Genomic DNA, 57,671 nt, shown 5'->3' with positions numbered 1-57,671 from the left:
CGCTTACAACAAGTGGCAGGACGTGATCGAAAAGTTGATATTAAACCATTTATGATTCAGGGAGTTCCTGCGTCGATTCAGCCAACGCAATTATTGACTGACAATATCAACGAACGTCAGGCACGGGTTCTGCCGTTAAATGAACTAAAGGAACGCCTTGATGAGATGGAAGGTGTTCAGTTCAAACAATTTAACTCGATTACCGATTACCATGCTCTGATGTTTGATTTGGGCGTGATCCCAAAACGTTTGCGTTCAGCGAGTGACCGCAGCAAGTTTTATCGCCTGATAGAAGCATCATTATATGGCGGAATTTCCAGTGCGATTACCCGCTCATTGCGTGATTATTTACTGCCGGAAAACAGCGGCGTCAGAAAAGCATTTCAGGATATGGAAGCCGCATTGCGTGAGAACCGTATTACGCTGGAAGCTATTCGTGTTACCCAATCCGACCGTGATCTTTTCAAGCACCTTATCACAGAAGCTACAGCCTATGTGTCTGCTGACTATATGCGTCATGCTAATGAACGCCGCGTTCATCTGGATGAAGCATTGGCTTTGCGCAGTGAATTATTTGGCAGCCGCCGCCAATTGGTCACAGAACAATATCGTCATGTTGAAATGGCGAGGGAACTGACAGAACAAAGCGGTGCATCTTCTGATTTAGAAATGGATTATCAGGCTGCCAGTGATCACCTGAATCTGGTTCAAACGGCGATGCGTCAGCAGGAAAAAATCGATCGCTACCAATCGGATATTGAAGAGCTGACCTACCGACTGGAAGAACAGGGTGAAGTTGTCGAAGAGGCTAAAGATCTTCAGATGGAATATGAAGCTACATCTGAAGCAGCAGAACAAGAAGTTGATGAGCTGAAAAGCCAGCTTGCTGACTATCAACAAGCTTTGGATGTACAACAAACTCGCGCTATTCAATATCAGCAAGCATTGCAAGCGTTAGAGCGTGCCCGTGAACTTTGTCAGCTTCCAGATCTGTCGATAGAAAACGCCGACGAATGGCAGGAAACCTATCAGGCCAAAGCGCAACAAGCGACAGAGGCGTTGCTGGCACTGGAACAGAAATTGAGCGTCGCTGACGCAGCGCATAGTCAGTTTGAGCAGGCTTACCAACTGGTAAAAAGTATTGTTGGTGAAGTAAGCCGTAGTGAAGCGTGGCAAGCCGCTCGTGAAGCATTGCGTGAATGGTCATCCCTGCGTCATCTGGCTGAGCGCGTCCAACCTTTGCGTATCCAGTTGGCTGAGCTAGAACAACGTTTGAACAGTCAGCAGAATGCAGAACGTTTGCTGGAAGAGTTTTGCAAGCGTCATAACCAGCAATATCAGGCAGAAGACTTGGATGCGTTACGGGGTGAACTGGAAGCTCAGTTGGAAGAATTGAGTCTGGGTGCCAACGAAAGCGGTGAACGTCGTATTCAAATACGTCAGGAGTTTGAACAGCTCAAGCAAAAGATTCAAGGGCTGACAGCACGGGCACCAGTGTGGTTGGCGGCACAGGAAGCCTTGGATCAGCTTAGTGAACAATGCAATGAAACATTCGAAAATAGTCACGATGTGACTGAATATATGCAGAAATTGCTTGAACAAGAGCGCGAAATTACGGTTGAGCGTGATGATATTGCTGCACAGAAACGTGAACTGGAAAAACAGATTGAACGTCTGAACCAACCAAGTGGTGCCGAAGATAGCCGATTGCTTGCATTGGCAGAGCGTTTTGGTGGTGTTTTGTTGTCTGAAATTTATGACGACATTACCATTGATGACGCACCTTATTTCTCTGCACTGTATGGCCCTGCGCGTCACGCAATTGTCGTGCCTGATCTTTCACTGGTTCGTCCATATCTGGAAGCATTGGAAGATTGCCCAGAAGATCTCTATTTAATTGAGGGAGATCCACAGTCTTTTGACGACAGTGTATTCGATTTTGAAGAGCAGAAAAACGCAGTTCTGGTGAAATCATCCGATCGCCAATGGCGTTATTCCCGTTATCCTGAAGTTCCGCTATTTGGACGGGCAGCAAGAGAAAGTCGTCTGGAAGCACTCAATCTTGAGCGTGATACGCTGGCAGAGCGTTACGCGACACTTTCGTTTGATGTGCAGAAAGTTCAGCGTGCGCATCAGGCTTTCAGCCGTTTTGTGGGGAAACACCTTTCTGTTGCGTTTGATGATGATCCAGAAGCGGAAATTCGTCGCCTGAGTCAGCGTCGTACCGAATTGGAGCGTGAGTTATCTCAATTTGAAACCCAGGCTCAACAGCATCAGCAGAAATTTGTTCAGGTGAAAGAGAGCCTGTCAGTATTGAATCGTCTGATTCCACAAATAACGATTTTGTTGGATGAAACCTTGCTTGATCGCGTGGAAACAGTCCGTGAAGAAATGAGTGAGGCTCTGGAAGCTGCGCGTTTCCTGCAACAACACGGTAATGCTTTGGCTAAACTTGAACCATTGGTCTCGGTCTTGCAAAGTGATCCACAGCAACATGAGCAGTTGCAGAAGGGTTATGAGGCCGCAAAACACAGCCAGAATCAGGCTAAACAACAAGTCTTTGCCTTGACGGAAGTTGTGCAACGTCGTGCGCATTTCAGCTATAGCGATTCTGCCGGTATGCTTAACGAAAATACCGACCTGAACGACAAACTACGCCAACGCCTTGAACACGCAGAATCTGATCGTAGCCGTGCGCGTGAACAATTGCGTCAGCAGCAAGCACAATGTGCACAATTCAATCAAGTATTGGCATCACTGAAAAGTTCTTATGACACTAAGCAAGATATGTTGAAAGAACTTGAGCAGGAGCTGAAAGATATTGGTGTCCAGGCAGATGCCAACGCCGAAGGCCGTGCGCGTGAACGTCGTGATCAGCTTCACGCTGCTGTGAATGCTAACCGTTCCCGCATTAATCAGCTTGAGAAACAGATCGCGTTCTGTGAGGCAGAAATGGAAAACCTCCAGAAGAAACTGCGTAAATCTGAACGTGATTATTATCAGAAACGTGAACAAGTAGTCTCTTCTAAGGCAGGCTGGTGTGCAGTTATGCGTATGGTGAAAGACAATGGCGTTGAACGTCGCTTACATCGCCGCGAACTGGCTTATATGGATGGTGATGAACTGCGTTCAATGTCGGATAAGGCACTGGGGGCATTGCGTCTGGCTGTGGCCGATAATGAACACCTGCGCGATGCGTTGCGTTTATCCGAAGATCCGAAGCGTCCTGAACGTAAGATCCAATTTTTCGTGGCGGTTTACCAGCATCTGCGTGAACGTATCCGGCAGGATATTATTCGTACGGATGATCCGGTCGATGCCATTGAACAGATGGAAATTGAACTGGCGCGCTTGACGGAAGAATTAACCGCCCGTGAGCAGAAACTGGCGATCAGTTCCAAAAGTGTGGCAAATATCATTCGCAAAACCATTCAACGTGAACAGAACCGTATTCGTATGCTGAACCAGGGGTTACAGGCAGTTTCTTTTGGGCAGGTTGGCGGTGTGCGCCTGAATGTGAATGTGCGTGAAAGTCATTCCCTCTTGTTAGATGTACTTTCTGAACAGCAGGAACAGCATCAGGATCTGTTCAACAGCCAGCGACTGACCTTCTCAGAAGCGATAGCGAAGCTTTATCAGCGTTTGAACCCACAAATCGATATAGGGCAACGTCTACCCCAGACCATTGGTGAAGAGTTGTTGGATTACCGCAATTACCTTGAGTTGGAAGTTGAAGTCAACCGAGGTTCGGATGGTTGGCTGAAAGCGGAAAGCGGAGCACTTTCTACCGGGGAAGCGATTGGTACGGGGATGTCTATTCTGGTTATGGTCGTACAGAGTTGGGAGGAGGAATCACGTCGTCTGCGTGGTAAAGATATTTCCCCATGTCGACTGCTGTTCCTTGATGAAGCTGCCCGATTAGACGCGAAATCCATTGCAACGCTGTTTGAGTTATGTGAACGCTTACATATGCAGTTAATTATCGCTGCGCCGGAAAATATCAGCCCCGAAAAAGGGACAACTTATAAACTGGTACGTAAGATTTTCAATAACCAAGAACATGTACATGTTGTTGGGCTGCGTGGTTTTGGGCAAGATATTCCGGTGACTGAGCGGTCACAAACACAGGCACAGCCTATATTGCAAGAATAACTTCATCATTGAATGATCTTTTTCTAAGAAAGGGGCATATTATGTCCCTTTCTTAATTGAGATAGAACCCATTTGGATATTTGTTTCCTTGTGCGGTATGTCTCGTTTTGATGTGATGATAAAGTTTACTATTTCGTACCGTTACTACTAATATGGATAAGGAATGACGATGCGTAAAGCAACACTGATGTTCAGTGCAATTGTGCTCGCTTTTGGTTTGAACAGCGTGGCACAAGCAAAAATGTTTATGCCTGAGCAAGTTGATTCAGGTGTTTCTGTGGCAGATTTGGCTCAACGCCATGCTGTGCATTGGGTATCTGTAGAGCAGATCAAGCGAAGTCTGCAAAACCAACCAGCAATGGCGGTAGGTTTTGATATTGATGATACCGTGCTGTTTTCAAGTCCAGGTTTTTATCGTGGTAAATTGGAGTATTCGCCTAATGACAATAGTTATCTGAAAAACCCGGCATTTTGGGAAAAAATGAATAATGAATGGGATAAATTCAGTATGCCAAAAAAGATCGGCATTGAACTGGTTCAGATGCACTTAAAGCGGGGTGATGATATTTATTTCATTACAGCGCGTACAAAAACTAAGACAGAAGCGGTGACCAAATACTTACAGGAAGACTTACATATTCCAGCCGATAAAATGAATGCCGTTATTTTTGCGGGTGATGAACCAGGTGAAAATAACAAAATCAGTTGGATGAAAGAGCACAACTTGAAGATTTATTATGGCGATGCAGATACTGATGTTGCTGCCGCTCGTGCACTGAATATCCGTGGTATTCGTATCCTGAGAGCATCAAACTCGTCTTATCAGCCCCTGCCTAAAGCGGGTCGCTTTGGAGAAGAAGTCGTCATTAATTCTGAGTATTAATCTTAAAATTCAACACAATATACTCTGATTAAAGGCACTAAAGGTGCCTTTTCCTTTTTTTAAGCCATAATAATTTAAATTATTATGAAGAATATTTTATTTTTCCTGGTAAGAGAAAATTTGCTTTAGTAAGCTCCCTATCTTAAGTAGTAATTATGTATATAATTATCAGTATCCTTTTCTGATAAAATAGGTCTGTTGATAATTATAATAAGTCATTGGATAGCTGCATACATAATAAGGTGAGGTGGGCTCTTATGGTGAAGAACACGGTCAGGTTACTGAAAGTTTCTTTTATCTGTAGCACATTAGCGGTATCAGAGGGAATCTTTGCAAATCAACAAAACGGACTGTCATCGAGTAGTATGCAACAATTACCAGCAGAACAAGAAAAAGCAGGTTCTATTCTTTTATCTGATAAGGCAGTTCCTATTTCTCCAGTAATTTCTATTGATGAAAGTCGAAAACAGTTACAGATTTGGCTGTCACAACAAATAAAACCGATATTTCTTGAGCAATTGGCAATTTTATATGTTAACAATAAAATGCAACCATTATGGTCAGATGGAAAAGCCATTAAGCAGTTTGAAGATCAATTAGTTGAAATATCGCTGGCTGGTTTCCAACCTCAATTTGAAAAATGGTTGATACAGCTTCATAATCCTGATTTAAGTAAAATGGGGCGTGATATTATCTTATCTGATGCTATGTTAGGTTATCTCCATTTTATTAATAATGTTGATAAAAAAGGGAGCTCATGGTTATATAGTAAATCTCCTTATAAGATTGAATTACCTTCATCTCATTTAATTCATACATGGCAACAGCATATCAATAATAATAGTATTTTTTCTTATATTACGAGTTTATCACCGAATCATCCTATGTATGAAAATATGCGTAAGGAGATACTGGCTCAATTGGCCGATCAACAACCATGGGCTGAATTTTCATTTCAAGGAGCTCTAAGACCTGGACAAAGTAGTGAGAGTGTTATTGCATTAAGGAAAATATTATCTCGTTCAGGGATATTGGATTTATCTTCTGCTAAATCCGATAATAAGGTTTATGGTAAAGAATTAACAGAGGCTGTAAAACGTTTTCAAGCCTTACATGGGTTATCAGCCGATGGAGTTATCGGCAAATCTACTAAAGTATGGTTAAATACAACACCACAAACCCGTGCTCGTATTATGGCATTGAATATTCAACGACTACGGATTATCCCTGGAAATATTCCTACAGGTATTTTAGTTAATATTCCTAATTACTCACTTTTTTATTACTTAGATGGCAAAGAAGCATTGAGTTCTAAAGTGGTTGTTGGACGGCCCAGCCGAAAAACACCTATCATGAGTAGTGAATTAAATAATGTAGTAATCAATCCTCCGTGGAATGTACCAACCAGCATGACTAGAAAAGATATTGCACCAAGGGCGATGCGTGACCCTGGTTATTTTCGTACGCGTGGTTATACGGTTTTTTCCAGTTGGAGCAATGATGCTAAAGTTATCGATCCTTCATCAATTAATTGGAGTGTAATAACACCGAGCAATTTCCCCTATCGTATTAAGCAAGCACCGGGCCCAACTAATTCTTTGGGGCGTTTTAAATTCAATATGCCAAATTCAGAAGCTATTTATTTACATGATACACCTAATCAGGCTTCTTTCGGCCGGGAAATGCGGGCTGTTAGTTCTGGTTGCGTACGTGTCAATAAGGCACCTGAATTGGCTAATATGCTGTTGGGAGATGCAGGATGGGATAAAACTAAAGTTAATAGTTCATTGAAAACATGGTCAACAAAATATGTTAATATTCCTCAAAAAATCCCTGTCTTCCTCTATTACCAAACAGCTTGGGTTGATGAGGGAGGGAAACCACAATACCGAGATGATATCTATGATTATGATGTGAAGGCAAGGCAGCATTCAGAGTCTTTTTCCAAGATCTTGGTAGTCAGAAATGATTTATAATTTCTTCCAAAAATAAAATTGGTGTTGATATCTATATTGTAAACAGAGAAGGAAATAATGTTTTCTTCTCTGTTATCTTCTATTACTCATTATTTTAAAAGTGTTTTTTATTATGACTTGTTTTTAATGAGCTGTTTTGTTATTGATTGCGGTTTTAATATGACTTTAATTATGTTAAGTAGATCACAATAATAAAGCGGTGAATTTACAGTAAAATACAAAAACACTTGAAACTATTTTTTATTTCTTGATGTCTTATTAGTCGATTAAGTTGAGTTATAAATTCATTTAGACAGTATTAATACATTAAAGAATAGCAGGGCATATTATCCATGAATAACATTGATCACGATCGCCGAAAGTGGTTCGGTATAAGTCTGGCTGCATTGGGTTTAAGTTTATTACCTCAATCGGCTTTGTCTGCGTTGGCAACGCCTCGTCCTCGAATTTTACGTTTTGATAACCTGCATACCGGAGAAACACTCAAAACAGAATTTTTTGATGGTTATCGGTATAATAAATCAGAATTAGCTCGCTTGAATTATTTATTCCGCGATTTTCGTCAAAATAAGGTTAAAATTATTGATCCAAAATTATTTGATCAAATTTATTTATTGCAAATGATGATGGGAATAAATAAGCCTGTCCAATTAATTTCTGGTTATCGCTCCCTGGCGACAAATAATATGTTGCGCCATGCCAGTGGTGGCGTGGCAAAACATAGTTACCATACCCGTGGACAAGCCATGGATTTCCACATTGATGGTGTTCAGCTCGCACATATTCGTAAGGCGGCATTAAAAATGCGGGCAGGGGGGGTAGGGTTTTATCCAAAGAGTAATTTTATTCATATTGATACAGGCCCGGTCAGGACGTGGTAATCTTATTACCAACAATGAATCTTGATTGTGGAGTGAAACAGTATAATGAAATACCACATTATCCCCGTTACGATGGCGATGCAGAATTGCACATTGATTTGGTGTGAAGAAACTCAGGAAGCGGCGATTGTTGATCCTGGTGGTAATGCCGAACAACTTATCTCTGAGATAGAGCGCCGTGGGCTGAAACTCACCCAAATTTTGCTGACACATGGTCACTATGATCATGTAGGTGCTACTGTTGAAGTCGCGAAGCATTTTGATGTGCCTGTTTACGGGCCACATAAGGGAGATGCATTTTGGATAGAGGGTTTGGAAATTCAATGTCAAATGTTTGGTGTTGAACCATGCCCCTCTTTTACGCCAGATCGTTGGTTAGATGGGGGCGATACACTGAAAATTGGTAGTATCGAGCTATCCGTTTTACATTGTCCGGGGCATACACCAGGGCATATTATCCTGACCAACCACACCGATAAAATTATTTCAATGGGAGATGTGTTGTTTAAGGGCAGTATTGGTCGTACTGACTTTCCGGGCGGAAATTATGATGAATTGATTCAATCTATTAAGGAAAAAGTGTTGCCATTGGGGGACGAGTATCAATTCATACCTGGTCATGGTCCAATGTCAACATTAGGACATGAACGGAAAACCAATCCGTTCTTACGGGATTAATCGCAAACGTTTTTCATGCCTTAAAGAGATGATCGTGTAAAGAAGATAAAAGCCGCTTTGTCAGCGGCTTTTGGGAAATTCAGATGAGACTAGAGTACTGCAACGATAGCTTCACACAGAGGAACCATATTTTCCAGTGTCAGACCTGCTACGTTGATACGGCCAGAGCTGACCGCGTAAATACCATACTCTTCACGCAGGCGATCGACTTGTTCTTTAGTCAATCCGCTGAATGAGAACATACCATTTTGAGCGCTAATAAAGCTAAAGTCTTGCTTCGCACCTTTTTCTTGTAAGGTGTTTACAAACAGTTGGCGCATACGCTGAATACGCTCACGCATTGTTGCCAATTCCTGAATCCATTCGGCTTTCAGGTCATCATTGGACAGAATGGTCGTCACAACGGAAGCACCGTGCGCCGGTGGGTTAGAGTAATTAGTACGCACAATGGATTTTGCCTGGCTAAATGCTTTTTCTGCAGTATCGCTGTCTGTTGCAACGATGGTGCAGGCACCAACACGTTCATTGTATAAACCAAAGTTCTTGGAATAAGAGCTGGCAACAATTAGCTCATTGTGGTTTCTGGTAAAGATACGCAGACCTTCAGCATCTTCATCTAATCCTTTGGCAAAACCTTGGTAAGCAAAGTCGAATACTGGTAACCAGCCATTTTCAGCAGATAAATCTGCCAGTTTCTGCCACTGTTCAGCAGTTGGGTCGATACCAGTTGGGTTATGACAGCAGCCATGTAACAGAACAACATCACCTGCTTGTACTTCAGACAAGCTTGCCAACATACCATCGAAATCCAAGGCATGATTTTGTGCATCGTAATAGTTGTATTCGCAGATCTCCAAGCCAGCGCTGGAGAAAACGCCTTTGTGGTTTGGCCAGGTTGGGTTGCTGATCCAGACACGTTTTGCATTGGTCTGCTTAGCAATAAAGTCAGCGGCAATACGCAGTGCGCCAGTTCCACCTGGGCTTTGTACAGTACGGGCGCGTTTGTCAGTGACAATAGGGTTGTTTTTACCGAAAAGCAGTTCCTGAGTGACGCGGCCGAATTCAGGTAATCCACTAATTGCCAGATAATTTTTAGTTGTTTCGTTTTCTAGTAGAAATTTCTCTGCTTTTTTAACGGTAGTCAGAACAGGGGTTTTACCTGTTTCATCTTTGTAGACGCCGATACCCAAGTTAATTTTATTTTCACGGGGATCTGCTTTAAAGCTATCCGCTAAACCAAGAATCGGGTCGGCAGGTGCTGCTGTGATTTTTTCAAACATTTTTTTGATTCCAAGACTCGGAGAGTTAAGCCCAAAATAAGGTATACGCCGCTCAGGGTAACCTTAAGAAACCTATTTGCCAACCACTTGTAGCAAAAAGAATAAAATCTTGTGAAGTAGTTTACGGAGTGAAAAAAAGAACCTGAAAAAACAGAGGGATAAAATTCAAAAAGCAGCGCCAAAACGCTGCTTTTTCTGGGATAGACTTATTAGTTTTTCGCTAAATAGTTTACCAACAGTAATTAGAACTGATAGGTCAGACCAACACCCAATACGTTGCGAGCGTTTGAGTCTCCGCCTTTGTTCTTGTCCAGCAGGTTGATTTTGTAATCAACATAGGTAGACAGGTTTTTGTTAAAGTAGTAGTAAGTTCCTACAGAAACATATTTAACCAGATCTCTGTTGTAGCGTTTTTCACTTTCACCCAGTTCTTTACCTTTAGACTGAACGTAAGCCAGAGATGGTTTCAGGGCTAAGTCAGAGAATAAGTATTGCGCAACTAACTCAATATTTTGAGTTTTGTTTGCAAGATAATCTTTATTATTACCAAGAGGAAATTTAGTCATATTACGGGTTTCGCCGTACAATGCAGCCAAGTATACGTTATTAGCATCATATTTAGCACCGATGTTCCATGCTTCAGCACGTTCACCTTTAGCATTGACATCATTCCACTGTTTATTTGCACGAGCCGAATTAGCGTAAGTACCGCCAACAGTGATACCATAACCTACGTTGTAGGTAGTGGAGAAGCCATAACCATCACCGTTTGCATTAGCATAAGGACGATTATTCTTAGTACGATCACTATTTTGACCTTGGTATTGCAGGGCAAAATTCAGGCCATCAACCAAACCGAAGAAGTCAGTATTGCGGTAAGTCAACAGACCAGTAGCACGACCAGTCATGTAGTTGTCATTTTGAGACATGGAATCAGCACCGAAAATTGGCAGCACGTCAGTCCATACGTTGATATCGTAGTTTATGCCGTAGTTACGGCCGTAATCCAGTGAGCCGTAGTTAGCGAATTTCAAACCAGCGAAAGCTAAACGGGTTTTGGTTGTTTCGTCTTTACCTTCTGCGCGATTAGATTGGATGTTGTATTCCCAACGACCGAAACCAGTCAGTTGATCAGAGATTTGGGTTTCGCCTTTAATGCCGAGACGCACGTAGGAATCATCGCCGTCATCACCGCTTTTTTTGTCTGCGATCTGATGACGAACGTCCACTTTACCGTACAGATCCAGTTTATTGCCATCTTTGTTAAAGATTTCAGCTGCGTTTGCTGTACCAGCAACCAACAGAGCTGGGATTACCACTGCAAGAACATTGCGTTTCATTATTATTACCCTCATTGGTGTTATCTAGACACCTGCCACTGCCAGAAATAGAACACTAAAAAATTTTGGAACTATTTGTGGGTATCGAGTGTCTTATTAGTCGGCGACCAGTGTTCCATTGGTAATGAATTTTATCTACCCTCAAAATGCTACAAAAGCACAGAATCAGTAACAAAGTGAAAATAGATGTTTCAAAATGTAAATGTTAGGGAACTTTTTTAGTGTACTTTTCACCATAAAATAAAAAAAGCCAACTTTCGCTGGCTTTTTATTGGATTGATTTTTAGCTTATTTATTAAGCTGATTCATTAGAAACTTGCGTTTCTTGGTGTCCGTGGGAACGGGATAACGTCACGAACGTTGGATACGCCAGTAACATAAGCGACCAAACGTTCGAAGCCTAAACCGAAACCGGCATGAGGAACGGTGCCGTAACGACGCAGATCACGATACCACCAGTAATCTTCTTTATTCAGCCCCATTTCTTCCATACGTTGATCCAGCATATCCAGACGCTCTTCACGTTGAGAACCACCGATAATTTCACCAATGCCCGGAGCCAATACATCCATTGCAGCAACGGTTTTGCCATCTTCGTTCATGCGCATATAGAAGGCTTTGATGTCTTTTGGATAGTTTTTCATGATCACTGGTGCTTGAAAATGTTTCTCTGCCAGATAACGCTCATGCTCCGATGCCAAATCAACACCCCAGAAAACAGGGTTTTCAAATTTCTGGCCACAATTTTCCAGAATTTCTATTGCATCAGTGTAATCCAACTGAACGAAATCTGAATCAACGAATTTTTCCAGACGAGTGATAACTTCATTATCAACGCGTTCTGCAAAGAAAGCCAGATCATCAGCACGCTCTTCTAATGCAGCCTTGAAAACATATTTCAGCATTTCTTCTGAGAGTTTGGCGATATCATTCAGATCGGCAAATGCCACTTCTGGCTCAACCATCCAAAACTCTGCCAAGTGGCGGCTGGTATTGGAATTTTCTGCGCGGAAAGTTGGCCCGAAGGTATAGATTTTGCTCAATGCACAAGCATAGGCTTCACCGTTCAATTGGCCGGATACAGTAAGGAAAGCTTCACGGCCAAAGAAATCCTGGCTGAAATCCACTTCGCCCTTATCTGTGCGTGGCAAGTTTTGTAAATCCAAAGTGGAAACGCGGAACATTTCGCCAGCGCCTTCTGTATCTGATGCGGTAATCAGCGGAGAGGATACCCAGAAGAAGCCTTTTTCATGGAAGAAACGATGCAGGGCCTGGGCCAATGTATGGCGAACACGGGCAACTGCGCCGATCAAATTGGTGCGTGGGCGAAGATGGGCCACTTCACGCAGGTATTCAATACTGTGGCGTTTAGCCGCCATTGGGTAAGTATCCGGATCATCAACCATGCCAACAACAACGACTTTAGTGGCTTGCAATTCAAAATCCTGGCCCTTCCCTTGCGATTCCACCACTGTGCCGGTGATTTCGACAGAACAGCCCGTGGTTAAATGTAATATTTCATCCTGATAATTAGGTAAATTATTATTAACGACGGCCTGTAATGGATTAAAGCAGGAACCGTCATAGACGGCGAGGAACGAGATACCAGCTTTAGAATCTCTCCTTGTACGTATCCAACCGCGAACGGTGACTTCGTTGCCAACCGGAACCCGGCCTTGCAGTACATCGACTACAGGCGCTACGCTCATAAATTTCTCTCTTTTTTATATAGTGGATTAATAACTAGATAGATTTACCAAATACTCCTGCATTCAGGAGCAGATCGCCTATCTTACTTGTCATCTCTCAGGAAACAAGAGGAAATTGCGGGTCTTAATGAGGAAATAGAGGGAAAAGTTGTTTTTTGATTTGCGTAACCAACATGAAGCTGGTTACGCAAAAGATAATTAGTCAGTTATGCCGTTTTTTCTATACCACTTTCTCTATATAGGGAATGTCGAATGCCCGACGTAACCTGTTGACAAACTCATCATCTTCACAGATGGTTTTTCCGGGGCTATCCGACAGTTTTGCCACGGGTTTACCATTGCATTCGACCAATTTGATAACAATATTCAGTGGCTTGATGCCCGGAATATTACAAGTCAGTCGTGTGCCAATGCCGAAAACAACATTAATTCTCTTATGGAAATGGTGATACAGCGCCAGTGCTTTTTGCAGATCCAAACTGTCAGAGAACACCAATGTTTTCGTCATTGGATCGATACCCAGTGATTGGTAATGTGCTATGGCTTTTTCACCCCACTCAATAGGATCACCTGAGTCATGACGCAGGCCCTGGTAAGCTGTTGCTAATGGTTTGTCAAAATCTCGCAGAAAAGCATCCATGGTAATACAGTCAGTCAGGGCGATGCCTAACTGGTTTGGATACTCATTCAGCCAGGTTTGCAGTGCTGCTCTTTGGCTATTAGCAAGTTCCGGACTAATTTGCTGGTGAGCTTGAAACCATTCATGGGCTTGTGTGCCGAGAGGCGGAAGATCAAGCTGTTCTGCCAGTTGATAATTGCTGGTTCCAATCAAATAAGGGAAGCTATTTTTAAGCTCATTGATAATGGCGTATTGCACGGCGTGTGAAAAACGACGGCGCGTACCAAAATCCATTAATTTAAAACCGGATAGATCAATATTTTTTTCTACAGCATCTTTGTAAAACAGTTCAATCAGTTTTCTCAGCTGAATAACAGCATTTTCAGGCGTTACTTCAGGTGAGTGATGACGATGAACCAATTCGCTTATCAGGGCAAGCAAGGGCACTTCCCACAAGATAACTTCGTGCCATAAACCGGAAATGCGGATGGCTAATTGCCCATCATGGGTAACAGAAACTTCGACTTGTTTAGGATTAAAGCGGAATGTTTTGCACCAGTTCAGGTAATCCTCTTTGAAGAACGGAAGGCGAGAAAGATAATCGACTTCGTGTTCTGTCAATGCTAAGTCTGCCATCATGTCAATTTGATGACGTAATGGCTCGGCGTATTCTCCGAGCAGTTCATCACCACGGCAACGAAATTCTGCAACAACAGGAATATTGTTGTAATGGTGGTACACTGCTTGTTGCATGTGAAACTTATAGGCATCAGTATCAAGCAGTGATTTGATAATCGGGGTAGCGTCTAAAGTCATGGCGCGTCAGGCATCCTCGCGGAGCATATTCGTGTCAGCTAAATCGATAAAGTCGGGAGAGTATACCGTGATTATTGGGTTATTGAAGCCATATAGCGACATATATTTTCCCGAATCTAAAGATTAAGGTTAATCCGTTTATAGATAATATCATGTTAAATGAGATATGAGATTACAATTAGCACGAAAGTACTAATATGCTGACCACATCATTTATACTTTTATTTAATAAGTTATTAACATCCAAAAAAAGAGACTTATTGATTGAAAGGAAGATTTCTCTATGGCAGCGTTTATGTTTTTAAAAATAATGGAAAAGGTTCCCTATGACACAACAGCGACTCGTTAAACACCGTTTGGATTATAAAGCACCAGATTACACAATTACCAACATTGATCTTGATTTTGATCTGGATGCTGAAAAAACAACGGTGACGGCAATCAGTCAGGTAAAACGTCAGGCTAATGACATTACCCCACTGGTTTTGGATGGAGAAAATCTCACGTTAAAAGGCATCTATATAGATGATAAAGCGTGGGAGCATTATCAGGAACAGGATGGAAAGTTGCTGATTGAACAACTTCCAGCCCTGTTTACCCTGAAAATTGTGAATGAAATTCACCCGACAGCAAATACAGCCCTTGAGGGACTGTATGTGTCTGGCGATGCTTTGTGTACCCAGTGTGAGGCTGAGGGATTCCGCCACATCACGTATTATTTGGATCGCCCAGATGTTCTGGCTTGTTTCACAACTCGCATTACTGCGGATAAATCCAGATACCCATTCCTGCTTTCCAATGGTAACCGTATTGAACAAGGGGAGCTGGAAGATGGGCGTCATTGGGTAAAATGGCAAGACCCGTTCCCAAAACCTGCTTACTTGTTCGCATTAGTTGCGGGGGATTTTGATGTCTTGCGTGACACGTTTGTGACCCGCAGTGGCCGTGAGGTTGCACTGGAGCTGTTTGTTGATCGGGGCAACTTGGATCGTGCTAACTGGGCCATGACATCGTTGAAAAACTCAATGAAATGGGATGAAACCCGCTTTGGTTTGGAGTATGACCTTGATATATATATGATTGTTGCCGTTGATTTCTTCAATATGGGTGCGATGGAGAATAAGGGATTAAACATCTTCAATTCCAAATATGTTTTGGCAAAAACGGAAACGGCGACTGATGAAGACTATCTCGCTATTGAAGCTGTGATCGGACATGAATATTTCCATAACTGGACCGGAAACCGCATTACCTGTCGTGACTGGTTCCAGTTAAGCCTGAAAGAAGGGCTGACAGTATTCCGTGATCAGGAATTCAGTTCTGATCTAGGTTCACGTTCGGTTAACCGCATCAAGAATGTGCGTGTTATGCGTTCTGCACAATTTGCCGAAGATGCCGGCCCTATGGCTCACCCTATCCGTCCTGATCAGGTGATGGAAATGAATAACTTCTATACGTTGACCGTTTATGAAAAAGGCGCGGAAGTGATTCGGATGATCCACACCTTATTAGGTGAAGAACAATTTCAGGCGGGTATGCAGCTTTATATCCATCGCCATGATGGTAGCGCGGCTACCTGTGATGATTTTGTGCAGGCAATGGAAGACGCTTCAAACGTCGATTTGACCCTCTTCCGCCGTTGGTATAGCCAATCCGGGACACCTGTGCTGGCTGTCCGTGACGAATACGATGCAGAAAAGCAACAATATATTTTGCATGTCAGTCAAATGACATCACCAACGGCAGATCAGCAAGAGAAACAACCGCTGCACATTCCTCTGGATATTGAACTTTATGATGAACAAGGAAGAGTGATCCCGCTGCGTCGTAATGGTCAGCCTGTGCATCATGTTTTGAATGTGATTAATGCAAAACAATCATTTGTCTTTGATGAAGTTTCATCACGGCCTGTTCCTTCTTTATTGCGTGAGTTTTCTGCACCAGTGAAATTGGATTATCCATACAGTGATGAGCAGCTTTCATTTTTAATGAAACATGCGCGTAATGAGTTCTCCTGTTGGGATGCGGCACAGGCATTGCTAACCAACTATGTGAAGCTGAATGTTGCCCGTCACCAAAAATCTCTGCCACTGGAATTGCCAATGCATGTTATTGATACTTTCCGTGCTGTATTGTTGGATAAAGATATCGATCCGGCTCTGGCTGCATTGATCTTGAACCTGCCATCTGAAAATGAAATAGCAGAACTATTTACGGTGGTAGAGCCGAAAGCTATCCATGATGTCATTCGTGCCATGACAAAGACACTGGCTAATGAAATGGTGGATGAGTTTTCTGCGGTTTATCACAGTCTCCATACAGGCGCATACCGTGTAGAGCATAAGGATATTGCAAAACGTGACCTGCGTAATACTTGCCTCTACTATTTGGCCTTTATTGATAGCAAAGAATTGGCAGATAAATTAGTGGCGGCACAATATTATCACGCTGATAACATGACTGACAGTATCGCTGCTTTATCTGCGGCTGTATCTGCTGAATTGCCTTGCAGTTATCAATTAATGGATGAATTTGATCAGCGCTGGCATCAGAATGGCTTGGTTATGGATAAATGGTTCAGGCTGCAAGCAACCAATCCAGCCTTTGATGTGCTTGAGAAAGTGCGTGGCTTGATGAAACATCATTCTTTCAGTTTGAGCAATCCAAACCGTGTTTATTCACTGTTGAGAATATTCTTTAGTAAAAATGCTGTGGCCTTCCATGCTGAAGATGGTAGTGGTTATCAATTTTTGGTGGAAGTGCTAACCGAATTGAATAGTTTAAATCCGCAAGTAGCATCACATTTGATTGATCCATTGATTCGTCTGAAACGTTATGATGAAAAACGTCAGGTTTTGATGCGTGCGGCACTGGAACAGTTAAAAGGATTAGAGAACTTATCTGGTGACCTGTTCGAAAAGATTACCAAGGCGCTTGAAAGTTAATATGTAACATATTTTTCGGTTATTATCGGAGATGAGATCGCTACCAAACCCCGCTGTTGTTTTAAACGGGGTTTGTTTCTGCCTGCTTGTTTTTACCTGCTTATAGAGAAGGCTTTTTTGTTTACTCATATAATGGTAAATTAGCGCTCTCTTCCTGCTACAACAGCGCAGCAATTATATATGTATGAGATTGCGTATAATTCAAAATGTATAACTGACAATTCTCACGTAAAGACAATCATAAAGAACAATAGGTTAATTTAAATGTATTACTCTCTAGTACGGAAGGCGTTGTTCCAACTTGATCCTGAACAGGCACATGAGCTGACTTTCCGCCAACTCAAACGTGTTGCCGGTACTCCTTTCGAATTTCTTATCCGCCAATCAGTTGCCACTAAGCCCGTTACTTGCATGGGGTTGTCTTTTAACAATCCACTAGGTTTAGCTGCTGGTCTCGATAAAAACGGGGATTGCATTGATGCGTTTGGTGCGATGGGCTTTGGATTTGTTGAAATTGGTACAGTGACACCGCGCCCGCAAGCTGGAAATGATAAGCCAAGATTATTCCGTGTGGTTGAAGCGGAAGGGATCATCAACCGGATGGGATTCAATAATCTTGGGGTGGATAATCTGGTTGAGAATGTTAAGCGCGCAAAATATGATGGGATTATCGGGATCAATATTGGCAAAAATAAAGATACTCCGGTCGAAAATGGAAAAGATGATTATTTAATTTGCATGGATAAAGTTTATCCTCATGCAGGTTATATCACTATCAATATTTCTTCTCCTAATACGCCTGGCTTGAGGACATTACAGTACGGTGATGCACTGGATGATCTCTTGTTTGCAATTAAAAATAAGCAAAGCGAACTACAGCAAAAGTTCCAAAAGTATGTTCCTGTTGCTGTTAAAATCTCTCCCGATCTTTCAGAAGAAGAATTAATAAAAATAGCTGATAGTTTAATGCGCCATTATATTGATGGGGTTATTGCAACAAATACCACATTGGATAGAAAGATTATCGAAGGTTTGAATCACTGTCAGCAGGCAGGGGGATTGAGTGGGCGCCCTGTGCAATTGCGCAGCACAGAGATTATCCGTCGCCTTTCGCAAGAATTAAAAGGCGAAATACCGATTATTGGTGTAGGAGGAATTGACTCACTTGTTGCAGCCAGGGAAAAAATAGAAGCAGGTGCTTCATTAATTCAGATATATTCCGGTTTTATCTATAAAGGACCAAAACTCATCAAAGATATTGTTAATCATATCTGAATATTTGCTGCAATTTGGGGGTAGGGGTTTATTTCTGCCCTCAACTCGTCTATATTTCGTCTTATAGATTAAATTTTATCATTTATTCTTTAACTTCTTATTTCGCTGGTAAATGCTTATTTTAACAAAAAAGCTATTTTGAGCATAAAAGGGTAATCAATGAAAATTAAACCTGATGATCAGTGGCGCTGGTATTTTGATCCTGAGCACAGCCGTGTCATGCTCGATCTCGCTAATGGCATGGTTTTTCGTTCCCGTTTTCCTGCCAAGATGTTGACTGATTACGCCGTTACAATGAAAGAAATGTCATTCTCAGTTGATGATGCTGCACTTTTTTACACCTTTGAAGAACACTCTCGTCGTATCAACATGATTCCTGCGCTTAGGGCTGAATTAGCTTTGAATGGCGTGGTTGCGCTACGTTTTATGAAACCACAAATGCCCAAGAGCTGGTATTTCTCCCATTTTTCTTTAGTAGAAAAACCAGAACATGGTGAAATTATTCAGCTTAAATTACAGGATAGTGGCACTGAAGCGCTGTTTATGGTCGCAGAAGTCGGTGATAATGCCAGCTTGTGTCTATTGGTACAGCAAAAGCTAGAACTGCACGATCGTGTAATGAGTTTTTGTGATTCCATTAAAGTCATGAATGATCGCATCATGCCTTATATTGAGCCAACACAATCATCGATATATAATAGGGCGATTTAGGGCTACTGGGCTGCTATGTTCATAATTTTATTAACCTAATTAAATTACTTCTATCAGCATTATTGAATGTTCTTTATCATACATATCCTGATATATTTATAGTGCCAATCAATGGAATGTTTTTTCCATAATATGTTTTCTGCTTAAAAACTCAGTAATAAAAATCAGACAGCTAGCTTACTTATACTGCCTGATTTAAATACAAATGCTATCGTTATATATTATTAATGTTTATATTAATTCAATGATTAAATCGTTTTGAGGTATACAGCTACATGCCAGAATTTTTCCATTATTTTTGATGGAAGTTGATTTTAATGGCAATACATCCCCTTTAATCAGAGATATCTTACAGGAACCACAAATTCCGGCACGACATGAATAAGGAATTTGAATACCTTGATCTTCGAGTTGTTCTAAAATAATTTGCTGATTATTACCAATAAAACGTTGTCCATTAAATTCAATAGCAACGGATTGTTGAGCACCTTCTTTTACAGGTAAATCGACCGTTTGTTCACCACTACCATATTCGCGTGGTGTTCTCTTTTCCAAAATGGTGACACGATCCCCAACTCGAATAATGCCGCTATTACGGGCAATGGCATTTTGCCCAAAATCAACCGCACTATTTTCTTTAGCTGTTCTGAAAGACTGTAGTGTAGCCAACGGTTCACTTTGCGGATTTTTACGGCCTTTTTCCGGGCTGACTGTTGTCAAAATACAACGACTGCATGGTTTTGGTAGATCAAAAACAATATCGCCGATTTGGATAGTTTGCCAGCTATCTTCTTCAAAAGGGGCGGCACCTGTGACAATGATATTGGCACGGAACTGCTCTATTTTAATGCTGGCAGGACAGCGTTGTTGTAAGGCATGGAAAGAGGCTTCATTGATAATTAAATAGGGAAAACCGTCAGCGAATGATAAAGAAATATTGGGAAATTTCTTGACTCGTCGTGTTAGTTCCTCACTAAGCCAGCGTAGTTGTACAGGTTTATCAAAAAAACCACTAAGCCAACTATTCACCATCTCAGGTGCGACTAAAGCGGTAAAATGATTTCCCCAAACTTCGGTAGGGAAATGTTTCTCTCTAAAATCATCGTAAATTACAGTTACGCTTTCTCCATTTGGAGCCTGTAAATACAGACCGTTATGGAGCATAGTGGGAGTAAATAGCAGCATCTGTGGATATTGGCGGGCAGTAATAAAAGTACCGTCTGTCGTGGTAATCATAAAATTACGATCAAACATCAGGCCACTTTCATTGACGAGAGAATGAGAGAGTTGTAATCCACGCATGGATTTGACGGGGTAGGTATAGAGGCGCGACAGGGTTAGCATCCATTATCTCCAGGATATTTTTATCTTTGCCAAAATGTTTTTATCTTTAATTGTGTCAGCAACTTTAGGACATGTCGAAGGTATTGGCTATAATGTGCCACAATTTTTTTGGTGGTGAACTTTTGTAATGATTAATAAGATGAACTCTCTCTTTGCCAGCACAGCACGTGGACTGGAAGAACTGTTAAAGAACGAACTGGAAATCCTGGGAGCACAATCCTGTAAGATCGCCCAAGGTGGGGTTCATTTTCAGGGTGATGATTGTGTGATGTATAAGAGTTTGCTGTGGAGCAGACTGGCATCCCGTATCATGATGCCGCTTAACGAATTTAAAGTTTATAGTGATTTGGATCTGTATCTTGGTGTCCAATCCATTGACTGGAGCGAGATTTTCTCAGTTGATAGTACGTTCTCTGTGCATTTCAGCGGCACGAATGAGGAGATCAGAAATACACAATATGGCGCATTGAAAGTAAAAGACGCTATTGTCGATAGTTTCATGCGCAAAATAAAACAACGTCCTGATGTTGCTAAACAACAACCTGATGTCCGTATCCATGTTTTCCTGAATAAAGAGAAAGCAACCGTATCACTCGATTTGAGTGGAGATAGTCTGCATATCCGTGGCTACCGTGATTTGGCTGGGCAAGCACCATTGAAAGAAAACCTTGCCGCAGCGATTATTTTACGTTCTGGTTGGAATCCAGGAACGCCAATGGTTGATCCAATGTGTGGTTCAGGAACGTTGCTAATAGAAGCGGCCATGATGGCGGCAGATTGCGCACCTGGCTTGTATCGTAAGCATTGGGGATTCACATCATGGTTGCAATTCAATGAAACAATCTGGCGTGAAGTAATTACAGAAGCACAGGTACGTTTCCGTAAGGGACTACAGGAAACGACTTCTCGCTTTTTTGGAATAGATATCGATCGCCGTGTAATGGATATGGCACGTTCAAATGCGCGCAGGGCAGGGGTGTCCCAATTGATCCAATTTCAGCAGGGAGATGCCAGCAAACTGGAAAATCCCCTGCCGGCAGAGCCAGAGGGAATAGTATTAAGCAACCCACCTTATGGAGAACGTCTTGAAAGTGAACCTGCACTGATTGCATTGCACAGTGTATTTGGTCGTGTGATGAAAGTCCGCTTCCCTGGCTGGCGTTTATCATTGTTCAGTGCTTCGCCAGAATTGTTGGGATGTTTGCAATTACGCGCAGAGCGTGAGTTTAAGGCCAAAAATGGCCCTCTGGATTGTATCCAAAAAAATTATTGCATCCAAAAAAATGAACAGATAGCAGATAGACCTCAGTCATTGGATATAGGTATCGCTGAGGATTATGCTAACCGTCTGCGTAAAAATGAGAAAAAAATCAGCAAATGGGCCAAACAGCAAGGTATTGATTGCTACCGTTTATATGATGCAGATTTACCTGAATACAATGTTGCTGTTGATCGCTACGCCGATAAAATCGTTGTGCAAGAATATTCCCCCCCGAAATCTGTGGATGCCAACAAAGCTCGTCAACGCTTATTTGATGTGATTAGTGCAACAATGAATGTACTTGGCTTATCATCCAATCAACTGATCTTGAAAACTCGTCAACGTCAGAAAGGCAAAAGCCAGTATGAAAAGATGGCCGAGAAGAAAGAATTCTTTTTGGTCAACGAATATGGTGCGAAATTCTGGGTTAACCTGACCGATTATTTGGATACGGGGTTATTCCTTGATCACCGCATTGCCCGCAAAAAATTGGGTGAAATGAGTAGAGGCAAGGACTTCCTTAACTTATTTGCCTATACCGGTTCGGCGACAGTTCACGCAGGATTGGGTGGTGCACGTTCGACAACCACGGTGGATATGTCTCGCACTTATCTCGAATGGGCAGAGAAAAACTTACAGGCAAATGGCCTAACCGGGCGTCAGCACCGTTTGATTCAGGCTGATTGCTTGGGATGGTTAGCTCAGACCCGCGAGCAATTCGATGTCATCTTTATTGATCCACCAACATTCTCTAATTCCAAGCGAATGGAAAACACGTTTGACGTTCAGCGTGATCACATCGAATTAATGAAACAACTAAAATGTTTGTTACGTCCGGGTGGAGTCTTAATGTTCTCCAATAATAAACGGGGTTTTAAAATGGATTTTGCTGAATTGAATAAGCTAGGTTTGGTTGCAAACGAGATAACAGAGAAGACCCTATCTCAGGATTTCGCCCGTAATCGTCAGATCCATAACTGCTGGTTGTTGCATCACGCTGGCGAGGAAAAATAACATTATGTCATTGATTAGTTTATCCGGTGCTTGGTTATCATTCAGTGATGCACCGTTATTGGATAATGCTGAACTGCATATCGAAGAAAACGAAAGAGTCTGTTTGGTTGGGCGCAATGGTGCGGGAAAATCCACATTGTTGCGTGTGTTGGCAAAAGAGCAACCCTTAGATGATGGTTTGGTTATTTATGAACAAGACCTGATTGTTGCGCGCTTACAGCAAGATCCTCCCCGTGATATAGAAGGCACAGTATTTGACTTTGTTGCAGAAGGAGTAAAAGAGCAGGCTGAATATATTAAAGCATTCCATCATGTTTCGCGTTTAATAGAAACCGATCCTAGCGAGAAAAATCTCAACCATCTGGCAGAGTTGCAGGAAGTGCTGGATATCCGTGGCCTCTGGTCATTGGATAGTCGGATTAACGACGTATTGAAACAACTCTCTTTACCAGCAGAAGCGAAACTCTCTTCATTATCCGGTGGTTGGTTACGTAAGGCGGCCTTGGGCAGGGCGCTGGTTTGCTCGCCAAAAGTGCTGTTTCTTGATGAACCAACCAACCATCTTGATATCGATACTATTGAATGGTTGGAAAATTTCCTGAAAGACTTCAACGGCAGTCTTGTGTTCATTTCCCATGACCGCTCATTCATTCGTAACATGGCAACACGCATCGTTGATCTGGATCGCGGAAAGCTGACCTCATGGCCGGGAAATTACGATAAGTATCTTGAAGGAAAAGAAGAGGCACTGCGGGTTGAAGAGTTGCAGAATGCCGAATTTGACAAAAAACTGGCGCAGGAAGAAGTTTGGATCCGTCAGGGTATTAAAGCACGTCGTACCCGTAATGAAGGTCGGGTAAGGGCATTGAAAGCATTACGTGTGGAACGTGCTGAACGTCGCAATGTTATGGGAACAGCGAAAATGCAGGTCGAGGAAGCGACACGTTCCGGTAAGATTGTCTTTGAAATGGAAAATGTGAATTACCAGATTAGCGGTAAAATATTGGTCGAAAGTTTTTCAGCTCAAGTCCAACGTGGTGACAAAATTGCGTTGGTGGGGCCAAACGGCTGCGGTAAAACGACATTATTAAAATTAATGCTAGGCGATTTATCAGCAGACAGTGGGCGTATTCATTGTGGTACTAAACTTGAAGTGGCTTACTTTGATCAGCATCGTGCAGCGCTGGATCCTGATAAGACGGTTATGGATAACCTCGCTGAAGGTAAGCAGGAAATCATGGTCAATGGACGTTCTCGTCATGTATTGGGTTATTTGCAGGATTTCCTTTTCCATCCCAAACGTGCGATGACTCCTGTACGAGCGTTATCTGGTGGTGAGCGTAATCGCCTGTTGCTGGCCCGTCTATTCTTGAAACCAAGCAATTTGCTTATTCTTGATGAACCAACCAACGATCTCGATGTTGAAACATTGGAGCTACTTGAAGAATTAGTTGATAGCTATACCGGAACCGTGATTTTGGTTAGCCATGATCGTCAATTTGTTGATAATTCAGTCACTGAATGCTGGGTTTTTGAAGGCAATGGTGAAATCAACAATTATGCAGGGGGATATTATGATGCCCAGCAGCAACGGGCACAAACTGTTTCCCTGCGTCAAGCTCCAGAGAAAAAGGTTAGCATTGAAAACAAGGCGGTAAAACCAAAAGAATCGCCGAAACGGACAAATAAGATAAGTTACCATTTACTGCGAGAATTGGAACAACTACCATTATTATTAGAAAAATTAGAAGAAGAGATAAATAAATTGCAATCTCAGGTCAGCGATCTGGAATTCTTCAATCAACCACATGAAATTACACAAAATGTTCTGAATGAATTGGCAAATAAAGAACAAGAATTGGAAAAAGCGTTTGATCGCTGGCAGGAATTGGAAATGCTGAAAAATGGATGATAGCTGCCGCATAAAAAAAACTTGTGGGTTTTGCTAAAGGAGAAACACTTTGTGTTCCAATAACCACCAGCATGACAAGCTGGTTCTTTGTCCCCAGTGTGACATGCTGGTGGCTGTGCCTGATTTGGAACAAGGGAAAAAGGCGATTTGTCCACGGTGTAATGCTTTACTGACAGCAAAGTGGAGAGAGCCGCGTAATCAACCAACAGGCTATGCATTAAGCGCATTAATCATGCTTTTTCTCGCTTGCCTGTTTCCTTTTGTTAGCATGAGTGTGGCGGGGATTGTGAGTGAAATAAAGTTGACTCAGATCCCCAAGGTGATGTTCAACGAAGATTATTCCAGCATGGCTGCGCTTTTCTTGATCTTCGTTCAGCTTGTGCCGACATTTTGTATGGTTGCCATCATCCTCTTATGTCAGAACGTCAAAATGGCGCGCCGCTTGAAAATAGAGTTGGCGCGCATTCTGTTTAAGATGAAAACATGGTGCATGGCAGAAATCTTCCTTGCGGGCGTGTTGGTCAGCTTTGTTAAATTGATGGCACATGGAGAAATCAGCATCGGCCTAAGTTTTTTCCCTTATTGCTTGTTTTGTCTGTTTCAGGTCAGAGCGTTTCAGTGTCTTGACAGACATTGGTTTTGGAATGAAATTGCTCCGGCTCCTAAAGTTTGCCATCCCTTGCAGGCTGGAAAACCTGGCTTGGTGCAAGGTGTCAGGCTTTGCCAAAGTTGTACTGCAATCTTGCCAGCCCAACAATCTCGGTGCCCCCGTTGCCATACAAAGGGGGACGCCCGTCGCCGCAATAGCCTTCAGTCCACAATGGCACTACTGATAACATCAGCCATACTTTATATTCCAGCGAATGTTTTGCCTATCATGGTGACTCAGGCACTAGGACAGCAAATTAATTCCACTATTCTGGAAGGTATTATTTTGCTTTGGGGTTCTGGCTCATATCCTGTTGCGATGGTTATTTTTATTGCCAGTATCATGATACCTTTATTGAAAATGCTGGCTATTGGTTGGTTATGCTGGGATGCAAAAAATCAAACGAGCCATGATTCCGAAAAAATGAATTTTATTTATGAAATGGTGGAGTTTGTTGGGCGTTGGTCAATGATTGATGTATTCGTTATTGCTGTCTTATCCGCGTTAGTTCGCATGGGGCAATTGATGAGTATTTATCCTGCCTTGGGGGCAGTCCTGTTTGCCTTGGTTGTTATTTTGACAATGTTTGCATCAATCATGTTCGATCCACGTTTAACTTGGGACAAAGCCAATCGTAAATTTGAGCTACATAAGAATGAGGAGTAGTAAGGTGACGGATAAAGAAGAAGATCTGACTCAGGCCAGAATTCGTAAACTTAAGAGTTGGTCACCTGTTTGGATCATACCAATTATCACTGTGCTGATTGGGGCCTGGATACTGTTTTATCATTTTAGTCATCAGGGGCCAGACGTCATACTGATAACGTCTAATGCTGAAGGTATTGAGGCAGGTAAAACTAAAATTAAAAGCCGTAGTGTTGACGTTGGAGTTGTCGAAAGCGTGTCTTTGAGCGAAAACTTGGGACAAGTTATCATTAAAGCCCGTTTAAATGATGGAATGAATCGTTTGCTACGTACAGATACTGCTTTCTGGGTTGTGAAACCCCAAATTGGCCGTGAAGGTGTTTCTGGTCTGAGTACATTACTGTCCGGTGTTTTCATCGAATTACAGCCCGGCACACAAGGCGAAGAAGAAAACCGCTTTTCATTGCTTGATGCTCCACCGCTTGCTTCTCCTGATGCAAAAGGTATTCGTCTGATTCTGACCAGTGAAAAAGCAGGACGATTAACACCAGGAGATCCAGTGCTCTTTAGGGGATATCGAGTGGGTTCGGTTGAGGCTGGCACTTTTGATCCAACATCCCGATTGGTTCGTTACCAAATTTTCGTTAAATCACCTTATGACGCTTTACTGACCACAAATGTCAGATTTTGGAAAGAAAGTGGTGTCACATTTGATATGTCATCACAAGGTATACGGGTTGAAGTTGCTTCATTATCGACCTTGTTTGGCGGGGGAGTGAGTTTTGACGTACCAAAAGGTTGGGAACTGGGTAATCCAGTGAAGGAAAAAGAGGTCTTTAAACTCTACGAGAGCGAGAAAAGTATCCAAAACGTATTGTATAAAGAGCATACAGACTTTTTGCTATTTTTCTCTGATTCTGTGCGTGGCTTACAGCCGGGAGCGCCTGTCGAATTCCGTGGTATCCGAGTAGGAACGGTGGCAAGAGTCCCTTTTTATAGTGAAAATATTAAGCAGCGTATCGACAATGAATTCCGTATTCCTGTATTGATTCATGTTGAACCAGGGCGATTTGTGAAAGAGTTAGGTAATGGATTCAACACAGACAAAGAATTGAAGGAAATTATTACCAGGGGATTGAGAGCTACTTTGAAACCAGGCAATTTACTCACAGGTGCGTTATTTATTGATCTGGACTTTTTCACCAAAGAGAAACTCTGGAAAGGCCCATATGAAATCGCGGGTTATAAAATTCTGCCTACAGTAAGTAGTGGTTTGGCGCAAATTCAACAAAAAGTTACCACGGTGCTAGATAAAATCAATAATATGCCGATTGAGCCGGTGTTTGTTCAGGCAACACAGACACTTAAAGAAAGCCAGAAAGCAATCAAAACAGCGCAGAAAACGATGGATGAATTAAATCGTATTCTTGCGAGTAAGGAAGCACAGGAACTGCCTAAAGATATACAAAATACATTACATGAGTTGAACCGCAGTATGCAGGGTATCCAACCAGGCTCACCAGCTTATAGTAAGCTGATGGATAATATGCAACAGCTAGAGCAGGTATTACGTGAATTGGAGCCTGTTTTGAAAACACTCAATAACAAGAGTAATGCATTGGTATTTGAAGCAAAAGCGATAAAAGATCCTGAACCTAAAAAGGCGCCTAAATGATGAAAAAATTGATTTCAAAATTGTCATTTTTTATGTTTGCCAGTGTGCTTATTTCGGGATGCAGTAGTAGCCAGCCACAAAAAACATATTATCAATTACCGGTCTTGGCTAACTTGGTATCGCAGGAAGGCAAATTGGGGGCTAAACATGAACGGCAACTATGGATAAAAAGGGTTAACCTTTCTGATTACCTTGCTGCTCCTGGAATTGTGTATCAGACAGGGGAGGTGAGTTATATCAATGCATCGAACCATTTATGGGCTAGCTCCTTGCAACAACAGTTACAACAAGTATTGATTTCTGAACTGAGCGCAGCATTTCCACATCGTTTGGTTTCTCAGCAGGAATTAGAAAAAGACGCAGATGCGCTGGATATCACAATAACGGCTTTTCACGGGCGCTATGATGGCCAAGTAGTGATTGAAGGCTATTGGATATTGTCTAACCCGAACAGGGTGATTAGGCGGCCATTCAGCCTTAAGTTGAAACAGGAAAAAGATGGCTACGCTGAATTAGTGCTTGCTTTAGCTAAAGGTTACAGCCAGTTAGCCAAATCCATTGCCAGCCAACTCTCTTTGCAACGTTAGCTGGGTTATGCATATCTTTGTTTGATATTCATTGTATATGATTCATTTCATGGGGAGATCACTAGAGCCAATCGGATAAAAACGATCATTGTTTTATCTTCATAGTAACAAGTGAGGAAGTAAGGCATGAAAAGACAGAAAAGAGACCGTTTAGCAAGAGCACTTTCCAGAGGCTATCATGCAGGCATTTTGGGACGGCCACGGGAGCATTGTCCTTATCATTCATTGGATGCTCGTTCGTATTGGTTAGGGGGATGGCGTCAGGCGCAGGAAGATCGTGTGTGAGTCAATCAGAAGGGAGAAACACCTCCGCGGTAGCGGAGGTGCTCAGTATTTGAGACGGCGAGGCTAATAAGTCGTTAGCCGTCAATAAAAGTCGATTAAAAGGCACTAGTATCCTTAAACAAGCCTACTTTCAAATCAGTCGCAGTATAAATCAGTTTGCCATCTACCAGAACTTCACCATCAGCCAAGCCCATAATTAATTTGCGATTAATAACACGCTTGAGATTAATGCGATAGGTCACTTTTTTGGCTGTTGGTAATACCTGACCAGTAAATTTGACTTCCCCAACACCGAGCGCACGGCCTTTACCTTCTCCACCGATCCAGCCCAGGAAGAAACCGACAAGCTGCCACATGGCATCAAGGCCAAGGCAGCCTGGCATGACAGGATCATTGACAAAATGACAATCGAAAAACCACAACTCAGGGTTGATATCGAGTTCAGCCTCGATATACCCCTTATCGTAAGTACCACCGGTTTCTGTCATTTTTATGATGCGCTCCATCATCAGCATATTGCCAGAAGGCAGCGGTGGGCCATTCTCACCAAACAATTTACCTTGCCCAGAGGCTTGAAGTTCTTCTTTCGTGTAGGACTCTTGTTTTTTAAACATATTTTCAGATAGCCTTATAATCGTGTAAGGCTAGAGAATAGCGTACACTTGTACGCCCAACAACTCCGATCAGATAACGAAGGAGTTAACCTAGCCAGCGGAGAAACCAAGGAAATCGAGGTCTTTCTTGAATATTAGCTTGTGCAATGCGTTCACATATCATAGCTAACAAGTGTTCTTTTTGTGGATCATAATAAGGAATACCCGTTAATAATGATATGGTTTCAGAAACATGTTCAACTGCCCAAATATGAAATTGTCCATTCTTTACCGCATCAATAACCTCTTGATTTAGGCATAAATGTTGAACATTTGCGGTTGGGATAATGACACCCTGATGACCGGTTAGTTCTCGGTAATGACATATACGGAAGAAACTCTCAATTTTTTCATTAACACCACCAATAGGTTGTACATAACCAAATTGATCTACAGCACCAGTAACGGCAATTTGCTGGTCAATAGGTTGTTGTGACAAGGCGCTGATAAGGGCACACAATTCGGCGAGTGAAGCACTGTCGCCATCCACTTCACCATAGGATTGTTCAAATACAATTGAAGCTGAAAACGGTTGTGGTTGCTCTAATTTCAATTCAGAAATTAAATAAGCCTGCATGATCATCATGCCTTTTGCATGGATATTACCGCCTAATTCAACCTTGCGCTCCACATCGATAAATTCCCCATCGCCTAAATGCGCAACACAACTGATACGGGAAGGTTCCCCCATTGGATCAGGATGTCCGGGATATTCGAGTACAGATAGCCCATTGATTTGGCCGATAACTGAGCCTTGTGTGCGAATCAATATCTGGCCTTTCAGAATTTCATCTATGCTGCGTTCAGCCAAATAACTATGACGCCAGGTACGATTATCTTCTGCTTGTTGCAGGGAATGTTTGGTGATCTGCTTTTCCTGCTGATAATTGGCAGCGGCAGCCAATTTTTGCTGTATCCATTGAATATCCAGAGGTAACCGGAATTGATCTTCTGTGTAACGGATAGCAAGTTTAATCAACTCAGGCCAGGCATCGGCACTTAATGGAGGTAAGTTTTGTTGCTGAATGATTCCATTAACGTATTGACACCATAGTGTTAGATCATCTTCTGCATGAAAGGGTATATCCAGCTCAAATTCGCTATACAATGCGCTGCTTGCCAGTTCAGGTTCAATGGACTGTAACTCTTCAAGACTGAGCCTGTCACCGACTAACATCAGACGCAAATCTAATTCCATTGAAGGTATCGGCAATGGCAGGGAACGATTTTCATCATGTGATAGCCAGTCAAAACGGCGCTGAATAATCATTTGCTTGAGACGAACCCACATTAGTGGCTGAGAGAGTAGGGTGCGCAAAGGCAAAATTAAGATACCACCATTTACTTGATGGATAAGGCCTGGTTGCAGTTGAAGTATCCCTTGGTACGTATAGACATTGCCAAATAATTGCTCTGGCTCAATCCACTCACGGTAAGCAACTCGTTCAGTTGGCGCAAAAATACCTTCCCCTGAAGAATGCCAGGTAATGGTTTGGTGCTCTATCTGGTAATAACCACCGATATTTGGCCGGCTCTCCGGCAACAAAGAGGAAATAGTATTGGATAGAAGAGACAGATAAACATCACTTTCTTCTGCTTTCAGTAGCATAAAAGGTTGACGCAGGGAGGCCTGACAAAAAAGGGATAACCCACTATGCAGCCTAGGTTGAACCACATCCATTGTGATGGGGGCCAATTCAGCGACAGAATTAAAGAGTGCCTGATAAGGCGCATTGTTTGGCTGTAATGCCTGCCAGTCTAGTTTTATATTCGTCAAAGTGATAGCTACATCATATAGTGAAAAGGGAAACACTTATTATACAAGATTAGGCAATGAATCGACATGCCAGAATTTTGAAAGAAACGACATTTGAGCCAGCACTTTCATTGCTTGTAAAATATGCCAATATTCTGTGTTGTCATAGGCAATTTAAAGAAATAGTTGCTATGCTTAATTTATGTTACGCTGTCACTGAGAGATGAAATGAAATATCAACAATTGGAAAATCTGGAATGTGGCTGGAAATGGGCTTATTTGACAAAAAAACACCGTGAAGGTGAGCCGATTACTAAATACATTGAAAAAAGTGCTGCTCAAGATGCAGTCAATGAATTAATGAATTTAGAAAGCGAGCCAGTCAAGGTACTGAAATGGATTGCTCTGCATATGAATCAGGATTTGTCCAACCGAATGAAGCAAACGATTCGGGCACGGCGTAAACGTCATTTTAATGCTGAACACCAACATTCGCGTAAGAAATCCATTGATTTGGATTTTCATGTCTGGCAACGGCTTTCAGCGCTCTCCCGACGTCGTGGTAATACCCTGTCAGAAACAATCATACAGTTATTGGAAGATGCTGAATATCGGGAAAAATATACTCATCAAATGTCAAGTTTGAAGCAAGATCTGGAAGCAATACTCGGGAAATAAGCCCACTGACAAATAAGGAAAGAGATAAAACCCCATTTAAAATGGGGTTTTCAATAAATTGATTAGAATAGCCTTACTGAACAGCTTTTGGCTGAGTTACCACTTCAGTAGTGCCCTGAATATTGATATCTACACGACGATCTGGAGCCAGGCAATCGATAAGTTTAGAACGAACTTTAATTTTGTCACAGGTAGAGCCAGTGACAGGGTTTTCCTTGCCGCGACCTTCTGCCTGGATGCTATCTGCTGGAATGCCTTTAGCAACCAGATAATCTACGACGGATTGAGCACGTTTCTGAGACAGTGGCAGGTTGTAATTTTGGCTGCCGATGCGGTCAGTGTGACCGACTACCAGAACCTTACCCTGGGTTGGATCGATTTTAGCCAGTTGGTTATACAGGTTGTCCAGTTCCTGTTGACCTTCTGCTTTCAGTGTTGATTTGTTGAAATTGAACAGAACATCAGAGCGCAGGGTAAAGCTCTTACTTTCAACCACAGGAGCTGGCGCAGGCACAACTGGAGGTGCGGCTGGTGTAACGACCGGAGCAGCTTCATCTTGCCCGAAACGATAAGAAACACCAACGCTCAGCAGGCCGTTATCTGGGCGGGCGCCAACAGTGGTGGCATCACCGATGTTGTTAACCCACTGATAATCCAGACGGGTTGCCAGGTTTTTTGTCAACGCGTATTCGACACCAATCGCGGCTAGAGGAGAAACACCAGTGTCGTCGTTTTTCTTCCTTACTTGTGTGGGAGAAGCGGCATTAGAGTTATAAGTCGCAGAGGAATCTGCACGCCATACCATACCACCAAGACGAGTATAAACATCCAAATTGTCCTGCACTGGGTAGCTTAGTTTAGTGGTCAACTGAATGCCTTGAGCACGGAAAGCACCATTATCAATGCTACCTTTATAAGCGATGCGACCTAACCAGTCGTAACCAAGTTCAAAACCTAAGTATGGGGTTGCTTGATAACCGACATAAGCACCCGTACCTAACTGGTTTTTGTGGGGAGAACCGTCGCCAATCCGGTTATCATAACCATTACCGTAGAAATTTACATCATGGTATTGAGACCAACCAAGCTTAGCACCGGTATACCAAGTGTTGTCCTTTGGAGCCGCTTGAGCAGCAGTTGCGAAAGCTGCTACTGCCACTGCTACTGCGATAGCTGTCTTTTTCATTTTACGCCTCGTTATCATCCAAATAGGCAATTGGCTTTAAAAGCCTTATTGTTAGCCACTGGTTAAAATGTTCTGTTAGGTAACCATGCTTTAATCAGAAGATATGTTCTGAAATATAAGAGCGGTCAGCACAACTCCCTAAACTGTGTAAAGTCTACAACGAAGTTAAAAAGTTACAAGTGCACTGTGACTCATGACACAAAAAATTTAATTATCGACTGACAAAGAATAAATATTTTTGACGAACATTTACAATGCTTACAGTATTAATATATTGATTTTCATTGCAATCAATAATGATTATCAATGAGTAGCTTATTTTTCATAAAAAATATTGGGATTAATCCTAATTTAAGTCAATGATAGTAATTAGAGTGAACTTGTAGCCTATTTTTTTGTGCAATAAATAGATGTGATAAATTTTGTGGGCGCATAATAAAACCGAGAGTAATACCCTTTTGCGCAGCTATTTGTAGCGTATTTAATTGATATTCTGATAATTCCGGTAACCAACCCAATACAACGCTATAATTGCCGCTTGCCAACGCTTTTTCCATGGCATTAATTGAAGCAATAGGACGAATTTGGTTTAGTTGGACAACTTTATTTAAGGGAAGCCCAGCATCTATTAACCATTGGCGACTTAACCTCTTATTAGGATTCACCCAAAGTAACCATCGATTTTCTTTTCCAGATTGGCGCAATAAAGGAAGAAGAATGTGATTAATGACAGTCTGGTGTTCATTGTAAACCAGCTCACTGACCATGCCTTTTATCATGTGTGAAGTGCATTGAGAAGATTCCAAAAAAGACATTCTTTTCATGGTCATCTCAACCATTGTTTCGTCTATTTTATGTTCTTCCTCGGTTGTGCCAGTAGCTGCTGTTTTTTTCTCAGTGAGATATTCCCACGCCGATCGGATGCTCATAATGTTCCTCGCCATAATAAGCTGTATATTTATACAGTATAACGATATTTGATTAAAAGCAAGTCTCTTTTTTTCAAAGCGCTTCGCAAAAATTTACAGAAATTAGGATTTTTCTGCCTTAACGATTGGCAGTTGGGAGTAGATTGCGTATGGTTTTAATTAATTGTTCTGGTTATCTATTTTATTAACAGAAGGCATGATTAAACATTACTTTGGAATGTGATTCATGGAGTGATTAAAAATGTTTTTATCTGGGGCTCGTTTTGCTCAATTGCAACATGGTGTATCTTCACTGGGAACGCTTAAGAAGAAATCTCAATTTGGCGGCATTGGATTGTTAATTGATGATATTTTATTTGCTATCAGTTCTGATGGAGAGCTTTATTTACGAGGAAATAGTCATGCTGAGGTACTATTTAAAGCCAGGGGAATGGAAAAATTTATTTATTCAAAAAGAGGAATACCTGTGACTTTGCGGTATTACCGTGTTAATGAATCACTTTGGCAGGATCAAAAACAGTTATTCGAGTATGTAAGTTTAGCCTACCAATATACAATGAAGGAAATAATTGATAGGCAGAAAATGCCTCTTAGGCTGAAAGATCTCCCTAATTTAGGGATCGTTTTAGAAAGACAATTATGGAAAGTAGGTATTTCTAAAGTAGAAAAATTACGAATGTTGGGGGCAAAAGCGACTTACCTCAAACTCCAGCAGCATAGGAAAAGAACAAATGTCAGCTTATTGCTTGCATTAGCAGGTGCAATAGAAGGGTGTCATGTCGCGGTATTACCAGAAAAATTACGTGACGAATTAATTAGCTGGCACAACGAGTTGGTTCACCATAATTCAGATAATCATCCATAATAAGTGAAATTTGGTGAATAGGGGCGTTAGCCCCTACTACCTCCTAATTCAGGGAACCACGGGTTATCGTCATTGTTCATTTCAACAATGCAAGAATTGTCAGGTGGTGTTTTGCGAAAGCGCTTATCAGTTGGGCTACCGTCAATTTCAGGGTTCCACGTTACCCAGATTTCCGAGCCTTCTTCACGTAATGTTGGGATGAGTTTTCGCCACGCTGTTTCGGAAACAGATTCGGCTTCATCTATCCACGCTATCAGAATACGCGCCTTGGATTTGATACTCGATATTATGCCGTAATCCTGAGAACATATACCAAACTCTACGGTTGCGGGTTCGGATATAGTTCTCGCCCATCTCATAGTAGTTATCCAGCCACAGCTCGGATTTAATGGCTTGTTTCACTTTTTCCATTGAAGACTCTGACAGCGAATTCATAAACTCACGCCCGCACAGGATAACGCCCTCAATTCCCGCCTCAGCAAATATGTAACCACGAATAGCGCTCATCTTGGCAAATGAACGAGTCTTACCTGAACCGCGTCCACCGTATGAGCCGCGATAGCGATAATCACCACTGAACACCGGAATGAGTTTAGGCGGCAGTTCAATTCTCGCTGTCGTCATGTTGACCTCCGGCAACCAATACTATTTTGGCGGGGGACATTGAGCCGTCAGGTGACCGATGATCGATTTCCTGCTTATCGGAATAACCGTGTTTGGTTAACATCATCTTGGCTATCGTAGAATTAAAATCACCTGTCAACCCTTTGTTGATGAGCTTAATCTGCTGGAGTGTAAATTTGAAGTTTGCTGCTGGTTCTGGATACTTTTATTGAATACAGGGCAACAAAAAACCCCGCCGAAGCGAGGTAAAATGTCTGAAGTGATAAACCAGTAATAACACTATGTCACTGCTTCTCATCTGTCGAGAAAAGCCAATAAGCTACGTGACATAGCTATCACTCTTATCACAATAGCAGCGTTTTTACGTACGTACAGATTTATTTTTGAACGTTGCCAACTAATAAATAGAAAAACCCCCGGCTATGCCCTGTCTCTTCTACACAAATCCCTCGATTGAATCGAGGGATATTTTTGAACCTTTTTCTGCCTGGCTGATCTCAACAAGAAATACCACGTTGAGGTAACGTATGATGTTTTCTACAAATACTGAGCAATGGGCAAAAGACACTTTTCAATATGCCGATTTAGGAGATAGTCGCCGCACTAAGCGCCTGGCCAAGCTGGCTTCTTCTCTTGAAAATCATTTAGGACAGTCTCTCGTGCAATCTTTAAAATCACCTGCGGATATCGAAGCCGCTTATCGTTTCACTCGCAATCAAGCTATTAATCCTCACGCTACCCTTAAGTTTTCATCGGGGTTGAAGTTGAAAACGTAATACATATAGGTCATGTCGAGCGGGTCGAGCACAAACACCTTGCTGTCATTGCGCCAGAAGAAGCGCTCTAAAAAGAGGTTGATGTTAAGCGCCAGATTTCTCATGGCTTCATTGGCGGTTTGAGTTCCGGTTAACAGCCCTGTGATAGCATTGGCTGAACGTTGACATATTGAAATGAGCGCGAGCCGCATTGATATACTCAATAGCCTTAAACTGGTCAGAAAATTCTTCCGTTCCTTCATGCCGCTGGAGTTTTCTGATTTTGACCCGACCAATAACACCATGCGTTATCAGTTCGCGAGCAATGACAATGATGTCATTAATTGGCACGCTACCCAGACGATAGATAACCCCCTTTTGACCTGGTCTCCATTCACCGATCAACTCTTCCACATCATCGTTATAGCACGCCTGTATAACTATCATGGCAGTTGACAGGATATTGCGTCCAAATACGGGTTTCCGCATCAGTTTAATCAACCAATCGGGAAGTGTACCGTAGGCCATTACAGCGCGGTTAATTAATTCCTGAGTCTCTGCCCCATTGAGAAAAGTGTACGTCTCCACAATTTGTCGAGGTGTACCGATACGCGTCATTGCAGAGAAAGAGGGGCGCAGTAAATAATCTGTTTTATCAGTAGAGATAAGCTCTGATAGATAATGCTGTTGATTATCTAAAACCAGTGATTATTTTCGCTCTAGCTACAGGGCTTAGAAGGTCCAATATTTTAGAGTTGGAATGGTCACAGGTTGATTTGGTAAGAAGAGTGGCTTGGGTTAATCCAGACCAATCTAAAAACTATCGGGCTATTGGAGTTTCGCTCAATGACACTGCTTGTCAGGTTATTCGGGAACAGATAGGCAGGCATACAAAGTATGTTTTTGTCAGAGAGCGAAAGTTGAAGGGGGTTACTGATATGGTGCCAATGAGGGTTGATGCCAATAAGTCATTCAAGTCTGCCATGAAACGGGCGGGAATAGAAGGATTCCGATTCCATGATCTGCGCCACACGTGGGCTAGTTGGCTGATTCAATCCGGTGTCCCATTATCAGCACTGCAAGAAATGGGGGGATGGGAGAGCATAGAAATGGTTAAACGATATGCTCATTTATCCCCAGTGCATTTGCAAGAACACGCGAAAAATATTGACAGTATTTTATGCGTGCATGACACGAATATGACACTCAAGAAAGCTGCTGGAAATAATTAACACTATAACCTATTGATTTAATTGGTGGGTCGTGGGAGGCTCGAACTCCCGACCAATTGATTAAGAGTCAACTGCTCTACCGACTGAGCTAACGACCCAACACGATTAATTATTCTCCAGTGTCAATTGGACGTCAATGGCCTCTACCCATTTTTTTATTAATCGAATAAAATACGCACAACAAATCTTTAACCAATTGGTCGAATTGCAATCACTCTGTTTTTCATGTGAAATCCTTCTGTTAATACCGCTGTTGTCTATGTCACAATATTCTATTAAACACAGCTTGAGGGTATAAGGCCATGCTGTGAGAATAAATTGGATACAACTATGGAAGAAAAAAAGCGACTCACACACACTACTGAAAGTTCGCACTTGCAGCGCAGTCTCACCAACCGACATATACAGCTAATCGCAATTGGTGGTGCCATTGGTACTGGTCTATTTATGGGATCAGGCAAAACCATCTCTCTTGCGGGGCCGTCGATCATTTTTGTTTATATGATCATAGGGTTTATGCTGTTTTTCGTTATGCGGGCAATGGGAGAGTTATTACTTTCTAATTTGCACTATAAGTCGTTTAGCGATTTCTCCGCGGATTTACTGGGGCCGTGGGCTGGTTTTTTTGTGGGCTGGACCTATTGGTTCTGTTGGGTAATCACTGGCATAGCAGATATTGTTGCTATCACTGCTTATGTTGGATATTGGGTACCTGACTTTCCAGAATGGGGAACTTCGCTTTTGTGTGTTCTGGTATTGTTAACTCTGAATCTCGCGACAGTTAAGCTGTTTGGAGAATTGGAGTTTTGGTTTGCCATGATCAAAATTATTGCCATTATTGCCTTGATTGTGACAGGAGGCATTTTGATTGGCACCAACTTTAAATCACCAGCAGGGTATGTCGCAGCACTTTCTAATGTCTGGAATGATGGTGGTATGTTCCCTATGGGATTAAGCGGTTTTTTTGCTGGGTTCCAGATAGCGATATTTGCTTTTGTTGGTATTGAGCTGGTGGGAACTGCCGCTGCAGAAACTAAAAATCCGATGAAATCTTTACCAAAGGCGATTAATGCTATTCCGATCCGCATTATTACATTTTATGTGTTGGCTCTGATTGTCATCATGTCAGTCACGCCGTGGCGAGCCGTCAGTGCGGATAAAAGCCCTTTTGTGGAATTGTTTGTTTTGATCGGATTGCCTGCTGCTGCCAGTATTGTCAACTTTGTGGTTCTGACGTCTGCGGCATCTTCGGCAAATAGTGGGGTTTTCTCTACTAGCCGGATGTTGTTCGGTCTGGCGAAAGAAGGAGATGCACCAAAACAGTTTAGCCGTCTTTCCCGCCGTTCTGTTCCTGCATCAGGGTTGGTCTTTACTTGCCTGTGCCTCTCTTTTGGTGTCATTTTGATCTATTGTATTCCCGATGTAATGAGAGTTTTTACTCTAGTGACAACCGTTTCTGCGATCTTGTTTATGTTTATTTGGAGCATGATCTTATGTTCCTATCTGGTTTATAGAAAACGTCGCCCAGAACTGCATCAGGCTTCGGTATATAAAATGCCATTTGGTATTGTAATGTCTTGGGTATGCTTAGTCTTCTTTGCTTTTGTTTTGGTATTACTTTCCTTACAGCCAGATACTCGCCAGGCGTTAATAGCTACACCAATTTGGTTTATTGTTCTAATGATCGGGTTTCAGATTGTGAGAAAGCGTAAAACCCGCCTTACTCATTAAGTAAAAGAATCCTTTTGATATGGCCCAAATATTGGGCCATTTTTTATCTTAAACAGGTATGATAGTACCTTGATGAAATATAAGCTGCCATTTATCAGTTGAAGATAATTGCCAAATTGATGAACGAAATGCTTGATTGAATAGGGTGCCAGTTCGATCCAATTCGTAAGACTGATAAGTTAGTAATACAATATTTTTATCAAGACAACTCATAGAAAAATCTTTTGAGAAAAGTTGAAAAGTAGCTTTTATTTCTGTAGTTAATACATCAAACACATCTTTTTTAGTATAAACATAACCTGATTTACTAATTTCTAGAAAATCATCGTGTAATACTATATCTAGCCAGTTGGGATTATTTCTTTTTTTACCGTGAAGACTCACTTCAAGATTTTTGAGTAATTCAAAAGTAGCTATATTTTCCTGAACCATATGAACTCCAAAAAAATAAATGGGTATGAAATAACTTCAGTAGAAAGCTGAATTATTACTTTAAATAAATATTTAATACGCTATTTACATTTGTTTTTTTATCAGGTAGTTATAAAGAGGACAAGTTAAAAAGAGGTGTGCATGGAAATTATAATAAGGGCAACTGAGCCAGAGGATGCTGAGCATTATCAACGAATTTTTAGCCACCCTGACGTTTACTTCAATACGTTACAACGACCATGTCCTTCGCATGAAATGTGGCGTGAACGTTTAAAATTAAATAAAACACAAGGGCATATTGATTTTGTGGCTGAAGTAAATGGCAAGGTCGTGGGTACAATAGTGTTATTTACCTATGCTAATCCGAGACGTAGACATGCCGTGAGGATTGGTATTGGTGTTGATGCGGCTTATTTTGGTAAGGGGGTTGGTTCAAAGTTGATGGCTTTTACCATTGACTATGCATTCAATTGGTTAGGCTGCATCAGAATTGAACTGGAAGTTTTTACTGATAATGAAAAAGCGATTGCCCTGTATAAAAGATTTGGTTTTGAAGCTGAAGGCATACGGCGTATGCAGTCGTTTAGAAATGGTCAATATTGTGATGTAATGGGGATGGCATTAATTAATAGTCGATTTATATGATGTTCTTAGAGGTTATGGTAGTAAATAATAAACTGGCTCTTGGCAAAAGGGATTTTGCAGAAAACTTGAAATATGAAGACGGAGAAGAATTTCTGGGTCACGTATTCAATTTGTTTCTTCTGGTATATGCTCCTCACTTTTCAGGAAATCAAATGGCGACGGTAGAAGTGAAATGTCGATTTTGTCAACAAACTGAGTCGGTGCGAAAACATGGTACAGGCCAAGGTGAACGCCAGCGTTACCGTTGCCTGTCCTGCCGCCATACTTTTCAGCTTGAATATGCTTATCGAGCTTGTCAGGCGGGCATAAAAGAGCAAGTTGTCGATCTTGCAATGAATAATGCCGGCATCCGTGACACTGCCAGAGCCCTACATATTAAGTATTAATGCCGTCGTTCGCGTTTTAAAAAACTGTCCCCACGATGCGTAACCACATTACCGTTGGAACATGTGGAAATTCAGCTTATCTGTGAAGTCGATGAAATGCGGTCAAATAAAAAGCAACAACGTTGGTAAGCCTAGGAGCGGATCAACCTTTGTATAGCGATATTCTTATTTATCGCTTATCCAACCAAGCGTGCCACAGTTGGTTATGCTGAATGACATAGTATGCCCGTTTGGGGTGACCGTCCTGCCAATTTATCCTGATTTTGAAAAACCACATCTGCTAAAAAATCTGCTATTTTCCGTATCCTGGGAGAGTGAGCCAAATCAGATTGAATAACAAGCCAGATGGGTTTATCTATACCTAATTCAGGTGAAATACAAATAAGCCCTGCGTCATTGGCCGCAATATGGGGTAACACGGCTAATCCTAAGCCCGCATTTGCGGCCGCAATTTGAGAACAAATCGAAGTTGTTGCGATTGAAAGTGAACGCCCTTGTAAGGCTTGTTTAAGCCAGTTAACGGAAGGAAATTGCGAGTACTCACTTGTCCAGCCAATAAAATGTGCGTCGTTGTATTCACCTCTAAATATACCGGAGGGGCAAGTAGCTAAGTAGGTTTCACTTCCATAAAGGCCAAATCCCAGGGTTCCAAGTTGTCGGACATTAACATGACCTTGCTCAGGTCTGATGATACGAAGTGCTAAGTCAGCATCACGGCGGTGAAGGTTTACAGGGTAGTTATCCGTTGTGATTTCTAATGTCAGGTTTGGATAGTTTTTTTGTAAGGTCGGAAAATTTGGCATAATTAAATAATTGGATAATGTTTCGAGTGTGGCAAGACGTACATTTCCCGCAATAGTTGTCCGCAGATCGGCTTCAAATAAAAATGAATTTGCCGCTATCTCCATGGCTTTGGCTTTTTCCAATAGTTCTGCGCCATCTTCTGTCAGTTGATAACCTGTTTGATGCCGTAGAAATAAGGGCATGCCGAAGGTATTTTCCAAACGTTCGATTTTTCTCGATACCGTTGCTACACCAATACCAAGAAGCTCAGCCGATTTACTGATCGTATTTGCTCGCGCGACTGCTAAGAATATTCGAATATCATCCCAAATAAGTGATTGCACAATTTGTTTTCCGTTTATGAAAATCTGATTACCAATATCGCCTAAATATTTCAATTTTAAAAGATGCCACAATGATTTTGCCAAGGATTATTTTGCTTGAGATAAATTAAGAAATTAGGGTAATGAATATGAGAACAACTCCACAGTTAGCGATTGCGCTGACGTTAATTGCAACATTCTTTTGGGGATCAAATTTTCAGGTAACGAAATTTGCACTTACGAGTTTGCCACCGTGGACGGCTTCTGTTGAGCGTTTTTTCTATGCAGTTATCTGTATTTTTACTTTTTTTGCGTGGAAAGAGGGGATTCACAGTAAAGTTTTAAAACAAAACTGGTGGGCATTTATTGTTCTTGGGGCGATTGGTGTAGCGGGGTTTAATGGGGCATTTTTTGTCGGTCTTCAAAGTGCTAACCCAGTTACGGCTGCTCTGATTGTGGCAACGACGCCGATCTCTACCAATATTCTGGAAGCTATTGTAAATCGTCGGTTACCTGGATTGATGCGAGTTGTTGGTATGGTGATCAGTTTGTTGGGAGTTGCTGTGGTTATTACCAATGGTGAATTGATTTGGGGCGGTGTCGTTCAGGTAGTAACCGGCGATATAATCATTTTTATGGGAAGTCTTGGTTGGTCAATTTACACAGTAGGAACGCGGGTATTTGTCAAAGATGCAACGCCATTAGCGACTACGAGCTGGACGATGTTTTTTGGTGCGATCATATTAGGGTTTATTGCGATTTTTGTGGAATCACCGATGACTGCATTATCTTCTGGAACATTTGAAAGCCATTTGGCTTGTTTCTATATAGGTATTGGTGGTTCCACTGTTGCCTATCTTTTTTGGAATATGGGTGTTGCTATTCGTGGAGCAGGGAAAACGGCAGTATTTTTTAACTTTGTTCCCATATTTGCACTCATTATACAGATAATGATGGGAAATATACCCAGTTTGCCACAAATGATTGGTGTTGTTATCACTATTGTGGGTGTGTTCTTAGGGCAGGGAAATATCACTGTGGACAACAAGCTATTTAAAAGTATTTTAAGAAAACAATAGTTGTAGCAGATGATTGTATTATCAATTGGTGACATTATAGGGAGGTGGAAGATGGGAAATTTATTGAAGAAAAATATGCTATCACCAAGTGTATTGATCGATATCCAGCGCATGATCATTGATAAAAATAAAAACTAACATACAATCACCATGGTAACTAATTTATTAGTGGAGATCTGGTATGGAAAAATTTACTGATAAATTAATTAGTTTTGACCGATTTCTTTTACGGATACTGCGCTTTCTTTTGCATGCATTCCTTATTTTTCTGATCGGCATTATTCCTGGTGTACTGGGTTTTTTCTTGATCGAAAGCCATGCTATACCTGATGCAATACTAAATTCAGTTTTAATGATTGGAACACAAAACTTGCATATTGAACCAGTCAGTACACTAGGAAAATATTTTGCTGCCATTTATGGACTATTCCTTCAGGCTATCTTTTTTATCGCTGTAGGTATGGTGGTAACACCTTTTGTCCACCGAATATTGCATAGTTGGCACATTGATGATGAAGAGGATAACGAAGATGTGAAATAAATAACTTATTTTCCTGCTATCAAGCCGTAACTTAACGTTTCTAGAGCTTATTTGTATGGCTAAAAATTAGAAAATCATTGTAATGAGTATGGTATTTTTGATGAAATATAGTGGTAGATTTATTCAATCTCAGATATAAAAGTTTTCACTATAAATTTATTATAGATAGAGAGTGAAATGATGAATAAAGGTCATTGTTTATGTGGTGCGGTGAGCGTGAAAACCAATCAACGCATTGAAGATATTAATGTATGTCATTGTAAAATTTGTCAAAAATGGAATGGTGGCCCATTTTTATCTGTAGATTGTAAGGACGATCTAAAAATAGAGGGGGCTGAAAATATTTCAACATATCCGTCATCCGAATGGGCAGAACGCGCTTTCTGTAAAAGGTGTGGCACACACCTTTTTTACCATTTGCATCACCCAAGTGCTTATTATGTTCCAGTTTCATTGTTTGATAATAGTCATTATAGTAAATTATCTCGCCAAATTTATGTGGACAGCAAGCCCGCGTATTATAATTTTGTTGAAAAAACCCCTATGCTGACTAAAAAGGATATCCTTAACTTATTTAAATAATTGTTGTGATATGGGGGAAATATCACCCTCATATTGTTCTGGATTAAAATAGGTTGCTATGAATAATATAGAGATATGTTTTAAAAAAATTAAATGAAATCAATTGGTTATATATTAATTTTATTTCATTGATATGTGACAATTTCCTTTCTGTTTTGCACTAATGTTAGTATACTCCGTTATCTAATCCAAAAGGTTTTGATATCACTCGATAGAGGATGTTATCTTTTTTAATTTATTTTATTAAAATCATGAAGATAAGTTCAATGTATCGGTTTTGTTTTGGAGTTTATTAATTTTATCATTATTGTGGATATTACGTTAGTGGAGATGTTGTTTGATTAATGTTTTATTAGTTGATGACCATGAACTGGTGCGCATTGGTGTGAAAGGCGTCCTTGATGATGTAAAAGGGATAAAAGTCGTAGGAGAAGCCAGCAGTGGAGAAGATGCGGTCAGATGGTGTAGATCAAACAGCACGGATGTCGTCATGATGGATATGGGAATGCCCGGTATAGGAGGGGTGGAGGCAGCTAAGAAAATCATTCGTTATTCACCTGATACACGAGTGATTATGCTAACTATCCATACTGAAAGTTCTTTACCCACAAAAGTGATGCAAGCAGGGATTAGGGGATATTTGAGCAAGGCCGCAGCGCCTCAGGATATGATCAATGCAATTCGGGCTGTTTATGCAGGCCAACGTTACATTTCCCCGGACATAGCCCAGCAGATGGCACTCAACCAGTTATCACCCCTAAAAGAAAACCCGTTGGATGAACTTTCAGAGCGGGAATTGCAGATCATGACAATGATAACTCAGGGGCGTAAAGTTAATGAGATTTCTGCGTTGCTTAATCTGAGCCCAAAAACGGTGAATAGTTACCGCTATAGAATGTTCAGTAAACTAAATATCAAAGGTGATGTAGAATTGACCCATATGGCAATACGCTGTGGATTGTTTGATGCGCAGAATATGGTAACTCAGGGTGGATAATAAAATTTGATGGGTGATCAATTGTGGCGGAACTATTTAATTCAAAGGCATTTTTAAAAACAGTTACCAGTCAGCCGGGTGCCTACCGCATGTATGATGCCACTGGCACAGTGATTTATGTTGGTAAAGCCAAAGATCTAAAAAAACGGTTATCTAGTTATTTTAGGGCACAGGTTAGTAGTCACAAAACAGAATCATTAGTGAAAAATATCGTCCAGATAGATGTCACCGTTACCCACACAGAGACAGAGGCACTCCTGCTCGAACATAACTATATCAAGCTGTATCAGCCTCGCTATAATGTACTACTGAGAGATGATAAATCTTATCCTTATATTTTTTTGAGTAGTGATATCCATCCCCGTTTAACTTTATATCGTGGAGCCAAGTATGCGAAGGGAGAATACTTCGGCCCATTCCCTAATTCTCATGCAATACGCGACACTTTGATTTTATTGCAGAAACTATTTCCCATTCGCCAATGTGAAAACAGTGTGTATCGCAATCGTTCAAGACCTTGTTTGCAATATCAGATTGGGCGCTGCCTTGCCCCTTGTGTTAAGGGATTTGTAACGGATGAAGAATACCATCAGCAAGTTGAATACGTCCGCTTGTTTTTGACGGGGAAAGATCAGCAAGTATTGGATAAGCTGGTAGCAAAAATGGAAAAAGCAAGCCAACAGCTTAAATTTGAAGAGGCTGCTCGTTATCGCGATCAGATCCAAGCTGTACGGCAAGTCACTGAACGACAATTTGTTTCCGGAGAAGGTGATGATCTTGATGTTATCAGCATCGCTTTTGAGGCGGGGATGGCCTGTGTACATGTCTTATTTATCCGTCAGGGCAAGATATTGGGCAGCCGAAGTTATTATCCCAAAATTCCGGTTGATACAAAACTAGATGAAGTAGTGCAAACTTTCCTTGGTCAATTCTATCTCCAAGGAAGCCAAAACAGGACATTGCCGTCAGAAATTTTGTTGGATTTCGCATTACCTGAGAAAGAGCTATTGGAAGAATCCCTTTCTGAAATATCGGGCAAAAAAATCTATATCCAAGCACGGCCAAGAGGTGATAGGGCGCGTTACTTAAAATTGGCACGTACCAATGCTGTAACAGCGTTGATTACCAAACTCTCCCAACAATCGACAATTCATCAGCGATTAGAATCATTGGCCACATTTGTCGGTATTGAAAAAATCCAACGTATGGAATGTTTCGATATCAGCCACACGATGGGAGAACAAACTGTTGCATCATGTGTTGTTTTTGATGCTAATGGTCCGGTTCGTGCAGAATACCGACGCTATAATATTACGGGTATCACTCCAGGAGATGATTATGCTGCGATGAACCAGGTCTTGCGTCGTCGATATAGCAAAGCTATCGTTCAGACAAAAATCCCGGATATTATCTTTATTGACGGGGGGAAGGGGCAGCTTGCGCGTGCGATTGCAGTTTTCGATTCTTTGGAAGTTGAATGGAATAAAAAGTATCCTAAGCTAATTGGTGTTGCGAAAGGCAGTGATCGTAAGGCTGGGTTAGAAACCCTATTTTTTGAAGCGGAAGGAGAAGGGATAGCACTTCCTCCTGATTCACCTGCGTTACATATTATTCAACATATTCGTGATGAATCTCACAACCATGCCATTACAGGGCATCGTCAGCGTCGGGAAAAAGTGAAAAAGACTAGTACATTGGAATCGATTGATGGTATTGGGCCAAAACGTAGACAAATGTTACTTAAATATATGGGGGGATTACAGCCCTTACGTAACGCAAGTGTAGAAGAGATCGCAAAAGTGCCTTCTATTTCTTATGCACTGGCAGAAAAAATCTATAATGCGTTGAAACACTAGAAGTATTGATGCACCATACTGATAAACTTAACTTTGCCAGATAGTTACTAAGCATTATGCAATTAAATATTCCAACATGGCTTACCCTATTTCGTATTGCCTTAATTCCATTCTTTGTTTTGGCATTTTACTTGCCATTCCAATGGGCACCGATGGTATGTGCCATTATCTTTATTATCGCTGCTGCAACAGATTGGTTTGATGGTTTTCTTGCTCGTTTGTGGAAACAGACGACGCGTTTTGGCGCATTTCTTGATCCAGTGGCGGATAAAGTTATGGTGGCTATTGCGCTGGTACTGATTGCAGAACATTACCATACGTGGTGGATCACGTTACCTGCTGCGACGATGATTGCTCGCGAGATCATCATATCTTCTCTACGTGAATGGATGGCAGAATTGGGAAAACGCAGTAGTGTAGCCGTTTCTTGGATGGGAAAAATAAAAACTACAGCACAAATGGCGGCATTGGTTGCCTTGTTGTGGCGTCCTTGCATTGAACTTGAAGTGGGAGGATTCATCCTATTATATGCTGCTGCAGTCTTGACATTCTGGTCAATGTTTCAATATTTGAGCGCTGCATGGGATGATTTGCGTGAAGGATGATCGAAATGACGCAAAAATCATCGAATGAACGAGTTTTATAAATAATTGTGTTGACTCATTTCGTGAAGTAAGTAGAATGCAACGCATCGAACGGCATGTGAGGTTTACGAAACAAGTTAAGTAAATCAAGAAGTTCGAAGAAAGGCGGGAATAGCTCAGTTGGTAGAGCACGACCTTGCCAAGGTCGGGGTCGCGAGTTCGAGTCTCGTTTCCCGCTCCAAAAAAGGCGCGTTGGCAGAGTGGCCATGCAGCGGATTGCAAATCCGTCTACCTCGGTTCGACTCCGGGACGCGCCTCCAAATTTAGCCCAGGTGGTGAAATCGGTAGACACAAGGGATTTAAAATCCCTCGGCTGTAAGGCTGTGCGGGTTCAAGTCCCGCCCTGGGCACCAAATAAAAACTTACTGTAAAACAGTGAGTTAGGGTTAGAAAAGGCCACCTTTACGGTGGCTTTTTTGCTTTCTGAGATTGCATGAAAAATGCAAAGTGGCGACAAAATGGCGATGGGATGGCGACACAAAATGGCGACATTCTTCAGATACCTGCCAATTTGCCCATTTTGAAAAGTGATTCAGATCACGGATTAAAATTAAAAATTCCTTACATGTCATCAAATATCATAACAGCTTGTTGACCATTCGTAGGATGGGGCGGGGCGAATTCAACCAAATCCGGCTTAGTCACCCAGCGAACAAAAGTTTCATGGCTCACGAATGTAGCACCACAATTGATATTTTGGCACTGGTTGTAGCGCTCTTTAGTTTCGGTGGTGTGTTCAAAACTACTGCGGGTATGGGCGACATGGCCGCACAGTGGGCATTTCATCATCGAGTGTGTACTCAGTATCAGGGGCTGCCAGTTGTGTTAGGCAATGCTACGATTATAGCAAATCATGCCATGTCGGTATCCGATATCTTCACTTCCAGTTCTAACGATGAGGTTAACCCGCTGTCATTGAGCGTATGAGTGACAGTAACCAGCGTCCAATCTGCCCGGTCAATCTCTGGCTTAAACCCCTGCACCCGAACCGGCATTTCTGGGAACAGTTCCGGCCGTCCCTTTGCCAGTTGAATAGAAAACGACGCCACGCCGCGTTGGATACGCTCCCATTCTGTCTTAGCGGCGCGCTCGGCGGTGGATTTGTAGGCATAGGTGTGTTTCAATACTAGGACATTCCCCTCGTTACCAGCCAGATAATCCCCCTCTTTTTCCTCTTGCTGTTTCGGTTTTGTGGTCTTGGGCTTACGCGGTTTGCGTTTGACGGTGATCTGTTCTTTTTTCTTTGGATCGTGAGTATTCAGCCAGTGTGCTGAAACACCAGTATAAGCGCTTCGGTCGGCCAGAGCAAAACGGTAGCTATCGCCGGATTTGCGGGTAATCAGCACATCAGGTAGCGGTTTACCACTGGCGGTTTTATTCTGTCCCTGCTGGAAAAACAGCAGGTAGCCGTTCTTAACCGCGGCAATAGCGCCTTCCTGTTTAGCTAGTCGAGTTAAGAAATTGCCGTCGGATTCATTGGTCTGGTCAATATGAGGAACGATGATTTTATCCAGCGTTTTATCTACCTCCGGACTCAAATTATTGCGGGCAGCAATAGTACGCACGATATCGCCAATGGTTTTCTGGTGATACGACAATTCACGGCTGATATTGAGGGTAGCCCGAAAATCGGCACTTCTGGCACGCACAGTGATCTTATCCGGTGCGCCGCTGTATTCAATTTCATCCACAATAAACGTGCCCTTATGGATGAGAACTTCTCCTTGCCAGCCCAGACGCAGTGACAACTTAGTACCCCGTTTAGGCAGCGCCAATTTGCCGTTGCTGTCGTCCAACTCGATATCTAACTGATCGGCCTCAAAACCCCGATTATCGGTCAGGGTCAGCGACATTAGCCGTTTCTGGATGCGGGCATTGATATTTTCATCCCCAGCTTTGAGGACGTAAACCGGTTCGCAGGTTTTACCCGTGATCCAGTCCAGTTTCGGTAAATCGGGCAATGACATCATGAGAAGACCCCCGCCACTTTGTCGGTGATACCACTCAATTTGTCAGTGACGCTGTCTTTGAATCCGCCGAGTTTATCGAGAGCACTGTCTTTCAGGTCGCCCAGTTGCTGATTTAAATCGCCGAACATCTCACCGAGGTTTTCATCCACCCGACGTAACGTCATAGTGAAATCAATTTTTCGGGCGGCACCATCAGCAAAAAATTCTGTTTTGGTTCGATCGATGCTTTCAATGACAAACATGCCGTAAATGGTGCCGTGACCGTCCAGAAATGACCACGCTTTGCCACTTTCTGCCATCAATTCCAGTGCCAGTAATGAGAACCGCCCGCCCGTGATTTCAGGGTACAGAGAACCAGACAGGGTGATGGTGTCATTGTTTGGCCCCATAAATTGGAATGCAGGGCGGGCACCGATCCGGTTATTGAAGCTATGACGCCAAGATTGTTGATGTTGCAGACTCTGGTAAGGTGTGGTTTTCAGCATAAAAACAAATAAACCGAGTGCGGCCATCATCATTAATACTCCTCTCTGTCGGCAAATGCGCTACGAGCGCGAGCACGTTGTTGTTGTTCACGGCGATCCAGCTCTTTGGCGACGGCGCGGGCGATATCCTGCGGCGACTGTGCCGGTGTGGGATAGATGTTAATGATCGGGGCAGCGGCAGGCGCGTGATACTCTGACGCAGCCGATCGGTTTGCGGTGATGCCAGACGAAGCATAGTGTGCCGCAGGCAGGCTGTGCGGGTGCAATGGGGCGTATTGGGCACCGACAGAAGAAACGGCACCTATCGATAGTGCTGCCGCGGCCATTTTGGCCAGCACTGCTGTTTGCCGGCGACTGGTTACGTGGGCAGGGCCATTGATCAATTCAGGGCCATATTCACCGACCAGGCCAAATTTTCCCGCTGGGATATAACCGCCGGTATCATGGGCGCCAGAGAAGAACGCAAAGGGATTGTCGCCAGTGTTTTGATATGATGCCAACGCCGCCTGAACCTCTGTTTTTTGGCTCTGATCTTTCATAAAATCCGGCGTCAACGAATCTTTAAGCTGGGTGCCCAATTCAGACAGGCTTTGCTTTAACGCTGCCCATTTTTCCTTAATACCGGTGATGAGATTTTCGATAATTTCTGTGCCGAATTGTTTAAATCGTTCCGGTAGATTTTGGGCATCTTCGACAATTTCATTCCATTTATTCGCAATGCCTTGCCGAATGTCATCCCACTTACTCAAGACTTTTTGTTTAATCCCTTCCCATGTGGTAGAAACGTAGGCTGAAATGGTATCCCACAAATTTTTCAACCATGGCCCCAGATTGTTCCAATTTTTCCAGATCAGGTAAGCGCCGAGGGCAATCAGCCCAATAATGGCTAAAATAGGGTTTGTCCACATGATACGGCCCAGCCACATTATGCCTTTGCCGAGAAAGGAAAAGACTCCGCCTAGTAATTTCAGTGAGCCTGCGCCTTTGATACCCAGTACGGATAATCCCAGCCTTATCATTGCCAATGGCCCTAGCAGGGTCGCCAATGCCAGTGTCAGTGTGCCGGCTATCGCCAGCACAATACCTAATCCCGCTGCGGCAATCGTAGCAAATTTTGCAACTACCGGATGATCATTAAAAAACTGCTTCACTGTGGTCAACATTTCGGCGAGTTTGGATAAGCCACGGATATACAACGGCAGTAAATGATCGCCAATCTGTTTATATAAATCGCGCTTACGGGCTTCAGTTTCCAGTTCTTGTCCCTGTGCGGTTTTCTGCCCTTCGGTGACCAACTGTTCCACATTATAGGCTTCGTGACCCGCTTTGATTTGTTTCTCAATATTGGCGTGTTCGCGGTACATAGTGACAAACAGATCTGCGCCTTTGCGGTTAGAGAAGAGTTTGGCAATGGCTGTTTCCATGCCGCGTTCGTCTAGCTGTGGGTGTTTTTTACGGATACGCGGCACGATTTCATCCATGAGATAACGGAATGGATCAGTCTGGAATTTTTCCACATTTACCAATGCCCCTGGCTTAACTTTAGTGATATGGCCGGTTTTACCGTACTTGACTGCACCTTTTTGCAATAATCCCAGTGCATTTAGCTCCTCGGCAGCTCCCTGTGTAGTACGTCCCATCATCAGGTTCTGGTAAGCACTAGCCAGCGATGTCCCTGTTCGATCGCCACCAATCTGTTGAATAATGTGAGACATAGAGAAATAAAATGCCTCATCACTCATCTGTTTTGCGGCGACGTTACCCGTTTTGAGCACGGCCATATAATCACTGGGCAATACCAATCCACCGCTGGCCGCCATCGCCTGTGCAGACAGGTTTACCGATTTTTTAAAATCATCGGGATTGTTAATCATATTGCGTAGTTCGGCGATTTTCAGCACCTCCTGTGACTGATCGCGCATCGCCTGTGCTTTTTCTTCACTAATCCCGTGCATGGATAAAAAACGGGTGGCATATTGTAACCTGAGCAATTCCGGAGTGACCATCTCGGCCTCTTCGTAATGCCGTAATACCGAATGAGCTTCTTTCAGTATTTTCAAGTTATCAGCGGTGCTATTTCCGATAATTTTTGTACCGTTCGCGAATTTTTCCGCCTGATTCAGTATATTATCGCCAACACCTAGCGCCCTGAACTCTGCGAGTTCTTTGTGATAGATGGATGCCTCATTCAACATGGGTTTTACACCCATCAATACGGCACCGCCAGATGCCACCATTCCTGCACCGTGCCCCAGCATATCGCTGCGCAAGTTTTTTGTTTTTTGGTAGCGAGATCTCACTGCTGCCATTTTTTTCTCACGCTGTTCCAGCCGTTCCAGTTGCTGGCGTTGTTGTTGCAGGGTGTTATTGGTGCGGCTGATGTCAGTATTAATGCGCCGCTGCGCCTGTCCGAGCTGGTTGGTTGAGATGCCGCTGGCTTTCAGACTGTCGCGCTGGCGGTGCAGGGACTGACTTAAGGTCTGGGTTTCCTGCTTGAAACGAGCGGCGGCGCGCTTCGCCTGCTCAAATTCGCGGATCTGGGTTTTGGTAGGGTTTTCATTGCCTTTCATCGCCCGCGCCAGAGCTGCCACGCGTTCGGTGGCACTGCGATAGGATTGTTCGGCGCTGGCGAGCGCCTGTTTGGTTTTGCGAAATCCGTCAATCTGCCCGGCCTGCTGATTCAGATCACGCAACTGCTGGCGCGACTGTTTCAGCGTTTCTGCCAGTTTTTTGTTTGTGGTCTGCGCGTTTTTAAACGGGCCGGTCAGTTTATCGACCGCTGACAGGATCACCTGCAAGCGTAAATTCCGGTCACTCATCGCTACCGCTCCGTTTTAACGCCCGGTAACGCCATTCTAGCAGTTCCGGCAGTGACATATCATGCGTGGCAGCAGGCGGCCAGTGAAATACCGTTGCGATATCCGCCACCAGTTCATCAACGGTTAATTGTTCTGGAAATCGGACTTCACCGACTTCGGCAGCAAAAAACTGACCACCTCGATACTCAGGTTAATCAGGTCGCCCGGTGACATCAACAGTAGATCATTTTTGGTTAGCGCCGGTGCGGTGACACGGGGCAAAACCAGCATCATGGAATCCACATCCATTTCCATTAGGGCTTGCAAGCGAACACCGCGCAGGGCACCACTGTTAGGCTTACGGACAATAATGTCACTGATTGTGGTTGTTCCGCGCACAATGGGATCTTCCAGTATGACGGTGGTTTGTTCAGGTTGGGTAATAGCGGGTTGTTCAATAATCTCAGTTTGTTTAGTCATGATAAATTTCCTAGGATGATTAATATTCAACACTGATCAGACGCAATTACAGGCCAATGGCGCGGCGATGCTGTTCCAGACGGTCGTCGCCGTCCACAATTTCCACCATGTTAACGGTATCAATTTCGATCAGAACATCACCGTCCATCGTCAGCTTGTAATAGGTGTTTTTGGCGCTGACTTTAGTCTGGGTGTTGTCGCCCTGTTTGTAGTTGCCGGGGTCAAATTCCGAGAATCGCCCGCGCAGCACGACTTCCACGGCGATCACCTCGCCGGTATCGTCCCGCTGAAATGAGCCGTTAAAGCGCAGCATGACGCCATCGACTTTGGCAATGCCCCACTGTTTGTACAGCTGCGCTTCCACGCCACCCAGCGTAAATTCCGCATCCAGCGCGCTGTCGTCCAGCCCTAAATCGACGTTAGCCACGCCGTTCATGCCGCCGCCGCGATAGGCTTCCAGTTTGCGGGTCAGTTTGGGTAGGGTCATTTCTTCCACGACCCCCATGTAGTTATTTCCGTCGTTAAACAGGTTCAGGTATTTCAGTTTACGCGGTAAAGCCATGAGTCAATCCTCAGCTATTAATCCGGTTGGCAAAATCCATCAGATACTGATCGGTGATGCGCTGGCGTAATAACAGGTTTTCCAGCGGCGGCACCGGCGTGTAGTTGTAATCAATGTACAATTTACCGGCTTTCAGGGTGTCTTTGGTGTTGGCCTCTTCGCTGTACCAACATTGGCCATCAATCAGGTAACCGTTAGATTTCAGCTCACGCAGCTTGGCTTTAATGCCTTCGATAATGTCGCGCACCAGTGATGGCGTCAGCGGCTTGTCGATAGCCCACATATGGGCGTCTGCCATCGTATCAGCCAGCACCTGAGCGGTGCGGGTGTAGCTTTCGAACTGAAATAACGGATCGGCGGAACAGGTACGCGACCCCCAGAAGCGGAACCCGTCTTTGCGGATCAGCGTGGTGACATCATTCTGGTTCAGCAGGTTGGCATCGGTGGCGACATCCTGCAAATCCCAGAACACATCGGCCGAAATGCCGGTAACCCCATTGACGCCGACGTTAGACAGGGTTTTATGCCAGCCGGTTTCCTCATCAATTTTAGCCCGCAAGCCCAGGGCACGGGCGGTTGCATACGCGACAGCTTCGCGGCTGGTCACGGTATCCCAGCTCAGAAAATCCGGCCAAATCAACATCAATTCACGGTGTTTAAAGTAGTCACGGTACTTAATGGCCTCACTGATAGTCTTACAGCCGTAGGCACTGACATACGCCATCGCGCGTAGCTTCTGGGCGATGATGGCCAGTGCCTCGGCAACGGGCTGGGTATCATGACCGGGCACAGCGAGAATACGCGGTTTCACACCCAGCTGGCCTTGTGCGGCCAATAACGCCTGCATGCCGGTTTTCTTGCCTTCATCGGTGACGCCACCAATGATATGGGTTGTGGTCTCGGCTTCGGTTTTACCCTGCGCCACCCGTACCACGACCGTGACGGGCTTCGCCTGGTCAGAAATCGCCCGCAGGGCATGAAATAACGTCCCGGTTTCGCCGGCCTTGCCACTGGCGGTCAGGACGTCGGTTAACAAGACCGGGGTATTTAAGGGAAAGGTATTGGGATCAGCATCATCCCCCGTGCAGACCATACCGACAATGGCAGTGCTGACGGTGGTAATGGTGCGGGTGCCTTCGTTGATTTCCTGCACGCGCACGCCGTGGTGATAGTCTTGGGCCATAGCGAAAACTCCTGCTTAAGTGATTTCGTTATGGTGGTCGGCTTTACAATAAAATGCAGGTGGTAGAGATTGTGTGAGGGTTGGTACAAATCAGTTGAATAAAAAATGAGGGGATTACCCCCTCTATAATGCACAATGCAGAATAAAACGCCTAATTAAAATACATCATCATTTGCTGCTGCACCGACTGGCAGGTATTTATACACGGTGGAAAGAGACACATTGAAAATGTTAGCGATTTCCCGCCGATTTTTGCCCCCTGCGAGCAGTTGGCAGGCTAACTGGAATTTTTCGTCATTCAATGACACGGGACGGCCACCAATACGCCCCTGCGCACGGGCAGCCGCCAGCCCTGCATTAGTCCGTTCTATGATGAGTTCCCGCTCCATTTCAGCCAATGCGCTCATCACATAGAAGAAAAACCTGCCCATTGGCGAACTGGTATCAATGCTGTCGGTCAGGCTCTGAAAATGAATACCGTCATTATTGAGCCGTTCATTTAATGCGATGAGATTTTTAACACTGCGTCCCAATCGATCCAATTTCCAGACCACCAATGTATCCCCTGTTTTCAGGTGGGTTAATGCCTGTTTTAATCCCGGCCGGTTAGCCGTTTTGCCACTGATTTTATCCTCAAAAATCCGGTCACAATTCGCGGCCATTAATGCATTACGTTGCAGATCGCTGTTCTGGTCAGTTGTTGATACACGGATATAGCCAATTTTCGCCATAGCGCCCCCTATTCAACCAATGATTAGCTCATCATACCAACCTGATTAGCCCATCAATCGCCTGAATTCACGCATTTATTTACGTAAAACCTCGGTTTGGCGGATACGGTGGAACAGGCGGAAAACGCCCTACCGAGAACGGGTGGCGTCGTTGATGGCAGCATTGCTGTTAAACAATGGTTATCAACCTATGACAGGGTATATGTTGCCGCGAATAACGGATTTGCTGGGGTTGAATTATCGGATGCGCGCAATAAAAATACCGTGACATTAGAAATGAACGGCACCGGCGGTGTTTACATTTCACAAAAAAACCATGGCCAGGTAAATGTAAACCACATCCCGAAAACCAACGGGATACTATTGAATTCAGCGGACATTATCCAATCTGTGGGTGACAGTGTATCGCAGGTGATGAGCCAGAAATCCGTAACTGACGCCCTAGACAACCGCCTCGAAAAATCCCGAAACGGCGCCGATATCCCCAACAAACCAGAGTTTGTGCGGAATATTGGGTTAGTGGGCACGGTGAAACTAGCGGAAAACGCCCTACCGAGAACGGGTGGCGTCGTTGATGGCAGCATTGCTGTTAAACAATGGTTATCAACCTATGACAGGGTATATGTTGCCGCGAATAACGGATTTGCTGGGGTTGAATTATCGGATGCGCGCAATAAAAATACCGTGACATTAGAAATGAACGGCACCGGCGGTGTTTACATTTCACAAAAAAACCATGGCCAGGTAAATGTAAACCACATCCCGAAAACCAACGGGATACTATTGAATTCAGCGGACATTATCCAATCTGTGGGTGACAGTGTATCGCAGGTGATGAGCCAGAAATCCGTAACTGACGCCCTAGACAACCGCCTCGAAAAATCCCGAAACGGCGCCGATATCCCCAACAAACCAGAGTTTGTGCGGAATATTGGGTTAGTGGGCACGGTGAAACTAGCGGAAAACGCCCTACCGAGAACGGGTGGCGTCGTTGATGGCAGCATTGCTGTTAAACAATGGTTATCAACCTATGACAGGGTATATGTTGCCGCGAATAATGGATTTGCGGGCATTGAATTATCGGATACACGCAATAAAAATACCGTGACATTAGAAATGAACGGCGCCGGTGGTGCCATTATTTCACAAAAAACTCATGGTCAGGTAAATGTAAATCATATACCGAAAACCAACGGAACATTACTGAATTCGGTCGATGCGGAAAAATATGTCACGTCGCTGCGATTATCAACACCGCGTGAAATAACAACAAAAATCGACGAATGGTTGGATTTTTCAACCAACGAATTTGTGGTTGGTGTTCGGCTGTCACGAACACCTGGCGGCGGCGTTTGGGTCATCGAGCGGCTACGCGTCGCCAATTTGCAGATCATGAGAAATGGAGGGTGGATCAATGTCACGCAATAAAATGGCTAAAAAATTTGTTGAATATACGCCAACATCAAAACCCTACGGTAACTGTCTGTATCTGACAAATGCGGGTGGTGATTGGTACGAACAACAGCAGAATTTTAAACCAGATACGTTAAAAATTGCCTATGATGATGACGGTATTATCCGCTCGTTTAGTGATGATGCCAGCACGTTATGTCCAATAGGGTTATATGTCGCTGAAATTGTGAAAAATGATGTTCCCGCCGATTTTGGCTGGGATCACGAGTGGGTTTTCATTAATGGGGAAATTACGCCCAGAATTCAGACGCCAGCGGAATTACAGCAGCAGGCGGAATCTCAGAAACAGCAACTAATGTTTTCCGCTGCAAACTCCATCGCACCGTTACAGGATGCGGTTGATTTAGGTATGGCCACCGATGCCGAAAAATCCGCATTAACCGCGTGGCGCAAATACCGTGTCCTGCTCAATCGGGTGGATTGCGCTACCGTACCCGATATCCAATGGCCTGAGCCGCCGAAATGAGTATAGGGGCATAGCGCCCCTGATTGTTATTCTGGCGCTTTAGGCCAGTCAATGTTGGGTGCTGTCGAACAGTCTACACGGTTCAATAACACCATGTATTTTTTCCACGCGATCAGTGTCGATTGCTCGCTATCCGTTTCCATTTTCAGATCTACAGCATATTGCAACGGCGTAATGGTATTTGCAGCCTGAGACATTAGATAGCGTTT

General features: G+C 43.1%; 49 protein-coding genes, 4 tRNA genes and 5 pseudogenes (1 of these 58 running past the window's edge). 32 read left to right on the top strand and 26 right to left on the bottom strand.

Translation table 11 applies throughout. The features are described from left to right. From mukB to Xentx_RS00270, 5 genes are all read left to right on the top strand, one after another. On the top strand, positions 1 to 4,152 hold the 3' portion of the coding sequence (mukB, locus tag Xentx_RS00290) for a chromosome partition protein MukB (protein WP_074018278.1). The gene continues 312 nt to the left of window position 1, outside the view; 4,152 of the gene's 4,464 nt are visible here — the last part of the coding sequence; the start codon falls outside the window, past its left edge; it ends in the stop codon at positions 4,150 to 4,152. A gap of 169 nt (positions 4,153 to 4,321) precedes the next feature. Continuing rightward, entirely contained in the window at positions 4,322 to 5,035 is a 714-nt protein-coding gene (gene aphA / locus Xentx_RS00285; RefSeq protein ID WP_074018277.1) for an acid phosphatase AphA, read from the top strand. Positions 5,036 to 5,292: 257 nt separating this feature from the next. Beyond that, positions 5,293 to 7,011, top strand: a complete 1,719-nt coding sequence (ldtD, locus tag Xentx_RS00280) for a L,D-transpeptidase (RefSeq protein WP_074018276.1) — start codon at positions 5,293 to 5,295, stop codon at positions 7,009 to 7,011. A gap of 332 nt (positions 7,012 to 7,343) precedes the next feature. Then, on the top strand, positions 7,344 to 7,892 hold the full coding sequence (mepK, locus tag Xentx_RS00275; RefSeq protein WP_074018275.1) for a peptidoglycan L,D-endopeptidase MepK: 549 nt from the start codon (positions 7,344 to 7,346) through the stop codon (positions 7,890 to 7,892). A gap of 45 nt (positions 7,893 to 7,937) precedes the next feature. Further along, the gene (locus Xentx_RS00270) at positions 7,938 to 8,570 is read left to right on the top strand and encodes an MBL fold metallo-hydrolase (protein WP_074018274.1); all 633 of its coding nucleotides are present in this window, start codon (positions 7,938 to 7,940) and stop codon (positions 8,568 to 8,570) included. 89 nt (positions 8,571 to 8,659) lie between these two features. On the opposite strand, the gene Xentx_RS00265 is transcribed toward Xentx_RS00270, so the two are convergent. From Xentx_RS00265 to pncB, 4 genes are all read right to left on the bottom strand, one after another. Then, on the bottom strand, positions 8,660 to 9,850 hold the full coding sequence (locus Xentx_RS00265) for an amino acid aminotransferase (RefSeq protein ID WP_074018273.1): 1,191 nt from the start codon (positions 9,848 to 9,850) through the stop codon (positions 8,660 to 8,662). 242 nt (positions 9,851 to 10,092) lie between these two features. Continuing rightward, positions 10,093 to 11,190: a porin gene (locus tag Xentx_RS00260; RefSeq protein ID WP_083600832.1), complete on the bottom strand. Its 1,098-nt coding sequence runs from the start codon at positions 11,188 to 11,190 to the stop codon at positions 10,093 to 10,095. A 308-nt stretch (positions 11,191 to 11,498) separates the two neighbouring features. Next, the gene (asnS, locus tag Xentx_RS00255) at positions 11,499 to 12,899 is read right to left on the bottom strand and encodes an asparagine--tRNA ligase (RefSeq protein ID WP_074018272.1); all 1,401 of its coding nucleotides are present in this window, start codon (positions 12,897 to 12,899) and stop codon (positions 11,499 to 11,501) included. A 220-nt stretch (positions 12,900 to 13,119) separates the two neighbouring features. Next, positions 13,120 to 14,334, bottom strand: a complete 1,215-nt coding sequence (gene pncB, locus Xentx_RS00250) for a nicotinate phosphoribosyltransferase (RefSeq protein ID WP_074018271.1) — start codon at positions 14,332 to 14,334, stop codon at positions 13,120 to 13,122. 326 nt (positions 14,335 to 14,660) lie between these two features. Here pncB and pepN point away from each other — a divergent pair, with 326 nt between their 5' ends. The 3 genes from pepN to Xentx_RS00235 all read left to right on the top strand — a co-directional run bounded on the left by pepN (position 14,661) and on the right by Xentx_RS00235 (position 19,265). Further along, the gene (gene pepN, locus Xentx_RS00245; protein WP_074018270.1) at positions 14,661 to 17,279 is read left to right on the top strand and encodes an aminopeptidase N; all 2,619 of its coding nucleotides are present in this window, start codon (positions 14,661 to 14,663) and stop codon (positions 17,277 to 17,279) included. A 264-nt stretch (positions 17,280 to 17,543) separates the two neighbouring features. Further along, a complete protein-coding gene (gene pyrD / locus Xentx_RS00240; protein ID WP_074018269.1) occupies positions 17,544 to 18,554 on the top strand; it encodes a quinone-dependent dihydroorotate dehydrogenase in 1,011 nt (336 codons plus the stop codon). A gap of 159 nt (positions 18,555 to 18,713) precedes the next feature. Further along, on the top strand, positions 18,714 to 19,265 hold the full coding sequence (locus Xentx_RS00235) for a cell division protein ZapC (RefSeq protein WP_074018268.1): 552 nt from the start codon (positions 18,714 to 18,716) through the stop codon (positions 19,263 to 19,265). Between the two features lie 231 nt (positions 19,266 to 19,496). Here Xentx_RS00235 and Xentx_RS00230 read toward each other — a convergent pair whose 3' ends face one another. Continuing rightward, complete coding sequence (locus Xentx_RS00230; protein WP_074018267.1) at positions 19,497 to 20,609, bottom strand: YcbX family protein; 1,113 nt, start codon at positions 20,607 to 20,609, stop codon at positions 19,497 to 19,499. Between the two features lie 139 nt (positions 20,610 to 20,748). Between Xentx_RS00230 and rlmKL the strand changes: the two genes are divergently transcribed. The 6 genes from rlmKL to rmf all read left to right on the top strand — a co-directional run bounded on the left by rlmKL (position 20,749) and on the right by rmf (position 28,637). Beyond that, positions 20,749 to 22,884 carry a bifunctional 23S rRNA (guanine(2069)-N(7))-methyltransferase RlmK/23S rRNA (guanine(2445)-N(2))-methyltransferase RlmL gene (gene rlmKL, locus Xentx_RS00225; protein ID WP_074018493.1) on the top strand — a complete coding sequence of 712 codons (2,136 nt, stop codon included), beginning with the start codon at positions 20,749 to 20,751 and terminating at the stop codon, positions 22,882 to 22,884. 4 nt (positions 22,885 to 22,888) lie between these two features. Then, a complete protein-coding gene (locus Xentx_RS00220) occupies positions 22,889 to 24,796 on the top strand; it encodes an ABC transporter ATP-binding protein (protein WP_074018266.1) in 1,908 nt (635 codons plus the stop codon). Positions 24,797 to 24,845: 49 nt separating this feature from the next. Further along, entirely contained in the window at positions 24,846 to 26,111 is a 1,266-nt protein-coding gene (gene pqiA, locus Xentx_RS00215; RefSeq protein WP_074018265.1) for a membrane integrity-associated transporter subunit PqiA, read from the top strand. Between the two features lie 4 nt (positions 26,112 to 26,115). Then, a complete protein-coding gene (gene pqiB / locus Xentx_RS00210; protein WP_074018264.1) occupies positions 26,116 to 27,765 on the top strand; it encodes an intermembrane transport protein PqiB in 1,650 nt (549 codons plus the stop codon). Beyond that, positions 27,765 to 28,352 carry a membrane integrity-associated transporter subunit PqiC gene (gene pqiC, locus Xentx_RS00205; RefSeq protein ID WP_074018492.1) on the top strand — a complete coding sequence of 196 codons (588 nt, stop codon included), beginning with the start codon at positions 27,765 to 27,767 and terminating at the stop codon, positions 28,350 to 28,352. Before pqiB ends, pqiC begins: the two co-directional genes overlap by 1 nt. 126 nt (positions 28,353 to 28,478) lie before the next feature. After that, a complete protein-coding gene (gene rmf, locus Xentx_RS00200; RefSeq protein ID WP_074018263.1) occupies positions 28,479 to 28,637 on the top strand; it encodes a ribosome modulation factor in 159 nt (52 codons plus the stop codon). Positions 28,638 to 28,732: 95 nt separating this feature from the next. Here the strand turns inward: rmf and fabA are convergent, their stop codons facing one another. Both fabA and Xentx_RS00190 read right to left on the bottom strand, forming a co-directional pair. Next, positions 28,733 to 29,251 (bottom strand): bifunctional 3-hydroxydecanoyl-ACP dehydratase/trans-2-decenoyl-ACP isomerase, encoded by a 519-nt coding sequence (gene fabA, locus Xentx_RS00195; protein WP_074018262.1) that lies wholly within the window; start codon positions 29,249 to 29,251, stop codon positions 28,733 to 28,735. A gap of 85 nt (positions 29,252 to 29,336) precedes the next feature. Further along, positions 29,337 to 31,067 (bottom strand): AAA family ATPase, encoded by a 1,731-nt coding sequence (locus tag Xentx_RS00190; RefSeq protein ID WP_074018491.1) that lies wholly within the window; start codon positions 31,065 to 31,067, stop codon positions 29,337 to 29,339. A 207-nt stretch (positions 31,068 to 31,274) separates the two neighbouring features. Here Xentx_RS00190 and matP point away from each other — a divergent pair, with 207 nt between their 5' ends. Continuing rightward, on the top strand, positions 31,275 to 31,724 hold the full coding sequence (gene matP, locus Xentx_RS00185; protein WP_074018261.1) for a macrodomain Ter protein MatP: 450 nt from the start codon (positions 31,275 to 31,277) through the stop codon (positions 31,722 to 31,724). Between the two features lie 73 nt (positions 31,725 to 31,797). Here the strand turns inward: matP and ompA are convergent, their stop codons facing one another. Beyond that, a complete protein-coding gene (gene ompA / locus Xentx_RS00180; RefSeq protein WP_074018260.1) occupies positions 31,798 to 32,910 on the bottom strand; it encodes a porin OmpA in 1,113 nt (370 codons plus the stop codon). Positions 32,911 to 33,266: 356 nt separating this feature from the next. Next, positions 33,267 to 33,839 (bottom strand): SOS-induced cell division inhibitor SulA, encoded by a 573-nt coding sequence (gene sulA / locus Xentx_RS00175; RefSeq protein ID WP_074018259.1) that lies wholly within the window; start codon positions 33,837 to 33,839, stop codon positions 33,267 to 33,269. 241 nt (positions 33,840 to 34,080) lie between these two features. On the opposite strand from sulA, the gene Xentx_RS00170 reads away from it, so the two are divergent. After that, positions 34,081 to 34,704, top strand: coding sequence for a TfoX/Sxy family DNA transformation protein (locus Xentx_RS00170; RefSeq protein ID WP_074018258.1), 624 nt, complete (start codon positions 34,081 to 34,083; stop codon positions 34,702 to 34,704). Positions 34,705 to 34,748: 44 nt separating this feature from the next. Here the strand turns inward: Xentx_RS00170 and Xentx_RS00165 are convergent. Both Xentx_RS00165 and Xentx_RS00160 read right to left on the bottom strand, forming a co-directional pair. Beyond that, positions 34,749 to 35,328 (bottom strand): annotated as a pseudogene (locus Xentx_RS00165) (phage terminase large subunit); the annotation flags it as partial. Continuing rightward, entirely contained in the window at positions 35,309 to 35,488 is a 180-nt protein-coding gene (locus Xentx_RS00160; RefSeq protein ID WP_415843310.1) for a terminase small subunit, read from the bottom strand. The gene Xentx_RS00160 and the pseudogene Xentx_RS00165, both read right to left, overlap by 20 nt. A 370-nt stretch (positions 35,489 to 35,858) precedes the next feature. Between Xentx_RS00160 and Xentx_RS00155 the strand changes: the two are divergent. Then, positions 35,859 to 36,065, top strand: a pseudogene (locus Xentx_RS00155) (IS4/Tn5 family transposase DNA-binding protein); the annotation flags it as partial. Here Xentx_RS00155 and Xentx_RS00150 read toward each other — a convergent pair. Beyond that, positions 36,065 to 36,190, bottom strand: a pseudogene (locus Xentx_RS00150) (baseplate wedge 1 family protein); the annotation flags it as partial. The pseudogenes Xentx_RS00155 and Xentx_RS00150 overlap by 1 nt on opposite strands. A gap of 22 nt (positions 36,191 to 36,212) precedes the next feature. Further along, a complete protein-coding gene (locus tag Xentx_RS00145) occupies positions 36,213 to 36,671 on the bottom strand; it encodes a DUF6246 family protein (protein ID WP_208607520.1) in 459 nt (152 codons plus the stop codon). A gap of 83 nt (positions 36,672 to 36,754) precedes the next feature. Here Xentx_RS00145 and Xentx_RS00140 point away from each other — a divergent pair. Beyond that, positions 36,755 to 37,315, top strand: a pseudogene (locus tag Xentx_RS00140) (site-specific integrase); the annotation flags it as partial. 22 nt (positions 37,316 to 37,337) lie between these two features. Here Xentx_RS00140 and Xentx_RS00135 read toward each other — a convergent pair. After that, a tRNA-Lys gene (locus tag Xentx_RS00135) sits at positions 37,338 to 37,413 on the bottom strand. 232 nt (positions 37,414 to 37,645) lie between these two features. Here Xentx_RS00135 and cycA point away from each other — a divergent pair. Next, positions 37,646 to 39,046 carry a D-serine/D-alanine/glycine transporter gene (cycA, locus tag Xentx_RS00130; RefSeq protein ID WP_074018257.1) on the top strand — a complete coding sequence of 467 codons (1,401 nt, stop codon included), beginning with the start codon at positions 37,646 to 37,648 and terminating at the stop codon, positions 39,044 to 39,046. Between the two features lie 48 nt (positions 39,047 to 39,094). Here cycA and Xentx_RS00125 read toward each other — a convergent pair whose 3' ends face one another. Continuing rightward, the gene (locus Xentx_RS00125) at positions 39,095 to 39,478 is read right to left on the bottom strand and encodes a nuclear transport factor 2 family protein (RefSeq protein ID WP_074018256.1); all 384 of its coding nucleotides are present in this window, start codon (positions 39,476 to 39,478) and stop codon (positions 39,095 to 39,097) included. Between the two features lie 141 nt (positions 39,479 to 39,619). Here Xentx_RS00125 and Xentx_RS00120 point away from each other — a divergent pair, with 141 nt between their 5' ends. Continuing rightward, the gene (locus Xentx_RS00120; protein ID WP_074018255.1) at positions 39,620 to 40,123 is read left to right on the top strand and encodes a GNAT family N-acetyltransferase; all 504 of its coding nucleotides are present in this window, start codon (positions 39,620 to 39,622) and stop codon (positions 40,121 to 40,123) included. 152 nt (positions 40,124 to 40,275) lie between these two features. Beyond that, positions 40,276 to 40,635, top strand: a pseudogene (locus Xentx_RS18410) (IS1 family transposase); the annotation flags it as partial. A gap of 77 nt (positions 40,636 to 40,712) precedes the next feature. Here Xentx_RS18410 and Xentx_RS00110 read toward each other — a convergent pair. Next, a complete protein-coding gene (locus Xentx_RS00110; RefSeq protein ID WP_244149794.1) occupies positions 40,713 to 41,636 on the bottom strand; it encodes a LysR family transcriptional regulator in 924 nt (307 codons plus the stop codon). A 128-nt stretch (positions 41,637 to 41,764) separates the two neighbouring features. Between Xentx_RS00110 and Xentx_RS00105 the strand changes: the two genes are divergently transcribed. From Xentx_RS00105 to Xentx_RS00065, 9 genes are all read left to right on the top strand, one after another. Further along, positions 41,765 to 42,694, top strand: coding sequence for a DMT family transporter (locus Xentx_RS00105; RefSeq protein ID WP_074018489.1), 930 nt, complete (start codon positions 41,765 to 41,767; stop codon positions 42,692 to 42,694). 181 nt (positions 42,695 to 42,875) lie between these two features. After that, positions 42,876 to 43,235 carry a hypothetical protein gene (locus Xentx_RS00100; protein WP_074018253.1) on the top strand — a complete coding sequence of 120 codons (360 nt, stop codon included), beginning with the start codon at positions 42,876 to 42,878 and terminating at the stop codon, positions 43,233 to 43,235. Positions 43,236 to 43,412: 177 nt separating this feature from the next. After that, the gene (locus Xentx_RS00095) at positions 43,413 to 43,817 is read left to right on the top strand and encodes a GFA family protein (protein ID WP_339373679.1); all 405 of its coding nucleotides are present in this window, start codon (positions 43,413 to 43,415) and stop codon (positions 43,815 to 43,817) included. A 337-nt stretch (positions 43,818 to 44,154) separates the two neighbouring features. Continuing rightward, positions 44,155 to 44,814, top strand: a complete 660-nt coding sequence (gene uvrY, locus Xentx_RS00090; RefSeq protein WP_074018252.1) for a UvrY/SirA/GacA family response regulator transcription factor — start codon at positions 44,155 to 44,157, stop codon at positions 44,812 to 44,814. Positions 44,815 to 44,837: 23 nt separating this feature from the next. Beyond that, a complete protein-coding gene (gene uvrC, locus Xentx_RS00085; RefSeq protein WP_074018251.1) occupies positions 44,838 to 46,670 on the top strand; it encodes an excinuclease ABC subunit UvrC in 1,833 nt (610 codons plus the stop codon). A 56-nt stretch (positions 46,671 to 46,726) separates the two neighbouring features. Continuing rightward, on the top strand, positions 46,727 to 47,275 hold the full coding sequence (gene pgsA / locus Xentx_RS00080; protein ID WP_074018250.1) for a CDP-diacylglycerol--glycerol-3-phosphate 3-phosphatidyltransferase: 549 nt from the start codon (positions 46,727 to 46,729) through the stop codon (positions 47,273 to 47,275). A gap of 144 nt (positions 47,276 to 47,419) precedes the next feature. Further along, positions 47,420 to 47,495 (top strand) — tRNA-Gly (locus Xentx_RS00075). A 5-nt stretch (positions 47,496 to 47,500) separates the two neighbouring features. Further along, positions 47,501 to 47,574 (top strand) — tRNA-Cys (locus tag Xentx_RS00070). A gap of 6 nt (positions 47,575 to 47,580) precedes the next feature. Beyond that, positions 47,581 to 47,667 (top strand) — tRNA-Leu (locus tag Xentx_RS00065). Between the two features lie 208 nt (positions 47,668 to 47,875). On the opposite strand, the gene Xentx_RS00060 is transcribed toward Xentx_RS00065, so the two are convergent. The 9 genes from Xentx_RS00060 to Xentx_RS00020 all read right to left on the bottom strand — a co-directional run bounded on the left by Xentx_RS00060 (position 47,876) and on the right by Xentx_RS00020 (position 55,523). Continuing rightward, positions 47,876 to 48,103, bottom strand: a complete 228-nt coding sequence (locus tag Xentx_RS00060; protein WP_074018249.1) for an ogr/Delta-like zinc finger family protein — start codon at positions 48,101 to 48,103, stop codon at positions 47,876 to 47,878. Positions 48,104 to 48,165: 62 nt separating this feature from the next. Beyond that, positions 48,166 to 49,284 carry a phage late control D family protein gene (locus Xentx_RS00055; RefSeq protein WP_074018248.1) on the bottom strand — a complete coding sequence of 373 codons (1,119 nt, stop codon included), beginning with the start codon at positions 49,282 to 49,284 and terminating at the stop codon, positions 48,166 to 48,168. Beyond that, positions 49,281 to 49,799, bottom strand: coding sequence for a phage tail protein (locus Xentx_RS00050; protein ID WP_074018487.1), 519 nt, complete (start codon positions 49,797 to 49,799; stop codon positions 49,281 to 49,283). Before Xentx_RS00050 ends, Xentx_RS00055 begins: the two co-directional genes overlap by 4 nt. Before the next feature lie 2 nt (positions 49,800 to 49,801). Continuing rightward, positions 49,802 to 52,588, bottom strand: a complete 2,787-nt coding sequence (locus tag Xentx_RS19305; RefSeq protein ID WP_074018247.1) for a phage tail tape measure protein — start codon at positions 52,586 to 52,588, stop codon at positions 49,802 to 49,804. Further along, the gene (locus Xentx_RS00040) at positions 52,581 to 52,697 is read right to left on the bottom strand and encodes a GpE family phage tail protein (RefSeq protein ID WP_208607519.1); all 117 of its coding nucleotides are present in this window, start codon (positions 52,695 to 52,697) and stop codon (positions 52,581 to 52,583) included. Before Xentx_RS00040 ends, Xentx_RS19305 begins: the two co-directional genes overlap by 8 nt. Before the next feature lie 14 nt (positions 52,698 to 52,711). Beyond that, on the bottom strand, positions 52,712 to 53,047 hold the full coding sequence (locus Xentx_RS00035; protein ID WP_139292402.1) for a phage tail assembly protein: 336 nt from the start codon (positions 53,045 to 53,047) through the stop codon (positions 52,712 to 52,714). Positions 53,048 to 53,093: 46 nt separating this feature from the next. Next, the gene (locus Xentx_RS00030; protein ID WP_074018245.1) at positions 53,094 to 53,609 is read right to left on the bottom strand and encodes a phage major tail tube protein; all 516 of its coding nucleotides are present in this window, start codon (positions 53,607 to 53,609) and stop codon (positions 53,094 to 53,096) included. Between the two features lie 10 nt (positions 53,610 to 53,619). Further along, positions 53,620 to 54,792, bottom strand: coding sequence for a phage tail sheath protein (locus tag Xentx_RS00025; RefSeq protein WP_074018244.1), 1,173 nt, complete (start codon positions 54,790 to 54,792; stop codon positions 53,620 to 53,622). A 155-nt stretch (positions 54,793 to 54,947) separates the two neighbouring features. Further along, positions 54,948 to 55,523 (bottom strand): recombinase family protein, encoded by a 576-nt coding sequence (locus Xentx_RS00020; protein ID WP_074018243.1) that lies wholly within the window; start codon positions 55,521 to 55,523, stop codon positions 54,948 to 54,950. 108 nt (positions 55,524 to 55,631) lie between these two features. On the opposite strand from Xentx_RS00020, the gene Xentx_RS00015 reads away from it, so the two are divergent. Together Xentx_RS00015 and Xentx_RS00010 are read left to right on the top strand one after the other, a co-directional pair. Beyond that, the gene (locus Xentx_RS00015; protein ID WP_074018242.1) at positions 55,632 to 56,951 is read left to right on the top strand and encodes a hypothetical protein; all 1,320 of its coding nucleotides are present in this window, start codon (positions 55,632 to 55,634) and stop codon (positions 56,949 to 56,951) included. Next, positions 56,938 to 57,462 (top strand): tail fiber assembly protein, encoded by a 525-nt coding sequence (locus Xentx_RS00010; RefSeq protein WP_279625071.1) that lies wholly within the window; start codon positions 56,938 to 56,940, stop codon positions 57,460 to 57,462. Before Xentx_RS00015 ends, Xentx_RS00010 begins: the two co-directional genes overlap by 14 nt. A 26-nt stretch (positions 57,463 to 57,488) precedes the next feature. On the opposite strand, the gene Xentx_RS00005 is transcribed toward Xentx_RS00010, so the two are convergent. Then, on the bottom strand, positions 57,489 to 57,671 hold a 183-nt coding region (locus Xentx_RS00005), incomplete at its 5' end, for a tail fiber assembly protein (protein ID WP_244149793.1).

The sequence above is a fragment of the Xenorhabdus thuongxuanensis genome (genome assembly GCF_001908095.1).
GTDB classification, from domain to species: Bacteria; Pseudomonadota; Gammaproteobacteria; order Enterobacterales; family Enterobacteriaceae; genus Xenorhabdus; species Xenorhabdus thuongxuanensis.
This window is presented reverse-complemented; position numbering and strand designations above follow the sequence as displayed.

Bases quoted from the DNA above. Each gene is read 5' to 3' on its own strand.
- aphA (WP_074018277.1), top strand. From the start codon at position 4,322: ATGCGTAAAGCAACACTGATGTTCAGTGCAATTGTGCTCGCTTTTGGT.
- ldtD (WP_074018276.1), top strand. From the start codon at position 5,293: ATGGTGAAGAACACGGTCAGGTTACTGAAAGTTTCTTTTATCTGTAGC.
- mepK (WP_074018275.1), top strand. From the start codon at position 7,344: ATGAATAACATTGATCACGATCGCCGAAAGTGGTTCGGTATAAGTCTG.
- Xentx_RS00270 (WP_074018274.1), top strand. From the start codon at position 7,938: ATGAAATACCACATTATCCCCGTTACGATGGCGATGCAGAATTGCACA.
- Xentx_RS00265 (WP_074018273.1), bottom strand. From the start codon at position 9,850: ATGTTTGAAAAAATCACAGCAGCACCTGCCGACCCGATTCTTGGTTTA.
- Xentx_RS00260 (WP_083600832.1), bottom strand. From the start codon at position 11,190: ATGAAACGCAATGTTCTTGCAGTGGTAATCCCAGCTCTGTTGGTTGCT.
- asnS (WP_074018272.1), bottom strand. From the start codon at position 12,899: ATGAGCGTAGCGCCTGTAGTCGATGTACTGCAAGGCCGGGTTCCGGTT.
- pncB (WP_074018271.1), bottom strand. From the start codon at position 14,334: ATGACTTTAGACGCTACCCCGATTATCAAATCACTGCTTGATACTGAT.
- pepN (WP_074018270.1), top strand. From the start codon at position 14,661: ATGACACAACAGCGACTCGTTAAACACCGTTTGGATTATAAAGCACCA.
- pyrD (WP_074018269.1), top strand. From the start codon at position 17,544: ATGTATTACTCTCTAGTACGGAAGGCGTTGTTCCAACTTGATCCTGAA.
- Xentx_RS00235 (WP_074018268.1), top strand. From the start codon at position 18,714: ATGAAAATTAAACCTGATGATCAGTGGCGCTGGTATTTTGATCCTGAG.
- Xentx_RS00230 (WP_074018267.1), bottom strand. From the start codon at position 20,609: ATGCTAACCCTGTCGCGCCTCTATACCTACCCCGTCAAATCCATGCGT.
- rlmKL (WP_074018493.1), top strand. From the start codon at position 20,749: ATGAACTCTCTCTTTGCCAGCACAGCACGTGGACTGGAAGAACTGTTA.
- Xentx_RS00220 (WP_074018266.1), top strand. From the start codon at position 22,889: ATGTCATTGATTAGTTTATCCGGTGCTTGGTTATCATTCAGTGATGCA.
- pqiC (WP_074018492.1), top strand. From the start codon at position 27,765: ATGAAAAAATTGATTTCAAAATTGTCATTTTTTATGTTTGCCAGTGTG.
- rmf (WP_074018263.1), top strand. From the start codon at position 28,479: ATGAAAAGACAGAAAAGAGACCGTTTAGCAAGAGCACTTTCCAGAGGC.
- fabA (WP_074018262.1), bottom strand. From the start codon at position 29,251: ATGTTTAAAAAACAAGAGTCCTACACGAAAGAAGAACTTCAAGCCTCT.
- matP (WP_074018261.1), top strand. From the start codon at position 31,275: ATGAAATATCAACAATTGGAAAATCTGGAATGTGGCTGGAAATGGGCT.
- ompA (WP_074018260.1), bottom strand. From the start codon at position 32,910: ATGAAAAAGACAGCTATCGCAGTAGCAGTGGCAGTAGCAGCTTTCGCA.
- sulA (WP_074018259.1), bottom strand. From the start codon at position 33,839: ATGAGCATCCGATCGGCGTGGGAATATCTCACTGAGAAAAAAACAGCA.
- Xentx_RS00170 (WP_074018258.1), top strand. From the start codon at position 34,081: ATGTTTTTATCTGGGGCTCGTTTTGCTCAATTGCAACATGGTGTATCT.
- cycA (WP_074018257.1), top strand. From the start codon at position 37,646: ATGGAAGAAAAAAAGCGACTCACACACACTACTGAAAGTTCGCACTTG.
- Xentx_RS00125 (WP_074018256.1), bottom strand. From the start codon at position 39,478: ATGGTTCAGGAAAATATAGCTACTTTTGAATTACTCAAAAATCTTGAA.
- Xentx_RS00120 (WP_074018255.1), top strand. From the start codon at position 39,620: ATGGAAATTATAATAAGGGCAACTGAGCCAGAGGATGCTGAGCATTAT.
- Xentx_RS00105 (WP_074018489.1), top strand. From the start codon at position 41,765: ATGAGAACAACTCCACAGTTAGCGATTGCGCTGACGTTAATTGCAACA.
- Xentx_RS00100 (WP_074018253.1), top strand. From the start codon at position 42,876: ATGGAAAAATTTACTGATAAATTAATTAGTTTTGACCGATTTCTTTTA.
- Xentx_RS00095 (WP_339373679.1), top strand. From the start codon at position 43,413: ATGATGAATAAAGGTCATTGTTTATGTGGTGCGGTGAGCGTGAAAACC.
- pgsA (WP_074018250.1), top strand. From the start codon at position 46,727: ATGCAATTAAATATTCCAACATGGCTTACCCTATTTCGTATTGCCTTA.
- Xentx_RS00060 (WP_074018249.1), bottom strand. From the start codon at position 48,103: ATGATGAAATGCCCACTGTGCGGCCATGTCGCCCATACCCGCAGTAGT.
- Xentx_RS00055 (WP_074018248.1), bottom strand. From the start codon at position 49,284: ATGATGTCATTGCCCGATTTACCGAAACTGGACTGGATCACGGGTAAA.
- Xentx_RS00050 (WP_074018487.1), bottom strand. From the start codon at position 49,799: ATGATGGCCGCACTCGGTTTATTTGTTTTTATGCTGAAAACCACACCT.
- Xentx_RS19305 (WP_074018247.1), bottom strand. From the start codon at position 52,588: ATGAGTGACCGGAATTTACGCTTGCAGGTGATCCTGTCAGCGGTCGAT.
- Xentx_RS00035 (WP_139292402.1), bottom strand. From the start codon at position 53,047: ATGACTAAACAAACTGAGATTATTGAACAACCCGCTATTACCCAACCT.
- Xentx_RS00030 (WP_074018245.1), bottom strand. From the start codon at position 53,609: ATGGCTTTACCGCGTAAACTGAAATACCTGAACCTGTTTAACGACGGA.
- Xentx_RS00025 (WP_074018244.1), bottom strand. From the start codon at position 54,792: ATGGCCCAAGACTATCACCACGGCGTGCGCGTGCAGGAAATCAACGAA.
- Xentx_RS00020 (WP_074018243.1), bottom strand. From the start codon at position 55,523: ATGGCGAAAATTGGCTATATCCGTGTATCAACAACTGACCAGAACAGC.
- Xentx_RS00010 (WP_279625071.1), top strand. From the start codon at position 56,938: ATGTCACGCAATAAAATGGCTAAAAAATTTGTTGAATATACGCCAACA.